General features: G+C 42.1%; 53 protein-coding genes, 1 tRNA gene and 1 pseudogene (1 of these 55 running past the window's edge). 25 read left to right on the top strand and 30 right to left on the bottom strand.

The window, feature by feature from the left end; all coding sequences use genetic code 11:
• From H6G18_RS07575 to H6G18_RS07530, 10 genes and pseudogenes are all read left to right on the top strand, one after another.
• Positions 1–35: the 3' end of a helix-turn-helix domain-containing protein gene (locus H6G18_RS07575; RefSeq protein WP_190406480.1), read on the top strand. Its footprint begins 256 nt before the window's first position; the window shows 35 of its 291 coding nt (coding positions 257–291); its start codon lies beyond the left edge, outside the window; it ends in the stop codon at positions 33–35.
• A gap of 82 nt (positions 36–117) precedes the next feature.
• A complete protein-coding gene (gene petC / locus H6G18_RS07570) occupies positions 118–654 on the top strand; it encodes a cytochrome b6-f complex iron-sulfur subunit (protein WP_190406479.1) in 537 nt (178 codons plus the stop codon).
• Positions 655–668: 14 nt separating this feature from the next.
• Positions 669–1,217: a rhodanese-like domain-containing protein gene (locus H6G18_RS07565; protein ID WP_242040229.1), complete on the top strand. Its 549-nt coding sequence runs from the start codon at positions 669–671 to the stop codon at positions 1,215–1,217.
• 158 nt (positions 1,218–1,375) lie between these two features.
• Positions 1,376–1,555 (top strand): annotated as a pseudogene (locus H6G18_RS07560) (Uma2 family endonuclease); the annotation flags it as partial.
• Positions 1,556–1,666: 111 nt separating this feature from the next.
• Positions 1,667–2,650, top strand: coding sequence for an alpha-ketoacid dehydrogenase subunit beta (locus tag H6G18_RS07555; protein WP_011318312.1), 984 nt, complete (start codon positions 1,667–1,669; stop codon positions 2,648–2,650).
• A gap of 78 nt (positions 2,651–2,728) precedes the next feature.
• On the top strand, positions 2,729–3,307 hold the full coding sequence (locus H6G18_RS07550; protein ID WP_190406477.1) for a Uma2 family endonuclease: 579 nt from the start codon (positions 2,729–2,731) through the stop codon (positions 3,305–3,307).
• 114 nt (positions 3,308–3,421) lie between these two features.
• A complete protein-coding gene (secD, locus tag H6G18_RS07545; RefSeq protein ID WP_190406559.1) occupies positions 3,422–4,843 on the top strand; it encodes a protein translocase subunit SecD in 1,422 nt (473 codons plus the stop codon).
• On the top strand, positions 4,840–5,829 hold the full coding sequence (gene secF, locus H6G18_RS07540; protein ID WP_190406476.1) for a protein translocase subunit SecF: 990 nt from the start codon (positions 4,840–4,842) through the stop codon (positions 5,827–5,829). Before secD ends, secF begins: the two co-directional genes overlap by 4 nt.
• Before the next feature lie 105 nt (positions 5,830–5,934).
• Positions 5,935–6,345 carry a hypothetical protein gene (locus H6G18_RS07535; protein WP_190406475.1) on the top strand — a complete coding sequence of 137 codons (411 nt, stop codon included), beginning with the start codon at positions 5,935–5,937 and terminating at the stop codon, positions 6,343–6,345.
• A gap of 86 nt (positions 6,346–6,431) precedes the next feature.
• On the top strand, positions 6,432–6,902 hold the full coding sequence (locus H6G18_RS07530) for a GNAT family N-acetyltransferase (RefSeq protein WP_190406474.1): 471 nt from the start codon (positions 6,432–6,434) through the stop codon (positions 6,900–6,902).
• Here the strand turns inward: H6G18_RS07530 and H6G18_RS07525 are convergent.
• The 6 genes from H6G18_RS07525 to H6G18_RS07500 form a co-directional block, all read right to left on the bottom strand.
• Entirely contained in the window at positions 6,865–7,782 is a 918-nt protein-coding gene (locus tag H6G18_RS07525; RefSeq protein ID WP_190406473.1) for a sensor histidine kinase, read from the bottom strand. The two genes, H6G18_RS07530 and H6G18_RS07525, sit on opposite strands and share 38 nt — an antisense overlap.
• 209 nt (positions 7,783–7,991) lie before the next feature.
• A complete protein-coding gene (locus H6G18_RS07520) occupies positions 7,992–8,576 on the bottom strand; it encodes an L-threonylcarbamoyladenylate synthase (RefSeq protein WP_190406472.1) in 585 nt (194 codons plus the stop codon).
• Between the two features lie 256 nt (positions 8,577–8,832).
• Positions 8,833–9,750, bottom strand: a complete 918-nt coding sequence (prmC, locus tag H6G18_RS07515; protein ID WP_190406471.1) for a peptide chain release factor N(5)-glutamine methyltransferase — start codon at positions 9,748–9,750, stop codon at positions 8,833–8,835.
• A 2-nt stretch (positions 9,751–9,752) separates the two neighbouring features.
• Positions 9,753–10,592, bottom strand: coding sequence for a Tic22 family protein (locus tag H6G18_RS07510; RefSeq protein WP_190406470.1), 840 nt, complete (start codon positions 10,590–10,592; stop codon positions 9,753–9,755).
• A 657-nt stretch (positions 10,593–11,249) separates the two neighbouring features.
• Positions 11,250–11,323, bottom strand: a tRNA-Pro gene (locus H6G18_RS07505).
• Between the two features lie 78 nt (positions 11,324–11,401).
• Positions 11,402–11,953: a GNAT family N-acetyltransferase gene (locus tag H6G18_RS07500; RefSeq protein ID WP_190406469.1), complete on the bottom strand. Its 552-nt coding sequence runs from the start codon at positions 11,951–11,953 to the stop codon at positions 11,402–11,404.
• A 384-nt stretch (positions 11,954–12,337) separates the two neighbouring features.
• Between H6G18_RS07500 and H6G18_RS07495 the strand changes: the two genes are divergently transcribed.
• Both H6G18_RS07495 and H6G18_RS07490 read left to right on the top strand, forming a co-directional pair.
• On the top strand, positions 12,338–13,057 hold the full coding sequence (locus H6G18_RS07495) for a hypothetical protein (protein ID WP_010994289.1): 720 nt from the start codon (positions 12,338–12,340) through the stop codon (positions 13,055–13,057).
• Between the two features lie 128 nt (positions 13,058–13,185).
• On the top strand, positions 13,186–14,097 hold the full coding sequence (locus H6G18_RS07490) for an alpha/beta fold hydrolase (protein ID WP_190406468.1): 912 nt from the start codon (positions 13,186–13,188) through the stop codon (positions 14,095–14,097).
• 50 nt (positions 14,098–14,147) lie between these two features.
• Here H6G18_RS07490 and tsaD read toward each other — a convergent pair whose 3' ends face one another.
• Positions 14,148–15,188 carry a tRNA (adenosine(37)-N6)-threonylcarbamoyltransferase complex transferase subunit TsaD gene (gene tsaD, locus H6G18_RS07485; RefSeq protein WP_190406467.1) on the bottom strand — a complete coding sequence of 347 codons (1,041 nt, stop codon included), beginning with the start codon at positions 15,186–15,188 and terminating at the stop codon, positions 14,148–14,150.
• 284 nt (positions 15,189–15,472) lie between these two features.
• Between tsaD and H6G18_RS07480 the strand changes: the two genes are divergently transcribed.
• The 3 genes from H6G18_RS07480 to H6G18_RS07470 all read left to right on the top strand — a co-directional run bounded on the left by H6G18_RS07480 (position 15,473) and on the right by H6G18_RS07470 (position 16,946).
• Positions 15,473–15,967 (top strand): Photosystem I reaction center subunit III, encoded by a 495-nt coding sequence (locus tag H6G18_RS07480; RefSeq protein ID WP_190406466.1) that lies wholly within the window; start codon positions 15,473–15,475, stop codon positions 15,965–15,967.
• Positions 15,968–16,004: 37 nt separating this feature from the next.
• Positions 16,005–16,154, top strand: coding sequence for a photosystem I reaction center subunit IX (gene psaJ / locus H6G18_RS07475; protein WP_190406465.1), 150 nt, complete (start codon positions 16,005–16,007; stop codon positions 16,152–16,154).
• A gap of 273 nt (positions 16,155–16,427) precedes the next feature.
• The gene (locus tag H6G18_RS07470) at positions 16,428–16,946 is read left to right on the top strand and encodes a photosystem I reaction center protein subunit XI (RefSeq protein WP_190406464.1); all 519 of its coding nucleotides are present in this window, start codon (positions 16,428–16,430) and stop codon (positions 16,944–16,946) included.
• A 203-nt stretch (positions 16,947–17,149) separates the two neighbouring features.
• Here H6G18_RS07470 and gmk read toward each other — a convergent pair whose 3' ends face one another.
• The 5 genes from gmk to hetZ all read right to left on the bottom strand — a co-directional run bounded on the left by gmk (position 17,150) and on the right by hetZ (position 23,591).
• Positions 17,150–17,749, bottom strand: a complete 600-nt coding sequence (gene gmk / locus H6G18_RS07465) for a guanylate kinase (RefSeq protein WP_190406463.1) — start codon at positions 17,747–17,749, stop codon at positions 17,150–17,152.
• A gap of 186 nt (positions 17,750–17,935) precedes the next feature.
• On the bottom strand, positions 17,936–18,202 hold the full coding sequence (remA, locus tag H6G18_RS07460) for an extracellular matrix/biofilm regulator RemA (RefSeq protein ID WP_010994282.1): 267 nt from the start codon (positions 18,200–18,202) through the stop codon (positions 17,936–17,938).
• Positions 18,203–18,768: 566 nt separating this feature from the next.
• Complete coding sequence (locus H6G18_RS07455; RefSeq protein ID WP_242040228.1) at positions 18,769–21,096, bottom strand: transglutaminase TgpA family protein; 2,328 nt, start codon at positions 21,094–21,096, stop codon at positions 18,769–18,771.
• Positions 21,097–21,418: 322 nt separating this feature from the next.
• The gene (gene patU3, locus H6G18_RS07450; protein WP_190406461.1) at positions 21,419–22,195 is read right to left on the bottom strand and encodes a heterocyst pattern formation protein PatU3; all 777 of its coding nucleotides are present in this window, start codon (positions 22,193–22,195) and stop codon (positions 21,419–21,421) included.
• Between the two features lie 190 nt (positions 22,196–22,385).
• Positions 22,386–23,591, bottom strand: a complete 1,206-nt coding sequence (gene hetZ / locus H6G18_RS07445) for a heterocyst differentiation protein HetZ (protein ID WP_190406460.1) — start codon at positions 23,589–23,591, stop codon at positions 22,386–22,388.
• A gap of 207 nt (positions 23,592–23,798) precedes the next feature.
• Here hetZ and H6G18_RS07440 point away from each other — a divergent pair, with 207 nt between their 5' ends.
• Complete coding sequence (locus tag H6G18_RS07440; RefSeq protein WP_190406459.1) at positions 23,799–24,272, top strand: hypothetical protein; 474 nt, start codon at positions 23,799–23,801, stop codon at positions 24,270–24,272.
• 95 nt (positions 24,273–24,367) lie between these two features.
• Here the strand turns inward: H6G18_RS07440 and sds are convergent, their stop codons facing one another.
• A complete protein-coding gene (gene sds / locus H6G18_RS07435) occupies positions 24,368–25,339 on the bottom strand; it encodes a solanesyl diphosphate synthase (protein ID WP_190406458.1) in 972 nt (323 codons plus the stop codon).
• 1,030 nt (positions 25,340–26,369) lie between these two features.
• Here sds and H6G18_RS07430 point away from each other — a divergent pair.
• Positions 26,370–26,567 (top strand): hypothetical protein, encoded by a 198-nt coding sequence (locus H6G18_RS07430; RefSeq protein ID WP_190406457.1) that lies wholly within the window; start codon positions 26,370–26,372, stop codon positions 26,565–26,567.
• Between the two features lie 222 nt (positions 26,568–26,789).
• Here the strand turns inward: H6G18_RS07430 and murI are convergent, their stop codons facing one another.
• From murI to H6G18_RS07410, 4 genes are all read right to left on the bottom strand, one after another.
• Positions 26,790–27,668 carry a glutamate racemase gene (murI, locus tag H6G18_RS07425; protein WP_190406456.1) on the bottom strand — a complete coding sequence of 293 codons (879 nt, stop codon included), beginning with the start codon at positions 27,666–27,668 and terminating at the stop codon, positions 26,790–26,792.
• 153 nt (positions 27,669–27,821) lie between these two features.
• Positions 27,822–29,699, bottom strand: coding sequence for an N-acetylmuramoyl-L-alanine amidase (locus tag H6G18_RS07420; protein ID WP_190406455.1), 1,878 nt, complete (start codon positions 29,697–29,699; stop codon positions 27,822–27,824).
• 289 nt (positions 29,700–29,988) lie between these two features.
• Positions 29,989–31,884 carry an N-acetylmuramoyl-L-alanine amidase gene (locus H6G18_RS07415; RefSeq protein ID WP_190406454.1) on the bottom strand — a complete coding sequence of 632 codons (1,896 nt, stop codon included), beginning with the start codon at positions 31,882–31,884 and terminating at the stop codon, positions 29,989–29,991.
• 683 nt (positions 31,885–32,567) lie between these two features.
• Positions 32,568–34,022: a cation:proton antiporter gene (locus H6G18_RS07410; protein WP_190406453.1), complete on the bottom strand. Its 1,455-nt coding sequence runs from the start codon at positions 34,020–34,022 to the stop codon at positions 32,568–32,570.
• 304 nt (positions 34,023–34,326) lie between these two features.
• Between H6G18_RS07410 and H6G18_RS07405 the strand changes: the two genes are divergently transcribed.
• Positions 34,327–35,073 carry an SIMPL domain-containing protein gene (locus H6G18_RS07405; RefSeq protein WP_190406452.1) on the top strand — a complete coding sequence of 249 codons (747 nt, stop codon included), beginning with the start codon at positions 34,327–34,329 and terminating at the stop codon, positions 35,071–35,073.
• A gap of 63 nt (positions 35,074–35,136) precedes the next feature.
• Here the strand turns inward: H6G18_RS07405 and H6G18_RS07400 are convergent, their stop codons facing one another.
• Positions 35,137–35,496 (bottom strand): single-stranded DNA-binding protein, encoded by a 360-nt coding sequence (locus H6G18_RS07400; protein ID WP_190406451.1) that lies wholly within the window; start codon positions 35,494–35,496, stop codon positions 35,137–35,139.
• A gap of 369 nt (positions 35,497–35,865) precedes the next feature.
• Between H6G18_RS07400 and H6G18_RS07395 the strand changes: the two genes are divergently transcribed.
• The 4 genes from H6G18_RS07395 (at position 35,866) to ribD (ending at position 39,924) form a co-directional block, all read left to right on the top strand.
• Positions 35,866–36,873 carry a rod shape-determining protein gene (locus H6G18_RS07395; protein WP_044520478.1) on the top strand — a complete coding sequence of 336 codons (1,008 nt, stop codon included), beginning with the start codon at positions 35,866–35,868 and terminating at the stop codon, positions 36,871–36,873.
• A gap of 95 nt (positions 36,874–36,968) precedes the next feature.
• Positions 36,969–37,790 carry a rod shape-determining protein MreC gene (gene mreC / locus H6G18_RS07390; protein WP_190406450.1) on the top strand — a complete coding sequence of 274 codons (822 nt, stop codon included), beginning with the start codon at positions 36,969–36,971 and terminating at the stop codon, positions 37,788–37,790.
• A 24-nt stretch (positions 37,791–37,814) separates the two neighbouring features.
• Positions 37,815–38,420: a rod shape-determining protein MreD gene (mreD, locus tag H6G18_RS07385; RefSeq protein WP_190406449.1), complete on the top strand. Its 606-nt coding sequence runs from the start codon at positions 37,815–37,817 to the stop codon at positions 38,418–38,420.
• A 313-nt stretch (positions 38,421–38,733) separates the two neighbouring features.
• Positions 38,734–39,924, top strand: coding sequence for a bifunctional diaminohydroxyphosphoribosylaminopyrimidine deaminase/5-amino-6-(5-phosphoribosylamino)uracil reductase RibD (gene ribD, locus H6G18_RS07380; protein WP_190406448.1), 1,191 nt, complete (start codon positions 38,734–38,736; stop codon positions 39,922–39,924).
• A gap of 293 nt (positions 39,925–40,217) precedes the next feature.
• Here the strand turns inward: ribD and H6G18_RS07375 are convergent, their stop codons facing one another.
• The 3 genes from H6G18_RS07375 to H6G18_RS07365 form a co-directional block, all read right to left on the bottom strand.
• The gene (locus H6G18_RS07375) at positions 40,218–40,436 is read right to left on the bottom strand and encodes a hypothetical protein (protein WP_190406447.1); all 219 of its coding nucleotides are present in this window, start codon (positions 40,434–40,436) and stop codon (positions 40,218–40,220) included.
• Positions 40,437–40,896: 460 nt separating this feature from the next.
• A complete protein-coding gene (locus H6G18_RS07370) occupies positions 40,897–41,283 on the bottom strand; it encodes a 6-pyruvoyl trahydropterin synthase family protein (RefSeq protein ID WP_190406446.1) in 387 nt (128 codons plus the stop codon).
• 280 nt (positions 41,284–41,563) lie between these two features.
• A complete protein-coding gene (locus H6G18_RS07365) occupies positions 41,564–42,757 on the bottom strand; it encodes an alpha/beta hydrolase (protein ID WP_190406445.1) in 1,194 nt (397 codons plus the stop codon).
• Positions 42,758–43,033: 276 nt separating this feature from the next.
• On the opposite strand from H6G18_RS07365, the gene H6G18_RS07360 reads away from it, so the two are divergent.
• Positions 43,034–43,234: a hypothetical protein gene (locus H6G18_RS07360; protein ID WP_190406444.1), complete on the top strand. Its 201-nt coding sequence runs from the start codon at positions 43,034–43,036 to the stop codon at positions 43,232–43,234.
• Positions 43,231–43,641 (top strand): type II toxin-antitoxin system VapC family toxin, encoded by a 411-nt coding sequence (locus H6G18_RS07355; protein WP_242040226.1) that lies wholly within the window; start codon positions 43,231–43,233, stop codon positions 43,639–43,641. Before H6G18_RS07360 ends, H6G18_RS07355 begins: the two co-directional genes overlap by 4 nt.
• A 146-nt stretch (positions 43,642–43,787) precedes the next feature.
• Here the strand turns inward: H6G18_RS07355 and H6G18_RS07350 are convergent, their stop codons facing one another.
• From H6G18_RS07350 to treZ, 3 genes are all read right to left on the bottom strand, one after another.
• Positions 43,788–45,281 carry a trehalase family glycosidase gene (locus tag H6G18_RS07350; protein WP_190406442.1) on the bottom strand — a complete coding sequence of 498 codons (1,494 nt, stop codon included), beginning with the start codon at positions 45,279–45,281 and terminating at the stop codon, positions 43,788–43,790.
• A gap of 80 nt (positions 45,282–45,361) precedes the next feature.
• Entirely contained in the window at positions 45,362–48,130 is a 2,769-nt protein-coding gene (treY, locus tag H6G18_RS07345) for a malto-oligosyltrehalose synthase (protein WP_190406441.1), read from the bottom strand.
• 222 nt (positions 48,131–48,352) lie between these two features.
• The gene (treZ, locus tag H6G18_RS07340) at positions 48,353–50,173 is read right to left on the bottom strand and encodes a malto-oligosyltrehalose trehalohydrolase (protein ID WP_190406440.1); all 1,821 of its coding nucleotides are present in this window, start codon (positions 50,171–50,173) and stop codon (positions 48,353–48,355) included.
• A 375-nt stretch (positions 50,174–50,548) separates the two neighbouring features.
• Between treZ and H6G18_RS07335 the strand changes: the two genes are divergently transcribed.
• Positions 50,549–52,477 (top strand): alpha-amylase family glycosyl hydrolase, encoded by a 1,929-nt coding sequence (locus tag H6G18_RS07335; RefSeq protein ID WP_190406439.1) that lies wholly within the window; start codon positions 50,549–50,551, stop codon positions 52,475–52,477.
• A gap of 129 nt (positions 52,478–52,606) precedes the next feature.
• Here H6G18_RS07335 and vap15 read toward each other — a convergent pair whose 3' ends face one another.
• The 6 genes from vap15 to H6G18_RS07305 form a co-directional block, all read right to left on the bottom strand.
• Positions 52,607–52,855 carry a type II toxin-antitoxin system VapB15 family antitoxin gene (gene vap15, locus H6G18_RS07330; protein WP_190406438.1) on the bottom strand — a complete coding sequence of 83 codons (249 nt, stop codon included), beginning with the start codon at positions 52,853–52,855 and terminating at the stop codon, positions 52,607–52,609.
• Between the two features lie 118 nt (positions 52,856–52,973).
• Positions 52,974–53,345: a hypothetical protein gene (locus tag H6G18_RS07325; protein ID WP_190406437.1), complete on the bottom strand. Its 372-nt coding sequence runs from the start codon at positions 53,343–53,345 to the stop codon at positions 52,974–52,976.
• Between the two features lie 47 nt (positions 53,346–53,392).
• The gene (locus H6G18_RS07320; protein ID WP_190406436.1) at positions 53,393–53,755 is read right to left on the bottom strand and encodes a DUF4288 domain-containing protein; all 363 of its coding nucleotides are present in this window, start codon (positions 53,753–53,755) and stop codon (positions 53,393–53,395) included.
• A 274-nt stretch (positions 53,756–54,029) separates the two neighbouring features.
• Positions 54,030–54,218: a hypothetical protein gene (locus tag H6G18_RS07315; RefSeq protein WP_190406435.1), complete on the bottom strand. Its 189-nt coding sequence runs from the start codon at positions 54,216–54,218 to the stop codon at positions 54,030–54,032.
• A gap of 32 nt (positions 54,219–54,250) precedes the next feature.
• The gene (locus H6G18_RS07310; RefSeq protein WP_199311592.1) at positions 54,251–56,914 is read right to left on the bottom strand and encodes a tetratricopeptide repeat protein; all 2,664 of its coding nucleotides are present in this window, start codon (positions 56,912–56,914) and stop codon (positions 54,251–54,253) included.
• Positions 56,915–56,961: 47 nt separating this feature from the next.
• Entirely contained in the window at positions 56,962–57,399 is a 438-nt protein-coding gene (locus tag H6G18_RS07305) for a hypothetical protein (protein WP_242040225.1), read from the bottom strand.
• Positions 57,400–57,671: the final 272 nt, after the last annotated feature.

The following is a 57,671-nucleotide window of genomic DNA, read 5'->3' as shown; positions in this document are numbered from 1 at the left end:
TAGTTCAGGTAACTGATTCGCCAGTTTGTAGTTAGATTCTATCAAGTTCAGATATAACAATCAGACTAACGAACAAGTTTAACGAGATTCACTCATCGCCTCTTAAGGAGTTTCATTATGGACACCAGTCTTCCACTCGAAAGTCCATCCTTGTCACGGCGGCAATTTCTCAACTTTCTAACAGGAGCAACCGTTGCGGTTACTGCTGGTGCTACGCTTTATCCTGCTGGCAAATTCTTCATTGCTCCAGGAGAAAAAACGGGAGAGGGAGGTGCTATTCTCGCTAAAGATATTCTGGGGAATCAAATCCCTGCCTCGCAAATCTTGGCTGAAGCACCGGGAACCCGTGCCTTGGTTGCAGGTCTGGCAGGAGAACCCACCTACCTAATTGTTAAAGAAGATAACACCCTAGATCATATTGGGCTTGTCGATAACTGCACTCATCTCGGTTGTACCTTCCCCTGGAACCCTCTGGATCAGCAGTTTCAATGTCCTTGTCATGGTTCTCGCTATGCTCCAGATGGATCTGTGGTAAGAGGCCCTGCTCCTCTACCACTCAAAATTGTTCAAGTTGCAGTGTTTAATAACAGTATTTTGATCTCGCCTTGGACGGAAACCGATCCCCGTACTGGAAAAAATCCCTGGTGGGTCTGAGCATTAACTGATTGATGTTGAAAAATCCATTTCCGGAAAAATCCATGATATTTAAGAAACCAATTCAGATGATATTGTTGGGATTCGCTATCTGGTTTTGCTTATTGGTTGGTGTTGGGCAAAACCCGACCATAGCAGCAACTCTCACTAAGGCTGAATCGATATCTCAACAAAGAATACAAACTCTGCCTGAACCATCCAATCTAGAATCGGGAGTCGATCGCTTTCTCACATCGATTCCAGCAGGCTACTACACGATCGCCAATGTTGAAAAGTTGAAAAGCGTGTTAAAAAACCCTCAAACCTTGTTGGTGGATGTGCGAGAACCTTCTGAGTATCAATCGGGACACATACCTAACGCAATTAACATTCCACTCCGAACCCTGACTCATAATCTGGAACAAATTCCCCATGATCGCCCTATGGTATTGTACTGCTCCTCAGGTTATCGCTCGGCGATGGGGGTAATGACCTTGCACCTCTTGGACTATGAGAATGTGCAGGGTTTTCCACCTAGTTTTGCTGGTTGGCAAGCCGCAGGAGAGGCGATCGCATTCAGGTAAGATGCGATTAAAAAGCGAAAAATGCAGATGCCTGACTTATGGAAAAAGTCGGGCATCTTCTCATGAATAATTTAGGATTGCTATAGCCCCTCATTTCCAGACGATCGCACCATGACTCAAACTTTACGTAAAGTAATCACATTTGATGAGTTTGTTGTTTGGGTGGGAGAGAGTTTATTGGCAAGCCGAAACAACCTACTATATTGGTCTGCTGTTTAGATGATGGTGAATATCAGATTAATAAATTTCGGGGAAATGACCGCATCCAGTCCGCAACATTCCCAGAGTTGAATTTGACTGTAGAGCAGATTTTTCAAGCCGGAAATCCATCTACCTAAGTATAAACTCACAGAACTTATAAATGAACTTTCAACTAGTGCGATCGCTCACCATATTAGCTACGATGGCACGATAAGATTCTAAAATAATAGTCGTAATAAAAAGTCTAAATGGCAGAAACACTATTCTTCAACGCTCTGCGGGAAGCCATTGATGAAGAAATGGCTCGTGATTCCAGTGTCTTCGTTCTGGGTGAAGACGTAGGACACTATGGCGGCTCTTACAAAGTCACCAAGGATTTATATAAAAAATACGGTGAACTCAGAATTTTAGATACTCCCATCGCCGAAAACAGTTTTACTGGGATGGCTGTAGGTGCTGCAATGACAGGCTTACGTCCGATAATTGAAGGCATGAATATGGGTTTTCTCCTCCTAGCCTTTAACCAAATCTCCAACAACGCGGGGATGCTCCGCTATACCTCCGGCGGTAACTTTAAAATTCCCTTGGTGATTCGTGGCCCTGGTGGTGTGGGTAGACAGCTAGGTGCAGAACACTCCCAACGTTTGGAAACTTACTTCCAAGCGGTTCCAGGCTTGAAAATTGTTACCTGTTCCACGCCTTACAATGCCAAAGGATTGCTGAAATCAGCCATCCGCGACGATAACCCCGTCTTGTTTTTTGAACACGTCCTGCTTTATAACTTGAAAGAGGACTTACCGGAAAAAGAATACTACCTACCTTTAGATAAGGCAGAAATCGTCCGTTCTGGTAAAGATGTAACCATCTTGACTTATTCACGGATGCGTCATCACGTCACCCAAGCCGTGAAAGCTTTAGAAAAACAAGGTTACGACCCAGAAGTCATCGATTTAATATCCCTCAAACCATTAGATTTAGAAACAATTGGTGCATCAATCCGCAAAACCCACAAAGTGATTATTGTGGAAGAAGCCATGCGAACCGGCGGTATTGCAGCAGAATTAATCGCTTCAATTAATGATCGCTTCTTTGATGAATTAGATGCGCCAGTCCTCAGGCTATCATCTCAAGATATCCCCACACCATACAACGGTACTCTGGAGCGCCTAACCATTGTCCAACCAGAGCAAATCGTGGAAGCTGTGCAGAAAATGATTGCCCTGCGAGTTTAGGATGTAGGAGTATGTGCGCGTAAGGGTGTGGCTCTACACCCTTATACACTTACATCTACCATCGATATCATGTAAGTTATGATAGCCACTCCCCAAGAACAACCAAAAATGACCGTCGAGGAATATCTTGCATGGGAAGCCCAGCAAGACTGTCGTTACGAATATGTCAACGGCGAAGTTTTTGCTATGACTGGCGGTACAATTCCTCATAATGATATTGCGCTTAACTTTTACAGAAACTTATACCCTCATCTGCGTGCTAGAGGCTGTCGAGTCAATGTGTCAGATGTGAAAGTGCAACTCACACCTCAAAGTGTCTACTATTATCCTGATGTGATTGTCAGTTGTGACCCCCAAGACCTGAATGCACAGAAATTTATTGAAAAACCTAAATTAATTGCAGAAGTTATTTCCCCTAGCACAAGTGGTAAGGATAGGGGAGAGAAGTTCAATTACTATCTGAAAATTCCTAGTTTACAAGAGTATATTTTGATTGATTCAGAAAAGATTTCTGTCGAGCGTTACTCTCGCGGCGAAGGCAGAATGTGGCTTTATTATCCCTATATTGCGGGAGATATTATCAGTTTATCTAGCATTGGGCTGGAGTTTCCCATCGAATTGCTGTATGAGGGTGTGATATTGGTAGACCCAGCGTGAAAGTTATATTCCACTTCCCCAAGACAACAGCCTTTGATACTTAAAACCTTAACGAATAGCTCATAACTCTTACAAAGAGCGTTATTATAGCGTTTGTCAGTTGCGAGATATGATATGCAAAGACAGCGATCGCTATTAGCGTTGATTGTAGTTTTATTAATTGCCGCCATTGCGGTGATTTTCACAATTCCCGTACCCTTAGGACTAGACTTGCGGGGAGGATCACAGCTTACAATTCTAGTGAAGCCATCAGCACAAATTCCCCAAATTACCGAACGGGAATTGGATGGGGTCAAAAGAGTCGTTGAAGGACGGATTAACGGACTTGGCGTTTCTGAACCCGTGATTCAAACTGTGGGAACCGATAAAATCCTTGTCCAGTTACCAGGGGTAAACGACCCAGAACAAGCAGAACGAGTACTTGGTGGTACAGCACAGCTAGAGTTTCGTAAACAAAAACCGGGGACTGAAACCCAAGTGTTAGCCTTTCAAGCATCACGATTGGAACTGAAAGCTAAACAAGAAGAGTTAAGAAAAAGCGACGATAAAGCCGCAATTAATAAAAATTTAGAAGATTTAGAAAAAAATAATCAAGCGATCGCTGAATTATTTGAAAGCACCGATCCACCCCTTGACGGGAAACACCTACAAGATGCTTATGGTGAACCTAATCAAGGTGCAAACTGGAATGTTGCTATCCGCTTCGACCAAAAGGGAGGTGAACTGTTTGCCGAACTTACCAAGAATCTAGCAGGCACTGGGCGCAGCATCGGCATTTTCTTAGATAATGAACTAATTAGCGCTCCCAATGTGGGGATAGAGTTTGCTGCTACCGGGATTACTGGTGGTTCTGCGGTAATTACAGGTAGATTCACAGCCCAACAAGCCAATGATTTAGGTGTACAGTTACGCGGTGGTGCTTTACCCGTACCCGTAGAAATTGCCGAAATCCGCACCGTTGGCGCAACCTTGGGTAAAGACAGCATCAACAGCAGTATTTATGCTGGGCTTGGCGGTTTGATTTTAGTCCTCATTTTTATGGTGGTGTACTATAGACTACCAGGATTGATTGCCGACATTTCCTTGATTGTCTACTCTACCCTGACCTGGGCTAGTTTTGCTTTATTGGGTGTAACTTTGACCTTACCAGGAATCGCTGGTTTCATTCTCAGTATTGGTATGGCAGTAGATGCCAACGTGCTAATCTTTGAGCGCACGCGAGAAGAACTCAGAGCAGGTAAATCCTTGTATCGTTCTGTAGAATCTGGTTTCTATCGTGCTTTCTCTAGTATTTTAGATGGTAACGTCACCACAGTTATTGCCTGTGCTGCTCTATTCTGGTTGGGAGCTGGTTTAGTCAAAGGTTTTGCCTTAACCTTGGCTTTGGGTGTAGCAGTGAGTATGTTTACCGCCATTACCTGTAGTCGCACCTTAATGTTTTTGGCAATTAGTATTCCTGGTTTGCGGAAACCAGAATTATTTTGTCCCAACTTACCAGGAACAAGTGCATCGAAGAAGGCGGAGGTAGCTCAATGAAACTCAGTATTAACAAATCGCGATCGCTTTGGTGGGCTATTTCCAGCGCCTTTGTCCTGGTTGGTCTGATCTCAATGGTAATTTCTTGGCAAAACCCCAACATTCGCGCACCCCTACGCCCCAGTTTGGATTTTGTCGGTGGTACAAGATTACAGTTTGAGAGGGACTGTACTAAACCAGGGAACTGTGACCAACCTGTTGATATTAACGTTGTGCGGGAAGTAGCTAAAGCCCAAGGTTTGGGTGACAGCAGCATTCAAATTGTTACTGATAAAGAAACTGGTGCAGAAAATGGTATTACAATCCGCACCAAAAACTTAGGTCGTGAACAACGGACTAGTTTACAAAATGCTTTAAGTGAAAAAATAGGAACTTTTGACGAGCAGAAAAATCAGTTTGATACAGTCGGGCCTACTTTAGGACGAGAATTATTTACCTCTGGGATGATCGCCCTGATTGTATCCTTCGCAGGCATTATCATCTACTTGAACTTCCGATTCCAGTTAGACTATGCCATATTTGCCATTGTTGCTCTTTTACATGACGTATTCATCACAGCCGGAATATTTTCCATTTTTGGCTTAGTTTTGGGTACGGAAGTAGATAGTCTATTTATCGTAGCTCTACTGACAATTACAGGTTTCTCTGTGAATGATACAGTAGTAATCTACGATCGCATCCGTGAAACCCTAAAAACAGACCCCAATCGCCCCATCACCGATATTGTTGATGACGCAGTCAACCAAACCTTAGGAAGATCAATCAACACGACTTTAACCACGATGTTGCCATTATTCGCTATCTATCTATTCGGTGGCGAAACCCTCAAAAACTTTGCCCTAGCCCTCATTGTTGGTTTCATCGCGGGGTCTTATTCCAGTATCTTCATCGCTAGCACTCTTCTAACATGGTGGCGTGAACGTACTAGTTCATCTACAGTAGTACCAAACACCGGGGTAGCTGATACATCGGTTGATAGTCAATAGTCATTGGTCATTAGTCATTTGTTTTCTCCCCCTGCTACGCCACTTGCTCCACTTGGGAAGACCCCAAGACCGCAGTGGCTCCACTGTTCCCCACTCCCTTCGCCTATGGATGAACCAGAACAACCATCAACTGAAAGTAGTGAGCCATCTTTAGTTCAACAAGTACAAAGGTTACACCAGTTGACTGTGTATGGTAGGTGGTGTTTCGTCGGCTGTTTATGGCTAACAGTAGCACCTCTGTCTGTGTGGAATTTACGGGCAGAAATTGCTTTGTGGCAACAATACTTTACCTGGGTAGCAGTGCGTTATGGACTTTTTTACCATCCACTCTCTACCTTGGGTTTGGGTTTTTGCATAGGAATGACTGCTGCCGTTTTAGTTTGGCAGAGTCGGAATATTTTGCTGGGTTTGCCACCACAAGAAAAGCAGCGTCTAGAAAAACAAGTATTTCAGATCCGGCAACAAGGCCCAACACATCCTCTATGGAAATGGATTTTTCACTACACTGGAAAATAGTTGCATATACATACACATTTCCCATAATTTCTTGCAAAATAGGACTAAAAGACAGTAAAAATACTGCCATATCGGAGTGACTATACATGGCCTATCCTCAGATTCAATTTCGTAATCGCCAGTCCGAAGTAGACCTTTATCAACTCCAAGAGCTATTTAATATTTCTGCTTTTTGGGCGAAAGCACGCAGTATTGAGGATTTAAGTATAGCCATTACCAATAGCGAGCCAGTGATTTCTGTTTGGGACGGAGAACGTCTCATTGGTTTTGCTAGAGCAACTTCCGATGGTATCTATCGCGCCACAATTTGGGATGTAGTCATTCACCCAGATTACCAGGGTAACGGCTTAGGAAGCAAATTAGTCGAAACGGTATTGACCCATCCCCGCATGAGGTGGGTCGAACGCATATATTTAATGACTACTCATCAACAAGAGTTTTACGAAAAAATAGGCTTTCAAACCAACAACAGCACCACTATGGTGTTACATAACCAATCGAGAATTAGCTCTCTGGCCGCTACAGAAGTTCAGCTTCAGGAATCGCTAGGGGGATAGACAACTGGAGTCTAGTCAGTTGTTCTGCGGTGAGGGATTCAGGAGAGGGAATAATTTCTAACCTTCCTCCCATCACTGCCAAGAGTTTTTGATTAAGCAATAGCTTCATGCTCGGAGAAAGACCTTTTGTGCGCTGATCTATTAGGGAAGACTCATCTGCAATTTTGAGCAAATCAATCGATTCACTTTTGACTAAAGCATGATTAGGTAAATCTAGCCAAATATATACATCATTACTATTAGGTGCAAGCTTTGCAGAAATATAAATACTGCCTTCTTGCATCTGAGCAATGGTAGTGTCTACTAAATTCAACAATATTTGTCGTAGCCACCTGGGATCTGCCAAAACATGAATCGCTGGATCTGGGGGTAAAATTTGCAACTTGAAATTGCGGTCTACCGCCAGCATATAAGTTAATTTATAAACTTCCTGTAAAATATCGCCTAAAGATTGTGGCTGAATATCTAATTTGTTATTACCGTGTTCTGTCTTAGCTACATTGAGAATTTCATCCATCAGATGAAGCAGTTTCAGCGCTCTTTCATGAGCTTGACCAATAAATTCGCGCTCTTCTGCCGGATCTTCACATAGATCAGACAAAATTAACTGATGTAACCCGATCAAACCATTGAGAGGCGATCGCAATTCATGGGTAGTCCGCGCCAAAAAACCCGCTTTAAACTGGCTCATTTCCCGCGCCATTTCATAGGCTAGTTGTGTTTGTTGGAGCTGTTGCAGGAGTTGTGATGTATGCTCTTGCTCCCCCGGTACGACTACGGACTGGCTAGAAGTGGTATTTGCAGACCGCGCAAATAATCCACGAACACCTATCCCCAGTAATAATCCTGCTCCTAGATATATCCAGTTGCTCCAATTCATATTAGACAGTTATTAACTTGGTAAGTTGACCACAAAGTATAAAAATCAGTTTCCTTATTTTTTGGTTCATCAGTTCCACTTGATATGGCAAGTCGTGACTAATTCACTGTCTCAAAATCAGGAGACCAACATTATAACTGTCTGAAAAATTGGTACTGGGGACTGTGGACGAATTTACACCTATATTACTTCCCCATCTCTCTCATCCCCTAAAAATCTAAATTTACCGCCCCTGGCCGCAATATTTGCCAATTTTCTCCTGTCCATTTGGCTACGGTAGAAGGCAAGCCAATTCCTGTAACTTCCGTCTCCGATGTTTCCAGTGTCAATACTGTGGGAAACTGAGCCTCAATTTCTGCCATTGTTAGTAAAGCTGGCTGTCCTGAAAAATTAGCGCTCGTGGTGGCAAGAGGCCCAGTCTGTGACAAGATTGTTTGGGCGATCGCACTCTGCGGCACGCGAATACCAATAGTTGTAGGGTCAGTGGGGTTCATCACTGTTGGCACGCGATTACTCGCTGGTAATACTAATGTCAGCGCTCCCGGCCAATACTGGCTGACTACTTGTTGCCAAATTTGATAATCTTGTTCACTACCTTTTACATAAGGCCACAAATCTGACGCACTCGCAGCCATCAGAATTAATGGTTTGTCCTGACTGCGCTGTTTAGCGGCAAAAATCAATTCTGCTTGTTCCGGTAAAGTTGCCAGAGCCGGCACCGTATCGGTAGGGAAACTAACTAAACAGCCAGCACGCACACTAGCTATTAATGCGTCTAATGAAACCTTAGTCATAAATAATTTGTCATGGGTAATTCATAATTACGAATTATGAATTACCCATGACAAGTTAAGCAATTATTACTCAGCACTCATCGCTCAGAGAGGAATCCTATTTGATTATTGAAAAAATCTAAGTATTTTTAGGGTGGGCATTGCCCAACGCCACTTGCTACCCTGCGGGAACGCTAAGAGCGAATAAGCCGGGAAACCCTTCCAACGCCGTGGCTCCCCTAGGTTTATTTCCGAAATCAATTATGAGTCCTATAGCTCAGTACTGAATCTGTGCTATTGCAAAGCGTTCGATACCCGCTAAATCCGAGTGAATTTGAATATTTTCATAGCTCCCTTGCTTATGCAGAAGAGTTGTTACTGCATCTGCTTGACCAGCCATCATTTCAATTAACCATATACCCCCAGGTTTTAAATAACTGGGGGCAACCTCTATGAGATGGCGGATGGCATCTAAGCCATCAGCACCACCATCTAAAGCCAAATGTGGTTCATGGTTTACTACTTCTGGTTGTAGTGTAGGCACGATGTCGCTGGGAATATAGGGCGGATTAGATACCATGCCACTAAATTGACCTTTAAGCAAGTTTAACGGCTCCCACCAGCGACCTTGATAAAATCGCATCCTGTCAACGAAACCCAAATTATGGGCATTTTCTTTGGCGATCGCCAAAGCCTCAAAACTGCAATCCACAGCATGAATTGTCGCCTCAGAGAAGGCATCAGCTAACCCCAAGGCGATCGCACCACTGCCGGTTCCCAAGTCTACCCAGTGTCCTTGTTGTAACTGCAAAGCTTTTTCACTGTTAGTAGCAGCAGCCACAGCTAAATCAATCAAGTACTCTGTTTCCGGCCTGGGAATCAAAACACCACTCGACACCGCCAGTTTGAATTTTCGCCAGGGTGTAACTCCGGCGATGTACTGTACTGGGAGGCGATCGCATAATCGCCTCTGCCACAATTGTTCTAACTCTTCTAGAGATAAACCAATTGCCATCTCAGACCAGCCTTTAAACGACTCTAAACGCAGTGCCAAACGGTCTAAACCAGCTATTTCCTGCAATAGCCAATCTACTTCTACCACAGGAACATTATGAGCGATCGCGGCTTGAGTTGCTTTGGTGCGCCATTGCCAAAGTTGTAAACCAGAAACTACATTTAGCTGTTGATTTGTCATGCTTAACGTGAATTCGGACTTGCTCCTGGTCTAGAATTATTGGTGCGATTGGGAGCAGCAGGGGTGTTAGGCGCTTTGTCTTGAGGCAGAGTCCTAATATATTCTCTAGACTCTGGAGATGGTACTAAGACAACTTGGTTCAACCAAGGATCATTTTTAGCTTGTAATGTCTCAATTACTCCATCTACATCTAGAACTTGAATATCCGCTTTCGGGTGTTTTGGCTTAACTTGACCTAACAAACCTTGTGCATCCTGTTTACTAAAAAATAGAGGTACAACTTGTTGATCCCCAGATCCTACTTTGATTGGTACATAACCTTGATCTGGTGAAAATCTGACAGCAAACATTGGTACGCTCTTAAACTGATTTACCTGTTGACCGCTTTGGCGTAGTAAATCCATTGCTCCTTTAATTTCCTGATCCACTGGTTTAAAAGCAAATAACAGACGATTTGGATCTTTTTTAGTTTGTTGCAATTGCTGATAAATTACCCCTAGTGGTACTGCTGTCACCTGTAGGCTTTTGACGATTTCTTGCATCTTGGGGTCTTTAGCTTTGGCGTTTCGCAGCTCGGTAATAAAAGCCTGAGCTTCTTGCCGACTCATATAAGCGCCAGTTATTGAACCACCAGGCTTTTGCCCATTTTGCGCGTCTGGTAAAGGACGGCTTAATGGTAAACCTTTTTCATTTGTAACTAAATAAACAGGTACGCCATCCAATTTTTCTTTAATTTGTTGTTCTGATAATGCCAGTGCTGGAAAGCTGCCCAAATATACTGTTCCTAGTAAAGTACTTCCAATTACGCCTAATGTTGCGCCCCAGCGAACCAATGCTTTCATGAGTCTTCCTCGCATCAACGTGTTCAATTTCAGTTAGACAAATTGTTGGATTTACAAGTCACCAACTCGTCTTAGTTATATATCAATCTTTGGGAAATGAGAAAAAGTTGTGGTAGTGGTTAAATGCTCCTAATCTACTCTTAAAGCTTGAAATTTTCAAACTCTCAAGGATAGTTTTCGTGTCGTTGCGACTTATTGACTGTACTCTTCGTTATGCTTTTCTCACTTTTTCTTGACTATTCACTACACATTCATGTAGATGCCTATTAAATATAGCGGTCACTGGGCAAAAAACTTTCGCGTGTTTGTAAATACGGTCAATGCCATTTTATTGCCCTTATCCAAATATGGTGACGTTGTTCAACAGCTAATCGTTCCTCCTACTGCTGGATTATTAACTGCTTGATTTTATACATATGTATTTATTTTTGAGAATTTCCTTTTATAAGAAATTTGTTTGTAATTATTCTTTATTCAGCTATACATATAGAATATTCAAATTCAAATCTTCAGTACAAACACAGATGAAAATAGCATTTTTCCATATTAATGCAGTGTTTTTATAGAAAATTATAATTTTTCTGATTAATTTCATAAGAAAAACCCATATCCTAATTTTCAAGGATGTGGGTTTTTCTTACAACTAATCAATTTGAATCGGGATGACAGGATTTGAACCTGCGGCATCCTGCTCCCAAAGCAGGCGCGCTACCAAGCTGCGCTACATCCCGATTTAGCTTTACTCACACAAGCTTTACCCATTATAGCTGATTTTTTTGCCATTGGCTATGTTTATTTCCTTATAAAATTTAATGAGGATACCAAAACATACCTTTAATGCCTTCCGGATCAGCCATGAAACCCATAGTTCGGTAGAAGTCTACAACATGAGGATCGGCAAAGAGAGTCACATTACTAATTTCTTCACTCCTGAGTTTTTTGAGTACATATTTCATCAAAGCTTTACCCAGTCCTTTACTTTGAAAATCTGGGTGAACTACCACATCCCAAATAGTGGCATTAAAAGCGTGGTCTGAGGTAGCACGGGCAAAGCCAATTAGCCGCCTTTGGTTTCCTCGCACTTGCCACATAGAGGCTACGAGAAAACTATGCTCGATGGCTTTCTTCACTTTCCTTAAAGGACGACGTGACCAACCTACAGCATCACAGAGTTCTTCGAGTTCATACAAGTCAATATCTCGCTCGGTGCTGAAAACGATACGTTCCGCATTTCTTGTAGCTGCGGAAGTGTCGCTTTTCGGGTTAGAGTTGCCCGTAGCGTCTACCGTATGTTCTTCAAAAGATTGTGTTCTACTTGTCGCAGATTCAGGAGTACTAAACCAAGTTTTCCAAAAACCCATGCCAACGCGGTTCGGGGAGTATAACTGAATTGGTGTTCACTATCGAGAGTGTTGATTCACACCTGACAAAGCAAATAGCATTGTTTAGCCCGTACACTCAATTTTGTTAGAAGTTTTTGGGACTGTTCAATGGTCACAGCGTGTTACGGCGTGTTTCTCACCAATTATTTTCAACTTTAGCACTTTGTTGTAAAGGCTAGGACAAATTCCTCAAAACGAGAGGATCGAAGAGTGAATTGTATATAAAAGAGATTAGGTAATGGGTCATGGATATTGAGAAATGGGTAATAGGTATTAAATGTTGAGAAAACTACTTAGTTCCCAGCCCCCAATCCCTAATCCCTAGATCCCAGGTGACAAAAGCAAGCGAGTCTTACCCCTACGATGGCTTCTGGTTTAAAATCTTCGACACTGGAACTTCTAAAGCGCTTTAACCGAGCGTTTCCCCAGTTTTATGAACAATTTGTCAGCAGTGAGATTCAACTGCAAAATTTACGGCTAGCTTATCGTCTCTATAAAACCAGACGTGCAGTAATTGAGTTGAAGCCGGAAGGTAGTAAAAGTGCGCTGCATTTTGCCTACCGCAATCAGTCATTTCTTCTCAGTGACATTTTCGGCGTGCTAGCAGCTTACGGATTAACCATTCATGGTTTGAGCCTCTATGGGCAGATTAGACCACCGATGTTAGTTTTTATCAAACTTTTGGTATCGCGTGGTAGCAAAGCCTTGACGGAGAAAACCGCAGAAAACGTCTGCCGTGCCATTCGTGAGGCTTTGGGAGGGCGGTTTGAGGTAGAAGAGATGTTGGCTGTAGAATTCAACTTAGACGTTGGTCTAGAACAAGTACAGACTGAATTCTATGTTGATCCGGTTTTCCATCTTCCCGCTTTGGTGATTGAGGCTGATAATCAACCAGGATTGTTTTACAAAGTGATGTACGCTATTTGGCAAGAAGACCTACTAGTGGTGAATGCCAATTTACTAGTTTGGCGTGGACGTACTAGACTGATTCTCTATTTATTGGGGCCAAATGAAAGCCTCATACCTGAGTATCTGGGACACAAAATTGCTGAAGGGGTACGCCAAAGATTGTTAGGAAAGTAGGGCTGGGGATTGGGGACTAAGTGAAATAAATATACTTTCTAACCTCCAGCCTCCAACCTCTAATATTTTTATTTTGAATTTTTAATTGCTTATTTAGTCGTATCCACTCTTAGGGTTACGATATAAATATGGCAACTATTGAAATCTTGGGCTTTCCACACGCATACGAGCTGACAGCCCCCACATCCTGCCCCGACGCTTTAGTATTTATTCACGGTTGGCTCAATAGCCGTGGATACTGGCAACCTGTGATTTCCCGGTTGTCAGTCGATTTGCAGTGTTTGTCTTATGATTTACGAGGTTTTGGAGAGTCTCAGTCACAAATAGAAACTGATTTTTATCGAGAATCAAGTTGTGTCAATCTATCTGCTCAGTCTCTTCAAGATATTAGTTCATCTTTTGATTCTCTCCATACACCATCTGCTTATGCTCAAGATTTGGCAGCCCTATTGGAACAGCTAAATATTACCAGTGCTTGGCTTGTTGGTCATTCATTGGGAGGTACGATCGCTTTATGGGCATCTGCTCAAATTCCTGAACGGATTAAGGGTGTCATTTGTATCAATGCAGGTGGCGGTATTTATCTCAAAGAAGCTTTTGAACAGTTCCGTGTAGCCGGGCAACGATTTTTACAAGTCCGTCCACGTTGGTTATCTCAGTTGCCTCTCATTGATTTACTTTTTACTAGAGCGAGTGTATCTCGTCCTTTGGATCGCCAATGGGCGCGTCAACGTGTAATAGATTTTGTTGTAGCTGACCCGGAAGCAGCCTTGGGAGCTTTGCTAGACTCCACCACAGAGGAAGAAGTGAACAGATTACCAAAGTTAGTATCTCAGTTAAAGCAGCCAGTTTATTTTTTGGCTGGTACTGACGATAAGGTGATGGAACCCAAGTATGTTCGTCATTTAGCCAGTTTCCATCGGCTTTTTCAATACTGTGGTGAGAACGTGATTGAAATTCCTGATTGTGGACACTTGGCAATGTTAGAACAGCCAGATGCGGTTGCGAATCATATTCGGGAAATTGTCAGTGGTCAGTAGTCAATAGCCAACGGTTAAACATAGAGGTTTTGTCTATGGGCAACTGACAATTAACTATATAACTTCATAACTTGGCTCAGATTTAGGCGGGACTCTACGCCTAGAGTTAGAGATGAGGTGTGTCCGCGTGATAAATGGTCGGCGGCGGCGCAGGCTATCATGGCGGCGTTGTCGGTACAAAATTTCAAGGGTGGGAAGAGGACGCGGAGGTTATTGGCGCTTACTGCTGTTTGTAAGTGTTGTCTCAAGCCACTGTTAGCGGCTACTCCTCCACCTACGGCAATGGTATCTAATCCATAGTCTAAGGCACAGGCGATCGCTCTTTTGGTTAATGCTTTGGCTACGGTTGCCTGGAAGCTGGCCGCAATGTCCTCTATTGGTAGTGAGTCTCCATCTTTCTCTAATTGCTGCACTAAACGCAGTACAGCCGTCTTTAAGCCGCTAAAACTGCCGTCATAGCGATGGTATCCCCCACCGGCTAGGGAAACTTTTCCTTCTGGTAAGGCAAAGGCTTGGGGATCGCCTGTTTGGGCTAGTTTGTCGATGACTGGGCCACCGGGATAACCCAACTTCAATAGCCTAGCTACTTTATCAAAGGCTTCCCCCGCAGCATCATCACGAGTTTCACCTAGAGTTTCATAATTGCCACATTCCTTAACGTAAATTAAGCTTGTATGTCCCCCAGAAACCAGTAAGCTAAGAAAAGGGGGATCTAAAGTTGGCTCACTCAAATAAGTCGCGTAGATGTGACCTTCGAGGTGATGAACTCCCAAAAATGGTTTATTGTGCAGAATTGCTAAAGTTTTGGCAGCAGTTAGCCCCACTAACAGCGCTCCTACAAGTCCAGGCGCACAAGTGGCTGCGATCGCATCAATTTTATCCCAATCTAGTTGAGCTTGATCCATTGCTTGGGCGATCGCGTCATTTATCGTTTCCAAGTGCGCTCGTGAGGCTACCTCTGGTACTACCCCACCATACTGCTGATGGACGGGAATTTGCGAGGCTATGATACTACTCAAAACTTGACGATTGTTTACAATTGCCACGGCAGTTTCATCACAGCTGGTTTCGATTGCTAAAACAGTTGTCATTGCTACGAAGAAGTAATGAGTGCGGAGTCCTGAGTCCTGAGTTTTCGGGTATGAGGTCTAAAATAATTTTCTTTAATAATTAGAAAATTTTACTCAGCACTTGCCACTCAGTACTCAGCCCTCTCTAAAGATTTGTTTGAGAAGCTTTAACTTTTATTTACTTAAACTTTACTCGATTCCCGCGCAAGAGTATGATGACTTGCTAGTTAAGCAAATCAAAAATGTACAAGCCGCTTCGTTTTGTACAAAAAACTTTTTCTTGTGTAATAAAAGGAAACAAATCCATGCGTCGATTGTTTGCTTTGATTTTAGTGATTTGTCTGTCATTCAGTTTCGCTCCCCCAGCTAAAGCCTTGGGAGCTAATCTGACACCTTGTGCAGAAAATCCTGCATTTCAAGCATTGGCAAAAAATGCCCGTAACACTACGGCTGATCCCCAATCAGGTCAAAAACGTTTTGAGCGTTATGCTCAGGAACTTTGTGGGCCAGAAGGTTATCCCCACTTGATTGTCGATGGTCGTCTTGATAAAGCTGGTGATTTCCTGATTCCCAGCATTCTGTTCCTCTATATTGCCGGTTGGATTGGTTGGGTAGGTCGTGCTTACCTACAAGCAATCAAAAAGGACTCAGATACTGAACAAAAAGAGATCCAAATCGATTTGGGTATTGCACTACCCATTATCGCCAGTGGTTTTGCTTGGCCAGCAGCCGCAGTCAAAGAACTCCTTTCTGGTGAATTAACCGCTAAGGACTCTGAAATTACTGTTTCTCCCCGCTAATTCCACCTAATCAATTAAATTGTTTGGAGAATAAATCATGGCAGACAAAGCTGACCAATCTAGCTACTTACTTAAGTTTATTACCACAGCACCTGTAGCTGCTACTATCTGGTTGACCATCACAGCCGGGATTTTGATTGAATTCAATCGCTTTTTCCCAGACCTACTTTTCCATCCCCTACCATAAGTTGAAATCGGAATTTTAAGACCGATTAAACTATTATTTTTTGCCTAATGTAGTGTGGTTAATTTCCTTAATTTAATTAGGTGTAATTATCACTCCAAATAGGCATTGAAAATCATTTTTCGTAACTCGTAAAGCTAATTTTAGCTTGCGAGTTTTATACTTTTAAGTAATCTAAATTAATTTTTCTAAACTTCTCGAATAAAAAACACCTTTGGCTACAATTATTATTAATATAAAAATGCCACCATTGTATTTTTGAGGCAAACATAAAATATGGCGCAAGCAGTAGACGCATCAAAAAACCTCGCTAGTGACCCCAGAAATCGGGAAGTAGTTTTTCCAGCAGGACGTGATCCTCAATGGGGCAACTTAGAAACCCCGGTTAATTCTTCTCCCTTAATTAAGTGGTTCATTAATAACTTACCTGCTTATCGCCCAGGTCTAACTCCTTTTAGACGTGGATTAGAAGTCGGTATGGCTCATGGTTACTTTCTATTTGGACCTTTCGCTAAATTAGGTCCACTGCGGGATGCAGCTAATGCCAACCTCGCTGGATTACTAAGTGCTATTGGCTTAGTTGTACTTTTCACTCTTGCTCTTTCTCTTTACGCTAACAGCAATCCACCCAAGGCTCTTGCTAGTGTTACTGTACCTAATCCCCCAGATGCTTTCCAATCTAAAGAAGGCTGGAACAATTTCGCCAGTGCTTTCTTAATTGGTGGTATTGGTGGCGCAGTAGTCGCTTACTTTTTGACTAGTAATCTTGCTTTAATTCAAGGTCTAGTGGGCTAGTTTGCTTTCTGATAATTGGGTAACCACTGCATTGCTGAGGTTTTCCCTTGTATTAGGGATTGGTAATTGTTGATTGTAAGATAGAATCCTCATTAACTGCAAAACTAAAGGACACATAAAGAAGATCATGGTTTTCTTTATGTGTCCTTAGTTATATTTATTTGGTATATAAAATGCTTGGTTGGTATTTTACAGGATATTTATTATCCAAATAAAGCAGCTTCGATCGCATTGAGTGCCGTTTCAAAATCGTCATTGACGATTTGAAGGTCAAATTCATCCGCAGCTTGAATCTCTTCTTTGGCACGCTGTAAGCGACGAGCGATCGCTTCCTCTGAATCCTGTCCACGTCCCCGAATCCGGTTTTCCAACTCTTCAAAGGAAGGCGGCAGAATAAAAATACTCAGGGCTTCAGGGAAGGAAGTACGAACTTGTCTCGCTCCTTCTAGCTCAATTTCCAGCACAACTAACTGACCAGATTGAACTTGGTTAAGCACAGCTTCACGAGGAGTGCCATAATAGTTACCCGCAAATTCTGCCGATTCTAGAAATTCCCCTTGGGCAAGCAATTGTTCAAACTTACTGCGGCTAATAAAGTAATAGTTTTTGCCATCGATTTCCCCAGGACGAGGGGCGCGAGTTGTGGCAGATACAGAGTAATAGAGTTCCGGATGACGCTGGAGGAGCGATCGCATTAAAGTACCTTTACCGACCCCACTAGGCCCGGTTAAAACAATCAGCTTGCCTGACAACGGACTTTCTTTGGTAGTAGCACGACTCTGGATGGATAAAACTTGCATCATCCGTTAAACCTGTGAATTAATCAAGAAACATTATTCATTAGATAAGTTAGTAATTTAATCTAGTCTACGTTACCAGCGCAAACCTTAACTAACGAATTTGTAGCACGAGTGACAGAAAACTTGTCTAATTCACATAGTACTGCTGATGTGGTACAAATCAGGATGGAGTTTTACTCCATTCCCCAATTAATTTTCGACACTCTGATGTTCGCGGGAAATGACGAAACGATTCGCTACCGTTTCCGGTTGAATCGCCGACAAAATTACGTGGCTGGAATCGGTGATAATTACAGCCCTAGTTCTGCGACCATAAGTTGCATCAATTAATTGATTTTTGTCTCTGGCATCGGTGATAATCCGCTTGATAGGAGCAGATTCTGGACTGACAATGGCAACTACTCGGTTAGCCGACACGATGTTGCCGAAACCGATATTAATTAACTGTATTTCCATAAAAAAACTGACACCTTATGTGGTGTACTAAGCTAAAGAGGATTGTATTCTCATGTTATCCCGAAAAAATAGGAGTTACAACGCATTACATTTAGCCACATTGAGTTTTTATATAAACCATGCTTTTTTTAGCTATTTATTAGTCAAATTTACTGAAAATATTCCTAAAGACACAGGCACTAACTAGTTAATAAAAGCTAGTGCCAAGTTGGTATTATAAATACTATCTAAGAGTAATTAATCATTATTTTCCTCTTCCCCAAGATATTAAAAGCTTGGGGAAAATATCTGCGGTAAGTAATATAGATAACAATTTGCCAGTTTTTTTGATTATGGGAAACTTAAGCTATTTGAAAAGCTAAAAGTATACTGCTAGGAGGGTTGATTTTGGCAGCAAAAATAACACTGCTTATGTATGCCAGGATCTTACTCAAGGCATCGGCTTAATGGCATTCATCACTTTCGAGAATGTACCAACCCCTATAAATAGGCTTGCTTTAGTTGAAGTTATAGCCCAATTCTAAAGTCAAGGAATCTCCAAGATTCGGTTTCGTGATATTCCAGTATCAAATTGAGGTGCGATCGCTTCCTACCTTTTTCATGTCTTCCCATCTTCGTCGCAGTTGATTTAAGTTAGGATTTTCACCACCATACCGCCAGCTAACATAGGCTTGGCAAATCTCATCTATAACTTGGGCAGTTGTATTTCCATGATGTTGATAAGATACTTGGGCATACTCTAAAGGTGTTTGGGCTGGATGTTTACCCAAACCTTTTTTAGCCGTCCATTGCAGCATTTGTTGATAAAGGCTTTCCATTGCTGGTAGTTTACGCAATCGGCTATGATTGCGCCATTCTTTCCACTGTGTCCAACCTAGCCAGCTTAAAAATGCTGTAGTTGTTCCCACAATTAAACCAGTCAATATACCAAACCAACCTTGAGTAAACAGAGCAAAAAACCAAGCGATCGCTTTACCAATCCAACTAAATAATGTCCCAAATATATTATTAAGTAAACCTGTCACCGGAGTCGGCAACCATCCAGCTACCCACTGCCAAAATTGTCTCAGTACACTAAAAGTTTGTACATCTTCAACTGAAGGCGGAATCAGGGGATGATTGGGAATGGGGTCAAAGGCAAACCAACCATATTTAGGGAAATACACTTCTGTCATGGCGTAAGCGTCGGTGTTACGCACAACATACATCCCTGTAAATGGGTTAAATTCTCCCGCACTAAACCCAGCCATTAACCGCGCTGGGATACCAATAGACCGCAGCATCACCGTGAGAACTGTGGAAAAGTGGTCTGGGTAGCCACCTTGATGCTTGAATAAAAAAGCTTCTACTAAATCTTCCTTTTCATCCAAATGGGGTAAGCCTAAAGGATTTTCGGGTATGGAATAGTTTTGTTTGAGGTATTGCGCTAAATAAAGAGCCTTTTCGTAACTGGAACTTAAAGTTTTCTGAGATTGTGCGACTTGTTTTTGGTTGTAGTTGGCTAAAATTTCTTCGGTGCGTTCCTTAACTTTGGGGGCAATTCCTGGTGGAACTTGCAGATAATAATTTTTGATATTCAGGGGATAATCGTTAGTAGCTTTCCCAAGTAAACTGCGATCGCGGTAAGGAACTTCAGAAATAACCGTATAAGTCAGGTCTTTTGATAAACCGACAGGTGCGCGCAACCCACCTTCTTTGTCAACAGCGATCATCGGTGTGGGAAAGTAAACTTCCCTGGGATAAGACATGGCGGGAATCAGGTTAGGCAAATCCGATACTACAGAGTAAGTCTGCACTACTTCCCTGGTTTTACCAGATATAGGTGGTGGTGATAGATAAATTTGATAAGACCAAGGCGATCGCCTAATAGTTGTCACATCCTCGTTGCGGGAAATCTCCCAACCCTTACCTGTATAACGGTCAAAAGCCAGCACCCGCCAAAATCCCTCCGCTTGTGATCGCACCCGCATCACCACCTTGGGTTTCATCTCTCCCCGCAGATTTTGGTTTATCTGGTTATTGAACCCGTAATAAAAGCTATCATCTACCTTTCCGGGTTCACCATTTTGATTCTGCTCGCCATTACCACTACCTTGGTTATCCGCATTACCTTGACGGACATAACCAGGATTAATAATACTGCGACCAGTAAAACTCTGGTTTACCTCAATAGGAGAACTTACAGGAAAAGTCCGCAATTGATAACCAGGGAATCTGGGTAATAGGGCAAAAACCACCAACCCTAACCCAACAACCACACCAAACAATAAAAAATAAGTAGAGAAACTAGAAGATAGTTTAATTTCTTTTGACTTTTGACTTTTGACTTTTGACTTTTCTAGCCCCAATTGGGAACGGTAATTGACCACTAAAGTGGGGAGAGCGATCGCTAAAAATAATAATAATACAGGTGCAAATGCCAGGGTTTGACTTAAAGTTGCTGCTACACCTAATAAAATTAACCCAATTACAATTGAATAACCCAAGTCTTTCCGACGCGGGACATCAAAACTGTGGAGTACTTGCAGTTGAATCAATAACTCTGCTAAAGCTAATCGCGTATCATTCAACTCACCAAATAATCGCCCAAAAAAAGCCCCCAGTGCGACTAACATTCCGATTGCAATGCAAAACTTCACAGGAATGTTGGCTTTGCGGCGATGATAATAACCCCAAACTGTACCAACTACACTCATTGGTATTGCCCAGAAACTAAATGTAGTCCCAGCCGCAATATCCATAGCCACCATTCCCGTAATCACCAACGCCAGCACTAATACCCGCAAAGGAATGGAATTTTCTACTTCCATTAAAGGCGAACCCTGATTATTTTGTCCCCAATCAAGACTTAAAGGTAAACGCCAAAATTGATTCATCCTGGTTAATTTAAACATTTCTATTGTTAGCAAAGAAATAAAGTAGATGCTTATAGATACAAACTTTCGGGAAGTTCCTCTAAGAAAACAGGAACTCCCCGAAAGTAATTTTTGGGAGTATTGGTAAGTCGTAAATTTTCATTCTCTTTGCGGGTTATTGTAGAAGCCCTAATGACCCTTGATTGAGAAAAAATTAGCAGCAAAATCACTTATCAATTGAAATTAATCAACTAGTGCGGCTTGGCATAGTTGAAAAAAATTAAAAAGCCGATGCTAGAGGTTTTATTCTCTTCTGCATTCTGCCTTCATATAATAAGTGTGCTAGCAGTGGTAATTTCAGCTATATGGTGGGGGTAATGACAAATAGCAATGGTTGCTGATCAAGTTCGGGGCAATCAACCTCTAATGTATAACTTGGTTGAAGTTGTTTGCAGGTCAACTCTACACTCAAGCATCCTGGGCTTGATGACTGCGCCATTGCAATACTGCCATTACCTTGCAGTGTTAAAATTCCTTCAGTGGGTAAATCACTGTGGACAACTAATTGGGTAACATCATCTTTGGTGTAGTATTCTACCCGCAAAGTTAAAGCACCGAGACTAGTCAACCAAAGTCTTTCTACAACCGGCTGGGTTGCTGACACTGGTAGAGTCAGGTTGGCTAGCAACTGTTTAGCAGCTAACAAAGACAACGCCATTTGTTGACGAGTGTCTAAATCTGCATAATCGCTCTGAATATTAGGCATTGTATCCAGAGTATCAGGCGATCTAAAGTTGGTTCGCAATACTAACCCAGCTAAGTCATTGATTGTTTGTGACTCATTAGGGAAAAAACCCTCTACTACCTGGACTAATTTTGCGCCCAAGGGTAGTGAAGATTCGACCATTTGCTGGCATCTTTCCAATATTTCTTGGAAAACTCTCTCCGGTAGGGTAACAGGTAGATTCAGTTTTGCTTGCTGGGCTAACCATCCCCAATTAGGAGTTAATGCCAATGATGGCTCTTCTATATAATCTGGGTAATCCACCATTTGGCTTTCCCAGGGAAATAGTGGTGGGTGGTTTTCGATGTGAATTTGTAACCGACGCTTGAGGACGGCTTGGAAACGTTCTTGCACAGTAGGAATTTCTCCTAATCAAAAGGTTTGGGGTTGCCTTTTCCAGTTTGCTTACTACTTTTTGAGGTAGCAAAGTCGTTGAGCAGGGTTGACCCCGTTGATTTCCTGACAACTTTCTCTACTATTCTCGTGTTTGTTGACATTATGTGCCAACAAACCGAGTAAGTATGGTTGGAAGGATTCTGAGTTACTATTCATGGGTGGATGCAGTTGATCCGGACACTAGGGAATTACGAATTTCCCAAGCTTGTTCCAAAATCTTAAACCACCGCTTCTGTAGTTGTGCCATTGATAACCCTAAAGTTTTGGCAATTTTTTCATCTGGTTGACCTTGTTGTTTCAAGTCTAATAAAGACCGTTGTTTCTCGTCTAGTTGGGCAGTGTAGGCTTCCCATTGCTGGGGAGTCAAGCCCAAATTAGTATGTAAAGAAGCTTCTAGCCACTCGTGAACTAATTCCCAACGATGTAATAAAGCGAACCGAATCAAATGATACTTAAAGCGTTGTTGTAAGTAATCTCGCTGACGTGGTGTTAATCCCAAAACGTTCTCAATTTCTTGAGCTGACATATCCTGAAGACGTAAAGAAAAGTAATCAGCACAGTCAGATTGTTGTTTCTGCTCCAAATAATCCATTAATTCTGTAATGACTACGGAGCGTAAGGTGTCTTCTTCTGGTTCTGGTTCTGGTTGGGTAGCCATTGCAGAGCGCAATCGCTGTACTGCTGGTTCTTCCCAGGTGCCATCACCGTCATTAGAACTACCTTCGGCTGCTTGCTCGATATCGACGTTGGTTTCTGGGGGTTGCTGTTGGGAGAAGGTTTGCGCCCGGAGAATAATTAACTGTTGCTGCCTTCCTGGTAAGGGAATCCGGCGCTTACCATAGCGCTCAGTGAATGCCATGTACTCTGCCAACTCCAGAAGCGTTTGGGGACGGTAGGTGGCCCCGAGTTGATTTTCGCGGCGGAAAGCGTTTAAGGCTTCTAAATAAAAACTTTGTAAAAAATCTTCTATGATAGTCAGTCGCCCTTGATAACTTAATTGGCGCTGAGGAGGATTAATGTAACGATAAATAATGGCGCTTAGTGTACTGTGTAGTTCAACCCTGCCTCGGTTGGAACCTAGCTGATAATATCTCAGACATTGTTGTAGCCGATGCTTGGCTAGGGTCATGGCTGAACTTTCTACAGCACCAGAGGCCTGAATCCGTTTACTTTCGGTGCAAATTCGGTATACTTCTGTAGTGATACGATTTGCTACATCGTGACAATTCTGGTCGGAAGCTTTGGTAAACTGTTTTAACTCTTTATAAACCAGTTTAAATATTACTTCCCCACCAATAGAGTTTTCGTCCAGAAGATTTGCGGTTGGAATAGTTGCTGTTGCGGCTGAATTCATAGTCTCGATTTTCGCTAGACCCTAACATAAACTTACTTACAACCTGTGACGACCGTGGGTATTGGCTTTGTGGTTTTGCGTATAAACTAAACGCATACCAATCCTGCAATGAGGATGTGGTTGATTTTATTATTCCCAACTCTGATGGGATAGATCACATTCTGATAAATGTTATTGCCATTACCCAGGAGCCGTTGACAAGTAATTATGGATTTAGAAGCACAAATACAATTGCTGATTAACAATGCACCCAATGATGGCGTTACACCACATCTTGTTTCAACAATTGCTCCTTTGCTTGTAGCGATCGCTCAAAAATTACGTCACACCCAGTACTACATTCTTCAAGATTCAGAAGGTAGCTGGGTCTTAACTACTTTGAGCAATCGAGCAAACCCAGGAATTGAAAAGCGTGTTATCTACGCTTTACCTACCATACAGGATGTCTCCCTGATCTCACCTGCTGGGCTAGACCCTCAAATTAGTGCAAAGATTACCCCAGTTACCCACATTTTGTTCCAACTGGTGGCATTAGAACCCGTAGATAGTATCGTTTTTTTGGAAACGCCGGGTAAGACCACTCACACCTTTGAATTACGACGTGCTGATTTCCAAAAACGTATACAAAGACAGTTAAAAAAGCTGCGATCGCCTAAACCTATACCCCCAGATATTGCCTAAAAAAATTTTGGATGTGGGACTTTTTAAATACACCCCACATCCAAAATTGCAAATGTCAGAAAACGCTCATTTAAAATCGAAATTTTTAAACCCAGCTAATACAATCGGCTTATTGCATATTCAGCTATATTGATCAGTGCTTGGTGAGATTCTGAGGGTGGCAGAGTCGCTAGATGCTCAATTGCTAATTTGGTGTGATGAGCAGCTAACTCTCTGGACTGCTGTATGCCTTGACTATCTTGTATGAGTTCTAGTGCTTGCTCTAAATCTCCTTCTTGGGCAAACTCTCTTTCTATCAACACCTCTAAATATGGTTTTTCCGCTAGAGCAAATAAAACCGGCGCTGTGAGATTACCACTTTTTAGATCCGACCCGACTGGTTTACCAAGGGTATCCGTAGTGCTGGTGAAATCTAAAATGTCATCAACAATCTGAAATGCTATTCCCAAATGACGACCATAGCTATAGAGATGTTCGGCAGTTTCTGGAGACACTTCGCTCAATAAACCAGCAGCTTTAGAGCTGTTAGCAACTAAGGATGCTGTTTTGTAATAGCTCTTATCGAGATAAGTCTCAATTGAAATACTAGCGTCAAAGCGGTTTAGTCCCTGCTGAATCTCCCCAGTAGCCAAATCCATAATGACTTCTGAGAGAAGTTTCACCACCTGCAAATTATCCAAGTTTGCTAAATACCAGGAAGATTGAGCAAATAAAAAATCTCCTGCTAGGATGGCAATTCGATTGCCAAACAAACTGTGAACGGTGGGTACACCTCGCCGCACTTCTGATTCATCTACCACGTCGTCATGTACTAAGCTTGCCGTGTGAATCATTTCTGTAATCTCGGCTAGGCGGCGGTGACGTGGCGTAATATCTTGGTCTAACATTGTTGCTCGTGATATCAGCAGCACGATCGCTGGTCTTATACGCTTTCCCCCAGCTCCGAATAGATGCTCGGCTGCTGCAAACAAAATGGGGTGGCGATTTCCAACTAGCTGTTTCAGGTTATCTGCTAGTATTCGCAGGTCTGCTTCCACAGGGGTAAACAGGGAGGTGGCTGGGGTCATGGATTGGCGGACTCTGACTTTGGTTACGAAAGTTTACATATCCTATACTCATTTTAAGATAAGCCTGTGCCAGTGCAAGGTTTTGCTTTGGATATTCTCATTTTCTCTATGGAAACTGGGGAATTGAGTCCTGGGGATGGTAATTCGGGTTAGGGAAAAAAATAATAGTTATTGTCTCTTGGTTCTCTTCTGTGTATTTGTGACCGTTTATCTAACTCATCTTATTTGCGTATTTACCGTAGACAATTTACATTAGTTATCAATTATACTTTCAAGTCGTTAGCAAAAAGTCTTTGTTGTTTTCAGATAAGTCGTATATCTCGAAAATTTGAGTCGAACAACAGACATCTTGAGTGGCCTTGAATACAAGCTCAAATGTATGTCTCTGGTGTTCACTATTACTTCTTACACATTAGTTATTTTTAGGTTAAGACTAAGTTCTTCTAACCTCTGTGTAACCATCTAGAAATTTTGAAATTTAGCCTTAAAGTTAGCTTCAAAGTTTGAGTTGTTGTGTTACGCTAAAATGTAAGGATTTTAAATTTTTCAAGTATTCACACTACTAAAAAGTAGATCACTTTTCCAGTGATGTCCCTTTATTGGAGTTGTGAGTCGAAAATAGTACATTGTCAAGATTAGAATCTCGAAAGTATTTTCTTGATTTTTTCTTGATGATAAGAACTCTTTATTTGGAGCTAGGCAAATCTCTTGGGAGAAGTTGCTGCAAGTTTTTAGCTTGCGTTGAGCGTGAGCATGGCTCTTACTATAAAGATGTCAGTAAAAATCAAGCGGACTAGGTAGGCTGCTGAGATATGTAGTTTGTATTGCTATTTTTAGTGATCTGACTGCTGTCAGATGTATGGTCTGCAAAAATTAATTAAATAGTAAACTCCGTTGAGCAAAGAGAGTAAAAACTCAACGGAAGTGTTTGCAGCAGCAAGATGTAGCAATCAAGAATTTACTTGGTTGGTAATATATTCTGCTAATTTTATGCAATTTGATATTTATTTGAAAAGGTGTTGGTGGAACAATGATTTACGGGAATATGCCTATGATGATTTTTATCTTAGCTTCTGGATACTTATTCACAGTTTACCTATTATTAGGATTAGCTAAACGAACAGGTAAAAAACCTAGCATTAATAATCGAACTGTGGTAGCTACAAATAATAGTCAACAGGAATTATCGATTTCACCTACAGTAAGTGAGATAGTCAATAGTCAATAGTTATTAGTCATTAGTCATGATTTTCAACAGAGACTAGTGATGGAATAATTACTAATGCTAAATTCGTAATACCCTACAGACTAGCTACACCTAAGTAAATTAGTTGTATGTCCATAAATAGATTTATGGACAAGATGCTACATACTCTATGTTGAGGCAAAATTTGATAGTTAACCAGTGAGACGAGCTTTTATTTGTAGGGTAGGAATTACGAATTACGAATTACACCAAGTCTTGTTGACGTTGGGACACAGGTATGCAAGCAAAATCTACGGCTTCAACCAATGGGGTACAGCCTAACCACTGTACTCCTGATTGAGCAAACTGTTGGGGACAACCGCTAACAGCAAAGCGCGTTGGTAATGGTGGGTGAGTGTTGCTTAAGCCGAGGAGGTCTAATTCTTGGGTGCAAGCTGTGACGACGTGAACAGCAGGGTCAATGATTTTCACCTGTGGGGGGAGGAGCGATCGCAACACTGGCGCAAGCAAAGGATAATGAGTACAGCCGTAAACTAGGGTATCAATATCTTGCTGGAGTAGAGGTTCTAAATAAGCCCTGGCTACTTCGGTGGTGTAGGGGTCTTGAATGCGATTTTGTTCAATGAGGGGAACAAATTCAGGACAACCGACTTGCCAGACTTCTACATTAGCATCTATTTCCCAAATTGCTTGACGATAAGCATTACTCCTGGCTGTAGCCGGAGTAGAAATCACACCAATCCGCTTACCTTGCTGCACGGCTGCTTTAGCTCCAGGGAGAATGACACCAAGAATAGGGATGTCATATTCTTCACGAACTATATCTAAGGCGAGGGCAGAACTGGTATTGCAAGCCATGATCACCATTTTGACGTGCTGTTGTTGCATCCAGTCAAGGATTTCCCGCACAAATTGTAAAATCTCTGCTTGTGAGCGGATACCGTAAGGCAGTCTAGCTGTATCACCAAAATAAATTACAGATTCATTGGGTAGTTGGCGATAGATTTGACGCAGTACCGTTAGCCCACCCACACCACTATCAAATACGCCGATGGGGGCGCGTTGAGGTTCTTGTTCTGAGAAACCGTAAAGATTACCTTCAATGCTGGAAGATGAATACACAGGCAGATATTGTTGGAGATATTGGAATATTAAAATACAGAATCTAACAGACAATTTTCTAATTGACTACTAAATTCTGTATCTACAAGCAGTTTACTTACCACCTCTAGGGTGAGTAATTGAGACTGAATTTTTAACTTGATGAAAATTTTACTATCTCTTTAAATATTGGAGGATACCGCGAGCGATCGCATCTGCCATGCGATTTTGATATTCTGGTGAGCCTAGCCTGGGATTATCTTCCCTACCACTCATATAACCTGCTTCTACTAGAATCGAGGGCATAGAACTCTTCCTGAGGACGTAGAATCGAGCTTTGCGTGTGCCTCGGTCTTTGAGGGTGCCAATATTCTGGAGGATACTCTTACGAACTGATTCAGCTAGGGAATAACCACTTTCGTAGTAGTATACTTCCAAGCCATTAACATCAGGGCGGTTTTCCACCGAGTTGGCGTGAATACTCACAAACAAAGTGGCGTTAGCTCGTTCAGCGATGTCTACTCGTCCTTGTAACTCTACAAAAAAATCTGAATCTCGCGTCAAGACTGCCTGGACACCATTCTGCTCTAGAATCGCCGCTATTCTCCGACCAATGGGCAGTACAACATCTTTTTCTAGTAACCCACCCAAACCAGGAGCGCCGGGATCTTTACCACCATGTCCGGGGTCAATGACGACTACTAGTCTTCCTCTGGGAACTGACCTTGGTATTGGTTGAGGGGTGATTATGGGATTATCTATGTTGATGTCTGGCGATTGACTACGATTTGTTGATGGTAGAGGCGGTAAACCTACTGGGGGTGTAAATTGCCGAGAGCCTTGCAATTCTAAAGCTAAAAGCTGGTTGCTAACTTGATTGAGTTCTCCTATCTGGATTCCAGCTGCTGGTTGTACCAAAACAACTACTGTATCGGGTGCTTGGGGTTGTAAGCGCACGCGGAGAACGGGACTATTAGCATTAAAAGCTGGGCCTGTAACTCTAGGAGATAATTTAGCGTTATTAATAATGATGCGGTACAGTCCAGATGATCTATCCCAACCGCCTTTAGCTGTTACTGGTTGGTCAGAGCGAATTAAAAGTTGTGTACCGTTATCACCTAATTCTACGGATTGAATAGTAGCTGATGAGTTGATATTTGATGAGATGGTGTTGGGAGTATTATTTTGGGGTAAGTTGGTAACGCTTCTACTGGGTAAAACCACAAACCCACCCACACTGCTGGTACTTACCCGCCAATCGGGACTGTCTTTGTCCACCTGCATGGAGATACGTACAGTTTGTGTTGGTAGTTGGGTTAATTGGATACTGCTGACACCGTAACGATTAATGGATAAATCTTGCTCGATATTGGGTGATAAAGACGCGCCAGCAACATTGATATTAATTACCCGTTTATCCTCTGTACGATTAACTTGAATTTGAGGAGTAACACCACGGGTGCGGATAAAAAATCCATCACCTGTAACTCGTAAGCTTTCAATTTGAGTTACCGATGCAATATTGTTAACAGGTGGTTCTTGGGTAGCGGGTGTAACAGAGTAAACATTTCTGGGTAATAAAGCGGAAGCTCTATCAACTGTTGGCGGTGGCGTGGTTGGTACTGGCTGCTGGGCAATTTCCGTTGGCGACGCTTCTGCTTCCAGTGTTGGGGTAGGTAACTGCACAGTCCAACGATTAGCACTAATGCCAACAAATTTTACTTGTTGGGGGTCGAGAGTGTAACCGGGGTTGAGTTCAACAACGATACGCGTAGTTTGTGGATCAAATTGTCCTACACGTACAGCCCGAACTGCACCACCAACTTGCTGTATTAACTGCGATCGCCCAAATGTGGTATCTGGTAAATCAATGACTAAACGTGTGGGGTTGAAAATCAGTTGCGCCTTGGGTTGGACAGCACCCGCAGTGTTAATCTCTAAACGATTTTGATTAGCATCAAACCGCCAAGAGTCCAGCCTTGCTGCTAAAGCTGGCGACGATAGTAAGAAGATGGTTCCAACCGTACCGGATAGTAACCAGTGTAATTTCACAATCTTTTCTCCTGATGTGCGTTCGTGAGAGCATTTAATGCTCCAAAATGTTGGTCAATCCTCACACCATCACCGTTCAAACTTCAGCTCTGTTGCAATAAATTTTGCGCTGGTATAAAAATACAACTAATGGCGACACATCTTAACACGCCCTTTTGATTTTGCCATGCCATGAAGGCGTAAAATTCGGGTTCTGATATAAGGATGTGGTTAGTATTCACACAAACTTTGTGAGAATAACAGAGATAATACGGCACTCAGGATGATTAAGTTTGTGAATTATTACTAGCTATCGTTTGAGAAACTGGAGAATACCACGAGCGATCGCATCAGCCATTTGTCTTTGGTAAGCTGGATTTCGCAGTTTAGCAACATCTTCTCGACCAGTTACAAATCCTGTTTCTACAAGTATCGACGGCATGGAACTTTTTCTGAGGACATAAAATCTAGCTCGGCGAACTCCTCTATCTCGCACACTTACGCTTTGGAGAATGCTGCTATGAACTGCGCGAGCTAAACCCAGTCCACTATCGTAATAGTAGGTTTCCAAACCATTGACATCTGAACGATTTCCACCTATGGCATTAGCGTGGATGCTGACGAATACATCAGCCTTAGCTCGTTCTGCCATTTGTACTCGTCCTGGTAGGCTGACGAAAAAGTCAGAGTTTCTCGCCATCACCACTTGCACGCCATTTTGTTGCAAAACTTCGGCTATTCTTTGGCTGATAGGCAAGATGATATCTTTTTCCCGCACTCCGCCAATACCAATTGCGCCTGGGTCTTTACCACCATGTCCGGGGTCGATGAATACTGATAATCTACCTTTGGGAACTGGCCGTGTTCCTGGTTGGGGTATAGGTACAGGACGGGGATTTGTCGGGTCTGGTAATTGTCCTTGGATAGGGGGTAAGGGGGGTGTTGTCACCAGCCGACGTGAGCCTTGTAATTGTAGCGCTAAAAGCTGGTTGCCAACTTGGTTGACTTGTCCAATTTGGACTCCAGAGGCTGGTTGGACTAGAACAACTACGGTGTTGGGTTCTTCTCTTTGCAGGCGTACTCGGAGGATGGGACTGTTGGCGTTTAAATCCGGCCCAGTCACTTGGGGAGCTAACCTAGCATTAGGAATACTAATGCGGAAAAGACCTGTATTTCTGTCCCAACCACTTGTAGCAGATACTGCTTGATTGGCTCTAATCAGTAGTTGTGTACCATTGTTAGCCAAATCAACCGACTGAATTGTGGCTACTGAATTAGTTGTAGGTAGTCTGTTAGGTAGATTAGGAGTGTTACCCGATTGTTCAGAGTTATTGTTATCAGGTAATCTAACTACACGAGTGGGTAGAACGACTAAGCCACCAGCGCTACTGTTAGTTGCTCGCCAGTCTGGGCTATTGGGATCTACCCGCAAAGTCATACGGACGCTTGGTGTTCTGGTTTGCAGTGGGGTGAGTTCAACTCGGCTGACACCGTGTCTGTTGACAGTGATATTTCGTTGGGCCCGTGGCGATAAAGTTGCACCGGGAATATCCATGAAAATAGTAGCGCGATCGCGGCTGCGAATTACCTGAACTGGAGGATTGGCACCAGTTGTGCGGACAAAAAGACCATCCCCAGTTACTTGTAAGCTTTCAACTTGAGTCTTTCCGGGTGCGGCGCTAACTGTATTATTCGAGAACTCTGGTCTAGGATTACTGGGTAACTCTGGTCTAGGATTATTGGGTAAATTTGGTCTAGTATCCGAGTCAATCGTCACCACATTGTAAACATTATCTGGTGAAGACTCCGCTTGTTCTGCTGTGGGAGTAGGTAACTGTACTGTCCAACGGCTGGCGGTGATACCGACAAATTTGATTTGTTGGGGGTCGAGAGTGTAACCAGGGGCGAGTTCGACAACTACGCGGGTAGTTTGTGGGTCAAATTGCCCTATACGTACAGAACGGACTCTACCACCTATATTTTGTGTTAACTGCGGTTTCCCAAATGTGACGTTTGGCAAATCAATAACTAGACGTGTGGGATTAAAAATCAGTTGCGCCTTGGGTTGGACAGCACCTGTAGTATTAATCTCCAGACGGTTTTGATTAGCATCAAAGCGCCAAGAGTTCAACCTCGTCGCTAACGCTGGCGACGATAGTAATAAGACAGTGCCAACAGTACCAGATACTAACCAGTGTAATTTCACAATCCTTTCTCCTGATTTGTGTTCACGAGAGCCGTCAATATCTCAACATATTGGCAAGTTGTCACATCTTTACCACCTATCTTGAGCCTTGATACCCTCTTTTTTTCTGGGAATTCGGTATAAAAACACAATATAATGGCTGAGATTTTAAGTATGCCCTTAATTATTGCCTAGCTATCAGAACAAACTACTTTGGCTGTGAAGCATTAAATACAACACCAATATACTCAGATTTTTCTACATTCATTCAAAACTTTTGGTTAGCGATCTTCGAGCTTACCAAAGAATGGGAATTGAGTTATTTCATCAGCAGTCAATCAAATTTTTAAATAAACACTCCAACTATTTTGTAAATGGATGTGGGGATAAAAGGATTTCAGGGTGTAAGAGAAAAATATTATCATTCTTTGGTGGCTGACCTAATCACAACAGTGTCTGGTTTCTAGTTCTGTGACAGATAACATTCCAAATACTAATAGTGATGAGATAAAAATAAAATTGTTAATTCCTGAGGACGGAGATTGGAAGATAGAAGTTTCCTGGGAGTGGGGGGTGGGGAAGGGGCAATGGAGAGTACTAAGTGCTGTTATTGGGGCATTTAGCCTGTATTGAGTCAAAAATTGATTGTTATTTTCCTTCTCTCCCATGCTCCTCTGCCCTATGCTTCCCCTGCTTCCCCTGCCTTAAGAGCTTATATTTCCACTATCTTTAGCAGTAGATACAACAGATGATGGTGTTTCTATGGCTAATTGTTTGCCTGCGGAGCCATCTAAAATCAATTGTTCTGACTCGTTTCCATCGTCTGAGTCTGGAAAAACGAATCTTAACAAGGGGGGGGCTAAAAAGGTTGTCAGAATAACCATCATGATAATTGCTGCCCCTAGTGATTTAGACAGTGCGCCACTGGCAGCACCCACACCAGCAAATACTAAGCCAACTTCACCTCTGGGAATCATACCCACGCCAATCGCTAAACGGTTGATTTGGGGTTGACCAAAGACGCTAAAGCCTGTGATCACTTTACCTAAAATGGCGACGATAATCAGGAAACTTGCCATAATTAAACCTTCCTGATTGCTGGGAATGGCTGGATTCAGTACGCCCAAGTCGGTTTTGGCTCCCACAGTAACAAAGAAAATCGGCACTAGCATATCGGCAATGGGAGAAACTTGCCTTTGTAGTTCTTTGCGCTTGTCTGTTTCTTCGAGGACTAAACCCGCCGCAAAAGCTCCGAGAATGGCTTCCAAGTGGATGATAGAAGCGATGTATGCCATGACAAAGGCGAAGATGAAAGCTGGTATTATCAGTTCGCCTCGTGTTTTGAGCATATCAGCGATCGCTACAAAGCTTTTATTGAAGACATTACCCAGGACGATCGCACCCAAAAGAAAGCCACTAGCACTAATAATTAGATAGATGACTTGACCTACATCTACCGTACCCTCTTTAGCAAGGCTGGCAACCACTGCTAAAACGATAATTCCTAGTATGTCGTCAATCACGGCAGCACCAAGAATAATTTGCCCTTCTTTGGAGTTGAGCCGTCCCAATTCTGAGAGTACTTTAGAAGTAATCCCAATACTAGTAGCAGTTAAAGCAGCTCCAGCAAAGATTGCGGGTACAGCATCAATACCAAACAAGACCATCAAGCCTATAGTACCTGCGGCAAATGGTACTGTTACTCCCACCACCGCGACTATTATGGCTTGGACACCAACCGCCATTAAGTCTTTTAAGTTTGACTCTAAGCCGATTTCAAACAGCAGGATGATCACACCCAGTTCTGCTAAAACGGAAATCACTTCTGACTGCGCTGTAAATACTGCTGGTGTGGCTTCTGGACTCAAGCCAGCCGTAGTTTGGAGGAAAGTCATAATCATAGAACTGGAAGCGTCTGCACCACCTTCAGGGAACACCAACAGGTGGAATACAGAAACACCTACTACTACACCACCTACAAGTTCGCCTAAGACAGCTGGTAAACCCACTCGGTTGGATAACTCGCCACCCACTTTGCTAGCTAGGTAAACTACTACTAAACTTAACAAGACTGCGGCGATAACCATTGAACTGTCTGCGGCTTCGGTTGTACTGGCCAGCAGAGGAAATGTGAGGTCTATTGCATTGAGAAACTGCATTTGTTACGCGTTGTTACGTGAACATCCTTCTATTCCATTTTTACTCTTTTATGGAAACTAACTCTTGTGCAGACTCTGCAAAAAATTACAATTGGGAGTAACAAAAGCTTGATATCTGGGGTTTATTTTCAGTATCCAATTGTTTTAGTTTCAAAAAATGTAACCGTTTTAGCTTTTGACCTTGGTGATGTCAAAGTAGGAACATACAAATCCTATCGGTAATTGCGTGAGGTATTAGGCAAATGTCATCCCTATACCTCTATGTTTAAAAGTATTTGTATATATTTTCAGAGGAGTGTAAATCATGGTTAAAATCGCTTTAGCTGGTTCTCAATTGCGTGTTGGGAATTTTTGGCAAAGTTTACCGTTAGCTTTGTTGGTTTTTGTGACTTTTGTGCAGCCTGGACTAGCTCAAGAAAAGGAAAGATTGTGGCGTACCTTGACTGTTAGTGGTCGTGGTATGGAATCAATTCCTACTACGTTGTCGGAAGTCAGTTTAGGGGTAGAAATTCAAGGTAAAACTGCTCAGGACGTACAGCAAGAGGCGGCGCGCAGGTCATCGGCTGTGGTTGCTTTACTTAAAAGCCGGAACGTGGAGAAGTTGCAAACTACTGGCATTCGTCTCAATCCTGTTTATAGTTACAACAATAATATCCAACGGATTACTGGGTATGCGGCTAGTAATACGGTTAGTTTCCGTATTAATACTGATAGGGCTGGGATATTGTTAGATGAGGCGGTGAAAGCAGGGGCGACACAAATTAATGGTATCAGTTTTGTTGCTACTGATGAAGCGATCGCCTCTGCTAGGCAACAAGCCTTAAGAGAGGCGACCCAAGATGCACAACAACAAGCTAATGCGGTGTTTAGCAGCTTGGGTTTACAGGCTAAAGAAGTAGTGAGTATTCAAGTTAGTGGTGCAAGTGCGCCTCCACGACCTATATTGTACCGAGCAGAGGCTGCCAAGCTTAACAGTGCAGATGCTTCTACTCCTGTAGTCGGTGGTGAACAAGAAGTTGAAGCCTCAGTCACGTTACAAATTAGTTATTAGTTAGTTGTCAGTGGTCGTTGGTCAGTTGTTTTTCTTTGCAACTGACAACTGACAATCAACCAATTAAAAATTTTCCGGGGCGAAGTCGCCACCACTGTCTCGATCTTGCTTGGAACCTAGAAGTTCTAGTTGATCTACTCTAATTATTGGTGTAGATCGGTTGGCTCCAGTTTGGCGATCGCTCCACGAGTCAAACTTTAAGGAACCTTTGACTCCTATTAAACTACCTTTGCGGACATAATTACCCGCTACCTCTGCTGTCTTATCCCATAGTTCCAACGTGAACCAGTCTGGTTCATCACTGTTACGGCTTCTGCGCTTCACTGCTAGAGTCAATCTACATTTGACACTACCAGACTCAAAATATTTAATGTCTGGGTCAGTGCCTACACGACCTACTAGAGTGACAATATTAATGCTCATCTGCTTTACCTTTTAGTACATCAGTACTTATTTATTCTGAATTCAATCATAACTAATTGTGACTTGATTGAAAATGTGTTACAAACTTAGCAATAAATTTACAGTATAAAAATATGCAAAACTACTTGACAAAATGGAAAAAATATACGGATATACTGAATTAGTCCAAGAATAACAAGGATGTGGATGTTTGAAACTGAGTAAGAATTACGGAAATTTATCGAACCATAACCTAGTTAGCTGGACTCAGGATCAAAATCATCATAAAATCCAGCACGATTTGCATTAACAGTTGTAGTCTATAAGTGTCAGAAATAGGGGGAGTAGAGACGAGTGGGGCTTTTTAGGAACTTTCGCTCATCGTGGGATATGGGTATCGACCTCGGTACAGCAAATACCCTCGTTTATGTGTCTGGTAAAGGTATTGTACTGCAAGAACCTTCTGTAGTAGCTATCGATCAAAATGAAAAGGTAGCTTTGGCAGTTGGGGAAGAAGCTAAAAAAATGCTCGGTCGTACACCAGGAAATGTGATTGCCCTTCGTCCTTTACGTGATGGGGTAATTGCCGATTTTGATACGGCTGAACTGATGCTGAAAAGCTTTATTCAAAGGGTTAATGAAGGTAGGTCTTTGATCTTACCCCGGATTGTGATTGGGATTCCCAGTGGTGTAACTGGGGTAGAAAGACGTGCTGTGATGGATGCGGCTGCTCAAGCGGGAGCGAGAGAAGTATATTTAATTGATGAACCAGTCGCAGCTGCGATCGGTGCGGGATTACCAGTTGCGGAACCTACTGGTAACATGATTATTGATATTGGTGGTGGAACTACGGAAGTTGCTGTGCTGAGTCTCCAAGGCACTGTAATCAGCGAATCAGTACGCATTGCTGGTGATGAATTAACCGAGTCCATCATCATGTACATGAAGAAAGTCCATAACTTGGTGATTGGGGAACGCACTGCTGAGGACATTAAGATTCGTATGGGTTCAGCCTACCCTACCCATGATGATGATGATGCGATGATGGAAGTCCGAGGTTTACACCTGCTTTCAGGTTTACCCAGAACTGTCACGATTAAAGGGCCAGAAATTCGTGAAAGTATGCTCGAACCCTTATCTGTGATCATTGAAGCAGTGAAGCGGACATTAGAACGTACACCTCCTGAACTGGCCGCAGACATTATTGACAGAGGTATCATGTTAGCTGGTGGTGGTGCTTTGCTCAAAGGTATAGATACCCTAATTAGCCACGAAACCGGAATAGTTACCCACATCGCCGCCGATCCTCTCAGCTGTGTTGTGCTGGGAACAGGTCGTGTGTTAGAAAACTTCAAACAGCTAGAAAGAGTGTTTAGCGGACGTTCTCGCAATATGTAGCGAAAAAATATTAGATATTGGGTTCTATTTGGCTGTGATTTGGGTTTTATAGAAATAGAATCCAGTATCTTCTAAATTTATAGAAATAGGTATAAATGGTTACTGTACGTCGTTGGTGGAATCGCAAAGCCTTACAAGTTGGTCTATTGGGGTTAGCAATTGGCAGTGCCTGGATGTTGCGTCAGACTCAAGGGGGGTTGTTATTGGAAGCATACCAAGTAATTACCCGTCCTTGGCAAATGTTGCAGACAGGGCCAAGTCTAGAAGAACGTCAGGAAGAACGTCTGAAGAAAGCACAATTTTTGGAGATGCAAACGCGCATCACCGAATTAGAAAGTCAAAATAAAAAACTTCAAGATTTATTGGGCTATGTTCAACAAGCACCACTAGAGTCGCGTCCAATACCTGCGCGAGTTATAGGACGTAGTGCTGACCATTGGTGGCAACAAGTAACCATAAATCGCGGTGCAAATGCCGGAATTAAATCGGGTTATGTTGTCAAAGCCGAGGGCGGATTAGTTGGTTTGGTAGACAGTGTGACTGCCAACACTAGCCGCATTTTGTTAATCAGTGACCTCAAAAGTCAAGTGGGTGTTACTATTAGTCGCACTTCAGCTAAAGGTGTTCTCCGAGGAGATTCTTCCTCGGAAGCCGTGTTGGAATTTTATGAAAAAGTGCCAAATGCGAAGGTAGGAGATTTAGTTTCTACATCCACATATAGCCAAAGATTTCCTTCTGGTTTGGCAGTTGGGCGAATTAAGTCTTTGGATTTGAAGAAACTGCCAGCATCAATAGCCAAAATTGAACTTTTTCCGGCAATCAGTTCACTCGATTGGGTAGCTGTATATCCCAAGGTGACAAACCCAGAGATGGAAAACCAACAGTCGGTTAGCCCAAAACAACAAAAGTCTAATTAGATTCTCAGAAAATTTTTCAAAACAATGAAGATACCTTCATTTAATGGTAGGTCAAAACCACCGGAACGTAGATCGAAAGTCCGGCGTTTACCTTTAGCACGTTGGCATCCGGGTTTGCGTCAGCTACTGGATTTGGGAGTAACTATTGGTTCTGTATTGTTATGTTTGTTCTTGTTACCTACTCGCTTACCAGGGATGGAATTATTGGGGATTGGGCCAAATTGGTTGTTAATTTGGGTTGTGGCGTGGAGTGTCAAACGCTCAGTATGGGTAGGAACTTTGGCAGGGATTGTTTTAGGCCTACTTCAGGATGCTATGACATCACCTAACCCTTCTCATGCTATCACTTTGGGGTTAGTAGGGTTGTTGACTGGATTGTTGCAAAAGCAGCGTTTCATCCAAGAAGATTTTATTTCTATTGCCTTAATTGTCTTTGGTATGGCAATTTTGGCAGAAACTGTTTTTGGATTGCAATTAACTTTAGCAGGCGATCGCCAAACAGAATACATCTGGGCATACTATCAACGTGTCACCCTGGCTTCTGCCATTCTCAGCAGTCTTTGGGCCCCTGTGCTGTACTATCCTCTCAACACTTGGTGGCAAAAGATGAAAATGTTGGAAAGTCAATAGTCATTAGTCAATAGTCATTAGTCATTAGTTAAAAAGCTTGTGACTGTTGACTGATTTAAACAGACCAGCCATTTACTGAATAGTTAGCCCTTACTCCGCCTCAGGCTTTATCTTTGGGGGTTAATGCAAATTCAGTGAATGCTCTTTTACTGGGGTGATGAAAGCCTAAAATATGTAAGGGTCAACAATTATTAGCCACCCATCTTTAATCAGGTATAAGACAGGGGGCAGACAACTAACAAAGGATATTACTGTTTAAATATCGCTATAAGAGCAGTTAGCGTGCAGAATATTTACAGTAATTCCCAAAATTATGGATAAATTTCCAGTGGTCGCTCAAGCAGGTGCATCCCAACCCAACAACATCCAGCAACATGAACCCTCCACACAGCCATCGGTGGCGCAGAGGGTAGGAAATGATTTTGATGTCCGCATGATGCAACGATGTTTAGAATTGGCACGTCGTGCATTGGGTCGTACTTCGCCTAACCCGTTAGTGGGAGCAGTTGTTGTTCAAAATGGGGAAATAGTGGGGGAAGGGTTTCATCCCCGTGCAGGTGAGCCTCATGCAGAAGTTTTTGCGCTCAGGGCAGCAGGAGAACTGGCTCGTGGTGCTACTGTCTATGTCAATTTGGAACCTTGTAATCATTACGGACGCACTCCCCCTTGTTCGGAGGGATTGATTGCGGCTGGTGTGGCTAAGGTAGTGGTGGGTATGGTTGACCCGAACCCTCTGGTAGGTGGTGGTGGAATTGCCCGGTTACGTGAGGCTGGGGTGGAGGTGTTGGTAGGCGTAGAAGTGGAAGCCTGTCAGCAGCTGAATGAAGGTTTTGTTCATCGCATCCTTCATAAGCGACCTTTGGGTATTTTGAAATATGCCATGACGTTAGATGGCAAAATAGCAACTACGTCTGGTCACAGTGCTTGGGTGACAAATCCATCTGCTCGTGGCGAAGTTCATCAACTGCGGGCTGCTTGTGATGCAGTAATTGTCGGCGGTAATACGGTAAGGCGAGATAATCCTTACTTAACAAGTCACCAGGAGGGGGTACATAATCCCTTGCGGGTGGTGATGAGTCGTCAGCTAGATTTGCCAACGAATGCTCATCTGTGGCAAACAAGCGAGGCTCCCACTTTGGTGTTGACAGAAGTAGGTGCTAACCCAGATTGTCAAAAACTGTTGCAGCAAAAGGGTGTGGAAGTAGTAGAGTTAGCATCGCTGACACCAGAAGCTGTAATGTCTCATTTATACGATCGCGGTTTTTGTAGTGTACTGTGGGAGTGTGGCGGGACTCTGGCTGCTAGTGCGATCGCTCAAGGTGCAGTGCAGAAAATTCTGGCCTTTATTGCCCCAAAAATCATTGGTGGTAGCCATGCACCAACACCTGTAGGTGATTTGGGTTTTAATACCATGACAGAGGCTCTACTTTTAGAACGTGTACTTTGGCGTGTCGTGGGTTCTGATTGCTTAGTAGAAGGTTATCTACCTCAAAAACATCAATAAACAATAGTTCATAGCCAATAGCTAATACAGTATGGCTTAAATAAGCGCAAAGCTGGCGGTAAGTCCAGCCCTGAAGGCGGGTTTCCCGCCATAGGGGACTGGCGCACCCGGAGGGTATCGGTTTCTGTCCCGCCAAACTTTGTCAGAGAACATACTATTTCAAATGGCGCAAAAGCCCAGAATACAATTCTTTTGACTTACCCTGCGGAAAGCTGCTTTCGCATCTATGACTTTTAACTTCACGGCGGTACTAGTGCCATTGACTATGGACTAAATTTATTATTGAATTGCTTTTATAAATACTGACGCTCATAAGCAAGATCACGTATTAATGCTAGCCGAGATTGAATGTAGCCAGTCAAAAAATCGGTTTCCTTGGGATCTAACAACGCTTGCGTTGTCATCTGGTGTACCAACCATTGCACCAAGCTAGCATCGTCCATCTGCAAGAGGGTCTTAGTTTGGGAGTTTTCAACCACAGACCAAAGCTGACGCAGAATTTTAGGAGTCATCAGACCTCAATTTAATCATGAGCTTAGTTACTTTCACATTACACAATTACAACAGCAGATCACGACATTGACCTACAAGCTGAGACAAGTATTATTAAAAACTTCACATAGTGATTTATAACTTGATTAAGTTTAATAATTGACTCACTATATTGAAGGCTTCACATAATTTAATTTTTTCTAAATATTTTATTCTAGTAATTAATACTCAAAGTCTATTTCCGACTAATAACAAAATAATAAATATAAATTTTTGTTAAAATCTTTAGTAGTTAAAAAACACTATTAGGTAATTCAATATTTATTCACATCGTCTTTTTTATTTGAATAAATATTATCATAATCAGCACTGTTATCTATTATTGAAAATATTTAGCAAATAAATAATAGAGTGCATAATTACTCATAATGCACTCTCAATAAAAATAATTGCTGCTAAGTCTTCGTTAAAATTATAATTTTAATCTTCGTATTCTACCCAGCTATTAGGAGTTTCCGAAACATGAACTTTTAACTGTACATCCGTTGGTACTCGTTTCTTGGTTTCATCGTAGATATACTTAGCAATCATCTCAGCAGTTGTTTCATAGTCAGGAGGCATTACTTCATTTAAAATTCCGTGATCAAGCCCTCCTTTGGTAACATCTTGTTTAGCCCACCGCAAGGTTCTAAAATCAGCCACCATGACAGAATGCGGACAATATTGAGAAGAATGCAGTTTTGTTGATGTTGCTTCAATGCGGATTTGATAATTATGTCCGTGCATCCGACCACAGGGGCCATTGTAATCTTTGATGTAGTGAGCGCTATTAAATGAAAATTCTGTTACTACCTTCCATTTTGGCATTTTAATATCACCTCGTAGCCAATTTTGACATAAATACTCATGTCACCTGATCTCATTGATTACTATGACCAGATATTTACAAGTATTGCTCATATATTGATTAAACAGCCAACTTAGCAATGAGGCTGGTTATGATTACAAAGTTTTCAGGACATGATTTTAGGGTGTAATGGTTTAAGAGTTGAAGAAATGATGATTATTTCTTTGGTTTTATAGTCATCACTCATAGGTTTATGAAAAATCTATACTTGTCCCATTCCCACTCCCTTATAAATTGATTTCAGGCTTTTATTTTCAATGCCCAAGCTAAAAAACGTTCGGTGTGGTAAAGTGCTAACTGATTACTCGGCCCGTTAAAGATGTAGTCAAAAGCGTGTTCTGCCCAAGGAATTTCTAACATAATCGCTTTATTGCCAGCTTTTTGCAAAGCTTGGAACATCAGCCTGGGAAAAACGATTCGAGTGATGTTATCACGACCACCGTGAATTAACAAAGTTGTTGGGAGTGGACGATTAGCGTAGTTAATCGGTGAGGCTTTGGTGTACTGCTGTGGAACTTGGTCTGGTGTACCGCCTAAAAAACCTTCGAGTACAGATCGTACATTCAAAACGTCTGGTGTGGGTGGTTCTCGATATCCTTTAGCCAGGTTTGAGGGGCCATAATAACTGATGACAGCGCGGACGGGTAGAGCATTTTGCTCATAAGCTGCTAACATTGCCAAGTGTCCACCGGCGGAACGTCCGAGTAAGGCGATACGATTGATGTCTGTTTCGTATTCGACTGCGTGTTGTTGGATAAAATTTAAGGCGCTACGAACATCATCAAGTTGTGCTGGAAATTTGTAAGCTGGTGCGTAGCGGTAGGTGATGGCAAAAACAGTGTAGCCTCTAGCCGCTATATACCGACTGAAATCAGAGTTTGTTTCAGGACTCCCACTTTGCCAACCTCCACCGTGGATAACAACAATTGCGGGGTATTGTCCAACTTGGGGAGGACGGTAGACATTGAGACGCAACGGTACACCATCGGGTGAAGCAAATTCAATGTTAGGTGTGTAGCGGATTTTATCAAGATGAATACCTGTAAACGCATCTATGAAACTAAAAGGATGCGATCGCCCAAAAGATTCTTGTCTTAAAATTGGTTTCAGGTAGTCTTTACCTAATTCTTTCTCCATTGCTAACTGCATCTGCTGTTGCACAGGATATATTTGCACAAGTGGCAATAAACTGAGAATAATTGCGAGTATGCTGACACTTAAAGCCACATATTGTAGCCAATTACCGGACAGTCCAAAAAACACGACTGCAAAAGCTATGGTATTTAACAATAGTAACCAATGGCAGACTTCCGGCGCTCCCACGCTTAAAGGTAATAAGAAGTAAAGAGGTGCGGGAATCACAATCCAGATGCTTAAGCACAAACCAATAATACTCAAGAGTATTCCCAGACTAGAGAAGACTATATTTGACATTCAGGTATCATGTGTTATGCGAAAAATTTAGTCTTTGGCTGATTGCAATCAGTGTGCTATTTAATTAGAGTGATCGCAAACTAACAAAGTGTGATTTACAACCAGCAGAGAAAATATAGTTTGCGATAATGCGATCGCCTATTTTAGCTCGATTAATACTTTGGGTATTAATGAGTATCTATCATTAAACAATAGTATGGTATTTATTATATTATTTAGGTGTAAAATAAAGGAGTTTATAGTACCACTAAGCTTAAAAATTAAAATACTTGATTTATGCTAATTCAAAAGATTGTTCAAGAATTGCAAGATATACCTGAAGATAAACTAGCAGAACTTTATAACCTAATTCATTATTTTCGACTAGGCTTAAGCCAGGAACGCACACAACCCCGCACCCCTGGTTTATTGAAAGGGCAACTTGGTGATGCTTTCTTTGAACCACTGCCAGAAGAAGAACTCCAGCAATGGGAATGAGCTACCTTCTTGACACCCATATCTTTCTATGGTGGCTATTTGACGATCCAAAACTCCACACTGACTACCGAGAAATCATTCGCAATCCAGTAAATCGCATCATTGTTAGCAGTGCTTCCGCTTGGGAAATTGCCACCAAATACCGCATCGGCAAACTACCCGAAGCCAAACAACTATTTGAACAGTATTCGCAAATACTGCATCAGGCTAAATTTATCGAACTTGCCATCACTACAGACCATGCTCTTAGAGCAGGAAGCTTACCAATTGCCCACCGAGATCCTTTTGACCGCATGATAATGGCTCAAGCTGAACTTGAAAGCTTGCCTGTTATCACCTATGACACAGCCTTCCAGACTGGACTGATTGAGGTGATTGGTGACTTTAACTCAGGTAAAAGTGAATAATTACGATGTGAATGGATTTAAGTTTCGTAGTGGGACATTTACGAGAAAAGTTACATTTGAACCGCAAAAACAAATAGATATAATTATTTTTCCTAGAGCGCTTTCCTCTAAAGTTTAGGCAAAAGTACCGATGAAATAAATTTTCTTTAAGGTACTAGATTAGCATGATCGGCTAATAGTTCTAAAATTACTCCGTTAGTCCAACCAAAGCCTATTTCGTTAGAACTATAACCAAAACAAATTTCGTCGGAAACTTGAGCAGAACAGCGTTCTACGTCGTATTTTTCTACGAAAAAGCCATACTGTGTAAACTCTTTAATGGCCATTGTTAGAAATTTATGAGCAATATCATCGCCCTCTGTGTGATATCCATATCGGTGAAGTCCTTTGACAGCGATTAATGTTAGTGGGGCCCAACCAAAAGGAGCGTCCCACTGATTTCCTGTAACATGAGTACTTGTAAAGATTCCCCCTGGTGCTGAAAATAAAGAAAGATTTTCGACGATGCGTTGGGCTTGTGCTGGGGATGCTAGTCCTGTCCAGAGGGGATAGAATGTGGTGGCAAATTCATAATGGCGACGTTTACCAGTGTGGAAGTTATAGTCTAGGTAAAGTCCTTTTGCTTCATCCCAAAGGTGTTGGTTTATACGTTCTTGGCGTAAAGTAGCGCGATCGCTCCATTGTTGTTTGAGTTCTTTGTTACCTAAAATATTGTAAATTTGGGCTAAGTCTTGTTCCACTTGATAAAGCAAGCTGTTAAGACAGACTGGTGCGTAGTGGATGATATCAACGCTGAAGGGGCCAAAGCGGTTGGTGATATCAAAACCAGACTCGCGCATGGAGCGATCGCCTTTGTAAAATAGGTCTGTTAGTTCGTCTTTTTCTTGGTCATAATACAAGCTCACATCATAGTCATCAATCTCAAATGTTCTGTAATATTGCTTGACACGTTCGTAGTGGCTGAGTCCTTCTTCATCTAGTTCGGAAAACAAGACTTCTGGTGCGGGGCCTTCACCTAAGGCATAGTATCGGGATAAACCTGTCGCCGGGTTAAGATGAGGTGGTACGACCCAGTAGTAGTAAAAATTTTCTAACAATGGCAAGGTTGACTTTAGCCATGCTTGGTCTTTGGTGTGGGAGAATAATGCCAACACCATCATACTCAAGACTGGGGGTTGCGATCGCGTCAGCATATATGTACGGTTGGCATTGAGGATTGTACCGTAATGCTGGACTTGGTAAAGTAGCTGGTCAACTTGACTTTGGGCTAGTTCCCATTCTTCATCCTGTAATAGTCCGAGTAAGATAAAGTAGCTGTCCCACCCATACATTTCATTAAAACGACCACCAGGGACGACATAAGGCCCTGGGAGATATAATAGCCCATGTGCTTGGATGTCTTCGACTTCGTTGGGTAAGGTGCGGATTTCTATCTGCTGCATTTCTTTTGCAGATAGCGATCGCTCTAATACAGTTTTGATGGTGTTACAGTCTTCCTGGGGGGAAATGTAGATGAGCCAGGGGGTGTTGGGTGGGTGTTCTAGTTTGGTGTCTTGGGCTGACTCTAGTAGATGTTCGTGGGAACGGGTGAGGGTTTTCCAGGTTTGTTTGATGTAAGTTCGGACGGTTTGTGTAATCAAGTCGCTTCTCTCCAATTCAAAATTCAAAATTAAAGACTATTAGTCGCGCTTTCTGACTCCCACTAATTGTTCGCGTAGGGTTATTCAGCAATTAGTAAGGCTACGGGGAAATGGGTAAGGATTTGGGCTATGGGTATGTTGTTTTGGGTTTGTATGGTTTGGTTGGTGAGGGGGTTGTACCAAGTTTTGGCGGGGAGTTTTAAGTGTGTATCTTGCCAGATTTCGCCTAGTGCAGGTTGTCCTGGGGGGATGAGGGTGGTGAGGAAGCGGGGGGCGATGGCGATTACTGTTTGATTGTTGTGTTGCCTGGCAAAGGCGATGATATGCTTGGCGTGGGTTCCGTGAACTTGTAGTGGTGAATATTCGCCGTCTTGGAATAATGATAGGTATTGTGTCCTGGCTTTAAGGGCTTGGTGTGTTAAAAACAGTTTGATTCTACCGTCGGTTTTGTGGGTCAGTAGTTGTGGAATTAAACCGAGAATATCTGTTTTGATTTGTGCTTGGATGTCGTTTAAGTAAGTGCGTCGCTGTTCAAAATCTACGGGACGACGGTTATCGGGGTCAACTAAGCTTAAATCCCAGAGTTCTGTTCCTTGGTAGAAGTCGGGTACACCAGGTGCGGCTATTTTGAGTAAAGTTTGGGAAAGGGAATTGTATATCCCGTAATCGGCGATTTTTTCTTGGAAAGGACGGAAGCTTTCTAAGAACTGCTTAGATAAATTGGGGTCAAGTATTTTCTCAATGAAAGAGGTACAAGCTTCTTCATACTCATTATCTGGACGCAACCATGCAGTGTGAACTTTTGCTTCCCGAATGGCTTTAATCATGTATTCTTGCACCCTCTGCACAAATGGGGCTTGTTCGTGTTCTGCAAAGGGAAATGCACCTACCAAGGTTTGATAGAGGAAATATTCATCGTTGCGATCGGGTTGATGATTGCTACGATGTGTTTGATTAAGTTGACTCCAGTTATTTACCTGTTCTTCCCACTCCTGGGGAATTTCCGACAACACATTTAACCTTGCTCGCATATCTTCGCCGCGCTTGGTGTCGTGGGTAGCTGTGGCGTTCATGGTGTAAGGCCAGTTGGCTTGGTGTTGTTGGTTAAAGTGATGAAATTGATCGACGCTGATACCGAAATGACTGGGATTTCCCCCCACTTCATTTAGAGATAAGAGACGGTTGTAAACATATAAGGTAGTGTCTTCTACACCTTTAGCCATGAGAGGGCCACTGTATTGCTGCATCCGCAAGACAAAATATATCCATTGTTCCCGTTCTGTTTGGGTGAGAGCATCATCAAATTCCAGCAACATGACCTTTTCAATAAAGTTCATTTCATGCTGTAACAGAGGTACTTGTTTTTTCGCCGTGTTAATTACTTTTTGAATGCAAGCTTTATCACTATCTCCAATTCCATCGGGAGTGATGTAGGTGCGGTAAATGGGAAAGAGAGTCAGAACTGCGGCGATCGCTCGTTTCAATCCATTCAATGTAAAATCATTACCATAGCGGTATTTACTGGATATATTCTTAAGCAAGCTTGCCAAATTATCCACATCACCTGCTAAATTCTTTTCTAAAATCAGGTGTTTTTTCTCATTTACTAGAGATGGGTAATCTACAGGTTTACCAATGAATTGATGATAAATCTGATCAAATGACTCATGATTATCAGATTGACAAAATACACCATTGACATAATTTAAAAAATCATATCCAGACGTACCTTGAATTTCCCAATTTTCTGGTAAATCCTCAGTAATTTCTAAAATTTTCTCAACAGTAATATAAACATCTCCCATCTTTTCCCGCAATCTTTCTAAATACTGCGTCGGCTGATAAAGTCCATCAATATGGTCGATTCTTAAGCCTGTAAATATTCCCTGTTCTACCAGCTTGTGAATTAAACTGTGGGTATTGTTAAACACGCGCAATTCTTCAACTTTCACAGAAATCAATTCATTCACAGTAAAGAAACGGCGATAGTTCATTTCTTCCGCCCCGACCTTCCAAAAAGCGAGGCGATAAAACTGGTCATTGAGTAATTCATCTAGTAAATTAAAACTCTCAGAATTACCTACTTCTCCATTGAATACTTGAATATTTTCTTCAATGAATTGATGTATCTCATCATTGGTAGTATAGAGTTCCCAAATCAACCCTTTAATAAAAGCAATTTGGTCTTGACGTTGTTTTCCCGCGACTTCCGAAGGAACACTTTTGAGAATATAGAGAATCCCCAAAAGTTTAATAAAATCAGGATGATTCCGTCCTAAAGTCCGCGTGAGTTTGCCGAGATTGTGAGTCAACAATTTTGTATAAGACTCTAAACGCAATGGTAACTTCAAACCGTAATAATTGACAGTTATCCCATGTTGTTCATATTGGAGTTGAATATCTCCATTTTCTAGAGACACACCATAAAAATCCCCCAACAAAGGAGCGAGAATCCGTTCCTGACTATTACCAAATGGTGAGTTCCAGCAAACATCAAAGTAGTCAGTATAGCTAGAATCTGGCCCATGTTCCAGAACATCCATTAAATAGAGATTCTCGTTGCTATAAGCCATGTGATTTGGGACAATATCCTGCAACCAACCAAGACTTAAAGACTGTAACTCACTCACCAAACCCTCAAACTCTGCTGTAGTTCCCAACTGCGGATTTAATTGAGTTGCATCTACCACATCATAACCATGTGTACTCCCACTTCTAGCCTTAAAAATAGGAGAAGCATACAAATCAGAAACACCTAAATCTGCAAGGTAAGATGCGATCGCTCTAGCATCCTCAAACCCAAACTGCGGGTTAAACTGAATCCTATAAGTTGCCTTTGGTATCCGCATAATTTATAACTCTCATTTAATAAACCTCAAAAACTCTCAGCGCCCCTCCGCGTTAAAAAAAAACTCCTAAACCTCCCTGACTTTTCACGGGATCTGGAAAACCCCTCTCCAAACCTCTCCCCTACAAGGAGAGAGGCTTTAATTTTTCCCCCTTCCCTCGCAGGGAAGGGGGTTAGGGGGTTAGGTTTTACGTTAGCTTTTCCACATAACGTGAAAAGTCAGCTAAACCTCCCCCTCATACAACACCAAACTAGTAGGCTGTAAAACAACCTCCTCCCCCACAGACAAATATTCTGAGGCTTGAGAACCAGAATCCAACAACTTCCGCGCACTCTGCTGAATTGGTAAAATCACCGTTACAGGCGACGAATTAAAATTCATCGCAAATATCACTTCCCTCGACTCGCACCAGCGCCGCACAATAACTACTTGCTGATCTTCATCACTAATTGCTTGAATACTGTTGCGATCGCTATTTTGCAATGCTGGATGGGTTTTGCGTAAATCAATTAACTGACGATACCAATCCCACAAAACCTTGTGCTGTCCTTGATGACGCAATTCCCAGTTGAGTTTACACTGCAAAAATGTCTCCGCAGATTCAGGGTCTGGTGGGTCTTCTGCATAGTGGAAGGCTGTAAACTCTTGCTTGCGTCCAGCACGCACAGCTTCAATTAAATCGGGGTCAGAGTGACTGACAAAATACATAAACGGTGCGGTTTCGCCGTATTCTTCACCCATAAATAACAAAGGTAAATAAGGCGATAGGAGTACAGCACCAGCCGCTAACTTTAAACCTGCAAAGGAAATGCGCTCACTTAAGCGTTCCCCTTTCATTTGATTCCCGATTTGGTCATGATTTTGGATACATACCGAAAACTGAGATAACGGGCGATCGCTACATGACATACCATGAAATCGCTTGCGGTGTGGAGCATAGCGCCAATCATAGACAAAAGTATCTTGGTAAGCCTTAGCTAAATCTGCACACTTACCAAAGTCTTGATAATAACCTTGGCGATCGCCTGTTAACAATGCGTGTAATGCGTGGTGAAAGTCATCACTCCACTGTGCATCAATTCCATAACCACCCAACTCTGGCGGACGAATGACCTGCGGATTATTCAAATCACTTTCCGCGATTAAATGACGCTTCCATGTTCCCCCTTGGGAAAAGTCATGTACAGCTTCCGCCAATTCCCATAAGAAATGCTTCGCACCCAAATCATAAATTGCTTGAATCGCATCCAACCGCAACCCATCGATGTGAAACTCTCCCAACCAATAAAGCGCATTTTGAATAAAATAATTCCGCACACCTTGACTATAGCCATCATCAAAATTCATGGCGTTGCCCCAAGGTGTCTTATATGTTTGGGTAAAATAGGGCGCAAACTGACCCATATAATTACCTTCCGGGCCAAAGTGGTTATAAACCACATCCAACACCACAGCAATACCATTTTCATGGCAAGCATTGACAAAACGCTTTAAATCTGAGGGACTACCATAAGAATTTTGTACAGCAAACGGATAAACACCGTCATAACCCCAATTACGGTATGCCAAAGCAGACTCAATATGAGTATCACCCGGAAATTGAGCGATCGGCATAATTTCAATAGCATTAATTCCTAATTCCCTCAGTTCTGGTAAACGGGGAATGATCGCATTAAAAGTCCCTTCAGGCGTGAATGTCCCCACATGGAGTTCGTAGAAAATTATCGATTCCAAGGGAACACCAGCCCATCCTGTATCTGTCCACTGGAACTGATGATCAACAACCTGAGATGCTCCATGAACCCCTTGGGGTTGAAACTGAGAAGCCGGGTCAGCAAAGGCTTCTTGGTCATTTAATCTATACCGATAAAGCGTTCCCGGATAGACATCGGCTACTTTTACCTGCCAATATCCATCTGCTATAGGTTTAAGCTGGACTTGCTGCTCTGGCTGGAGAATTTGCACCGCAACACTGTTTAATGTTGGAGACCAAACTGTAAACTCACACTCTCCGTTACCCAAGTAGTGAGCGCCAATTTTCACGCAGTATCCCCCCGTTAAATAATTTGTTTTGTGAAAGTTTGCCAACTGCAAATGTCATCAATTACACACTTTTTAGTCATGTACCAAATAGAATCATGGAGTGTCTTTAAGCTAATTTACTAGTGCCAAAAGGTATATTTATTAATAGTTAAAAGTAGTAGATTTAGCGAGTTACATATTTACAACTTCTGGCAAAACTTGCTGATATGGCTGCAAAACAGCTTTTAGCAAGCCTTTAAAACAACTGAACTGAAGATAGATGTTCAAAAAAAAATTTTGGCTAGATAATACCTATTGTTTAGATGAATACAGAAGTACAAAATTAGTATCTCTGTCTATACAAACTTTATATCGCATTAAAAATTGCATTTTATTATGGTACAAACACCGCCATCCCAATTTTCCGAAGAGCAGTACAAAGTTGAAAATGCCAATGCAGAGGTACAAGCTTTAATCGAAGCACCTACACCAGAAACGGAAATAGATTTAGAGTTTCTCTACACCAGAGATATTGAATTTCGTCAAGAAACTATTTACTTTTTGGTAGTAGACCGCTTTTATGATGGTGATCCTGAAAATAGCGAAGGTTATAACCCAGAACTTTATGACCCAAAAGGGGAAGATTGGGGTAAGTATTGGGGTGGTGACTTGCAAGGGGTCATCGATAAATTAGACTATTTAAAAGATATGGGAGTAACAGCAGTTTGGTTAACTCCTTTATTTGAGCAAGTAGAAGAATTATTTGTTGGCAATGCTGCCATGCACGGTTATTGGACAAAAGACTTTAAGCGACTAAATCCCCGCTACATTGCTCAAGGAGATAATCCTTCTCTAAACAATACTCAAGAAACTAGAAATACCACCTTTGACCGCCTCATTGAAGAATTACACAAGCGGAAAATGAAGCTAGTGTTAGATATTGTCTGCAACCATAGCAGTCCTGATACTAGTGGTAGTAAAGGTGAATTATATGACGATGGTATAAAAATTGCCGATTTCAATAATGATGTAAATCACTGGTATCACCATTATGGTGAAGTCCAAGATTGGGAAGACGATTGGCAAGTACAAAACTGTGAACTTGCTGGTTTAGCAACTTTTAATGAAAACAATACTGAATACCGTAACTATATCAAATTGGCTATTAAGCAATGGTTAGACCGTGGTGTAGATGCGTTGCGGGTAGATACAGTCAAACATATGCCAATTTGGTTTTGGCAAGAGTTCACTGGTGATATGTATAATCACAAACCAGATGTCTTCATCTTTGGTGAGTGGATTTACAGTCATCCTAGTGACGATCGCTCTGTGGAATTTGCCAACAATTCGGGCATGACCATGCTGGATTTTGGTCTATGTGTAGCCATTCGTGGCGCTTTAGCCCAAGGTGCAGAAGGGGGATTTCATCTCATTCAAGAGATCTTTGACCAAGATGATCGCTACAACGGGGCTACGGAGTTAATCACCTTCATTGATAACCATGATATGCCTCGTTTTCAATCCCTCAACCCCGACCCAGCGATGTTGAAGGTAGCGATCGCCCTCATTATGACATCACGCGGTATTCCTTGCATCTATTACGGCACAGAACAATATCTGCATAACGATACTGATGGCGGTAACGACCCATACAACCGCCCCATGATGGAAACTTGGGATACTGAAACTGAGATTTATCGATATATCCGATTATTGTCTGGTGTGCGGCGATTAAATCCTGCCATATCTATGGGTAGCCAGTGGCAAAAATACCTAACTCCTGATGTTTACTGTTATGTCCGCCGTTATCGTTCTTCTGTTTGCTTCGTCGCCCTCAACCGTGGCGGAGAAGTCACCTTACCAGAAGTCCAAACAGACCTACCAGAAGGTGAACATACCTGTGCAGTAACTCGGAATAAATTTGAGGTCAAAGACGGTAAAATTTACAACCTGCAACTCGAAGAACGGGGAGTCATCGTTTTCAGTCATGTAGGCGAACGAGTGAAAGCGCCAACAATTGTCCGCGCCCAACTCAATGGCGTACATACTCAACCAGGTGAAACCATCGTCGTTGTCGGTGACTGTCCAGAGTTGGGTAACTGGGATATTAGTAAAGCCTATCCCCTAGAGTACATCAACTCTAATACTTGGTTTGCCGAGATTCCCTTTGACGAAAGTGCAGGCAAACTCATTAGTTACAAGTATGCCTTATGGCGTGAAGGGCGATCGCCTCTGCGGGAAAATATCTTAAGTCGTCGCTGGGTGGTTGCCAAAGAAGGTACAGTTAAATGGCGTGATACCTGGGCATCTGGTAGAGAATCGTAATTTATCAGTTATCAGTTATCAGTCACCAGATGGCTGATAACTATCACTAATTGAATTGTTTCTTCAACCAAAAAATTCTGTAATTCTTTTAATTCCTTCCCAATCAGAAAGCTAATCCAAAGATTAGTATCAATAATTATCTTGATTGCTTTGTTTTCTGGCATAAATTTGAGAACGGAAGTTTTCTACTTCCTCTGTAATTTTCTCTAAAGATAATTCATCAGTTTGAAATATTTCTAGTAACTGGGTTAACTTCTGATTCAATGTTTCTTTTTCTAGCTCTTTGCTGAGTAACAGCTTTTCTGAATCAGACAGTTGTTTGACTAGAGTAATAATTTGTTCAAATGTCAAAGGTAGTTGATAGGTATTTTGTAACATAGCCTCAAATACTCTTTTATTCCTAATTATATGTTTATCATGATTTTTACAGATTATATGAATACAAAAAGATTCTTTTTTCTATATGGTTTCGGGTTGTATTTCATATCATCCATAATTACAGTTTAGCTGAATCAAATTCAATACCACGACGGGCAAAATATTTATCAATGTTAATCTGCACAAATAAATCCTTGAGTTCTTCGGCAATCTCTTGAGGTGGATTTCCTGATAAAGCTATGGCAATTAAACGTTCTGCTGCTGCAATTTCTCCACAATCAATTGCTAAAGTTGCGGCACTACGATGTAAGACTGAGCGTGTTGGTTCTGCTGCCAGATTATTGACAATTAATTCTGCTGCTAACCGTTCTTTTTCAAATGCTTGTTTAAAGAGTTGCAAAGCTAAAACAGAGTCGCCTTTGAGTTTAGCGACTTGTGCCATTTCAGCGAAATCCATTGCTTGTTTATGTAAATCTTGAATCTTATTCATTAAGATCGTGCACCCAGCGCCTCTGATTCTCGGTTAATCATAAAATCCTACAATTCGTCGTTAGATAATAAAGGTTCAAATGATTGGTAAGCCTGATAATTGCGGAAATGGCGGGCATATAAATCAATGCTATCCTCAGAAGAATCAAAGTCATCATATAAAACTGAGTTAACATCTACTACTTGTTGCAACGACCAAGTAATAGTTTCGCCATTTTCATTTGTATAACTGATACTTTCATTTTTACCGTGATTCACAGCCTTTACTTTTGCTTCTTCTAATGAAGTGGCTTTAATTAAAACAAAGCTTTCTTGGTACAAAGGTTGATAATCAGGTTTGTCTGACGATGATTTGTAGAGAATTATTGCTATGTAGAAAGATTCTTTTTTATTTAGGCTTTCAGTTTTCATGAGAAATCCTCCCCATTTATTTTTTGAATCTACCATCATTCAACAACTTCCAGGCTTTTTTACCGATAGCAGACTTATTTTTCTTGATATCTTCTAAATAAGAGTAGAGAAGCTCGCTGGGAAACTCACGCCTAATCGATGCTTTGCGGCACACACTAATAAAAGTATCAGCAAATAAACTTAAGTTGTCGTTGGCTTCACAACTATCTTCTGGTCTAAATTGGCTGATTAGGAAGGATTGCTGAGATGAGCTTGCATAGTTGTCATTATAGGTTCAAGTCTGGGAATGAGCAGCAATAGGTTGTACCAGCCATCCGATAGTTAACAAACAAACCTGTGGTTTTGGTAGATATTTGTGCAGCATATAGTGAGAAAATAGCTGAGTTATTATTTTTTCATAAATAGCGAACTGTTTTACCGCCGAAACCAAGAGCGAAGCCAACGCCACAAGCGACGCAACCATGCCCAAAATCCACGGCGAGAAGATATCAGTTTTCATGTTTTAAACTGGGAACGCATTAAACGCCATAAAAGAAGCAGAATCAGCCATATAAAAGCAAAAGGAAATGCTATCAGCCCAAAAATAACACACAAAATAAATTGCAACCGCCCACGTTGAGCGAAGTTTATTACTGATTTTAGCCATTGAGGATAAAGCATTGCTTCAAAAGGAATCCCAAGTTCTTGAAAAATCTGCTGGGCTTGATACAAGGCAGTAAATCCTTCTTGAATCCTGCCACACCGTTGATAAATATTGCCCAAATTCATTAAAGAAAGACCTTCGCCATAGCGATCGCCTACTTCCCTAAAAATTTCTAAAGATTGTTGGTAGAAATTAATTCCTTGTTGGTGATGTCCAAGTAAATTGTATGTATTTCCCAAACCAATTAAGGACTTACCTTCTCCATTACGATCAGCAATCTCCCTTTTGATTTCCAAAGACTCCTGGTGAAACTCAATCGCCTGTTGGTACTGTTTCAGAGAACCGTAAGCATTACCCAAACTTATTAAGGAATTACCTTCACCATTGCGATCGCCTATCTCTCGTGTGATTTTCAAAGACTGCTGATGGAACTCAATTGCTTGTTGGTACTGTCGTAGAGAACTGTACACATTGCCCAAACCGATTAAGGAATTACCTTCACCACTGCGATTGCCTATTTCTCTACAAATTTCCAAAGACTGGTGGTAGAACTCAATCGCCTGTTGGTACTGCCCCAGAACATGGTAAGCACCACCTAAATTGTGTAAGGAATTACCTTCACCCCTGCGATCGCCTATTTCTCCACAAATTTCCAAAGACTGGTGGTAGAACTCAATCGCCTGTTGGTACTGCCCTAGGCAGTAATAAGCACTACCAAAATTGTGTAAGGAATCACCTTCACCACTGCGATCGCCTGTCTCTCTAAAGATTTCCAAAGACTGCTGATGGAATTCAATTGCCTGTTGGTACTGTCCCAGGGAACAGTAAGCATTACCTAAACAATTTAAAGAACTACCTTCACCATTGCGATTACCTGTCTCTCTAAAGATTTCCAAAGACTGCTGATGGAATTCAATCGCCTGTTGGTACTGTCCCAGGGAACGGTAAGAACTGCCTAAATTTCCCAAGGAAATACCTTCACCATTGCGCTCGCCTATCTCCCTTTTGATTTCCAAAGACTGCTGGTGGAACTTAATTGCCTGTTGGTACTGCCCCAGAGAGTTGTAAGCATTACCCAAATTGCCTAAGGAAACAGCTTCGCCATTGCGCTCGCCTATCTCCCTTGATATTTCCAAAGACTGCTGGTGGAACTCAATCGCCCGTTGGTACTCTCCCAGGGAAAAGTAAGCATTACCTAATGAGGTGAGAGAAGCGTTATATTTCCAATTTTTTCTCTCGCCAATTCCCTCCCATTTACTGACCAACTGCCCATATAATTCCACTTTGTCATTGTAATAACCCCGCAAGCTCAAAAAATCATCGCAAACCCAAATGTTATCAAAGGCAGAGTTATAATCTTTTAACTGATAAAAGTGATCAAAGATTTCCAAGTATTCTTTAACATCGTCTTTTGTTGTCCAAGGTGGTTGTTTAGCAATTGAGCGATAATAATCAATAGCTCGTTGATGCGCCTGTGTCTGATTGCCAGCTTTATACCGCACATACTCCAAAACCACAGACTGAAACTCAAATCGCCGCTTACCATTGAGTTTTTCTACCAACAAAGAACGCTTCACCAGATTCCGCAATTCTCCCTCAATCTCTGGTTCTGCATTTTCCGGCAACATAGCCACGGCTGCTGCACTGTCAACCGCACCACGATACACACTAATATTCAGCAATAACGCCTTTTGTAACTCACTCAATCTATTAAAACTGGCATCCAACACCAAAACCATCCCGACATTTTCCCGGCGATGGATACCTACCACTTGGGAATCTGTTAACAACTGCTGTAAATTACCCAAGCCTAAATCTGCTAATCTGCTTAAATCCGGGTCTTGTGAATATTCTTCCTTTAATAAGTCTGCTACTAATCTCAAAAGTAGGGGATGCCCATCTACTAATTCGACAAACTCCCCTAAATCCCCTTTAATACCCAATTCTGTTAGTAGTGCTACCCCTTCATCTACTTGTAAACCTTTCAAGAGTAGCCACTCAAAGCCTTTTAATTCCGGTCTTTCCCTGGTGGTGACTAACACCTTACTATTACTACCAGATTCCACCCATGTTTGGAAAAAGTCGCCGTAAAATAAACTTCCCCACTGTCTATCAGGTTGTAATAAGCTTTCCAGGTTGTCAATAATCAGTAAAAATTGCCCAGAACGCAAGCACCTAACTAACGCCTCTACTAACTGCACTTCTTTTTCTGGTACAGGAAAGCCGAATTGTGTTAATACTTGTCTGGCTAAATCGCTAAAACTTGCCCCATTACTGACATCAGCCCAAAATCGCTTAGGGAAACCTGCAATTTCATCATAAATCTTCGTCGCCAGCGTTGATTTACCTGTACCACCGATGCCTTCTATACCAATTAAAAAGGTATTGTTATCAGTTAACCATTGCTGTATTTGCTCAATTTCTGTGGTTCTTCCTTGCCAGTAAGCCAAACTTTTACCTGGATTCCCCGCTTTGAGAACCCCCGGCGATTCTGCCTTGGTACTGCTTTCTATCAACTCGACTATTTCTTGCTGTGCAGTACCATAAACAGCAATATAGTTAGTTACTTTGGGCTGTTGATATTTCTGGTCAAGTTATAGGTTGAGTTATCAACGCCACCTGCTTTATTAATCTGTATACTTTCATCATAAGCTTGAGCATTGAGATTAACGGAGCGATCATCAGATTTTGTTGCTTGCAAAATTTTGGCTATTTCCTCAGCCAGTGTTGTATCTACATCCAAAATCTTCTTGAGTTGCACTTGCAGAACAGTTTGTAAATTTTTGTCCTCTGGATTCTCTGCTAAATCTCCAACCGCTTCTTTGGCGGCTTCTTTCGCCTCTACTTTAGGATGTAGCTTACCCCAAATAGTCTTGGCTTTATCCCAACCATCTGCACCGGCTTGTTGATATGCACCTTCTGCAACTTTACTACCCACATTTAGCAGAGATGGCAGATAGGGTGCAAGAAATGTAACGATTGATGCGATATCTATCATCATGAGAACTTATACAATACGCTTGTAACTATTTGGTAGGATTTTACCGTATTTACTTAAGTGTGAAAAGGAATATAACGGTTTGTAGTTGAGTCAAATACAGACCTAACCCCCAGCCCCTTCCCTATAAGGGAAGGGGAGTAATACTCAAAGCCTCTCTCCTTGTAGGCTACGGTGTACACACAAGTCCAAGTAAAGTAATAACAGAAGGAGTTGTGGGGAGTAAAAGGTGGTGGAAAATCCAATCAGAATACACGCGCAAGCAGTAGGGGGAA

This window comes from Anabaena subtropica FACHB-260, from assembly GCF_014697105.1.
Lineage (GTDB): Bacteria > Cyanobacteriota > Cyanobacteriia > Cyanobacteriales > Nostocaceae > Trichormus > Trichormus subtropicus.
This window is presented reverse-complemented; position numbering and strand designations above follow the sequence as displayed.

Excerpts from the sequence above, each read along its gene's own strand:
- H6G18_RS07360 (WP_190406444.1), top strand. The coding sequence starts at position 43,034 with ATGCTAATTCAAAAGATTGTTCAAGAATTGCAAGATATACCTGAAGAT.
- gmk (WP_190406463.1), bottom strand. The coding sequence starts at position 17,749 with ATGATGCAAGTTTTATCCATCCAGAGTCGTGCTACTACCAAAGAAAGT.
- H6G18_RS07430 (WP_190406457.1), top strand. The coding sequence starts at position 26,370 with ATGATTTACGGGAATATGCCTATGATGATTTTTATCTTAGCTTCTGGA.
- H6G18_RS07400 (WP_190406451.1), bottom strand. The coding sequence starts at position 35,496 with ATGAGCATTAATATTGTCACTCTAGTAGGTCGTGTAGGCACTGACCCA.
- H6G18_RS07315 (WP_190406435.1), bottom strand. The coding sequence starts at position 54,218 with ATGGTTGCGTCGCTTGTGGCGTTGGCTTCGCTCTTGGTTTCGGCGGTA.
- H6G18_RS07535 (WP_190406475.1), top strand. The coding sequence starts at position 5,935 with ATGGATGAACCAGAACAACCATCAACTGAAAGTAGTGAGCCATCTTTA.
- H6G18_RS07500 (WP_190406469.1), bottom strand. The coding sequence starts at position 11,953 with ATGGGTTTTTGGAAAACTTGGTTTAGTACTCCTGAATCTGCGACAAGT.
- petC (WP_190406479.1), top strand. The coding sequence starts at position 118 with ATGGACACCAGTCTTCCACTCGAAAGTCCATCCTTGTCACGGCGGCAA.
- mreD (WP_190406449.1), top strand. The coding sequence starts at position 37,815 with ATGAAGATACCTTCATTTAATGGTAGGTCAAAACCACCGGAACGTAGA.
- remA (WP_010994282.1), bottom strand. The coding sequence starts at position 18,202 with ATGGAAATACAGTTAATTAATATCGGTTTCGGCAACATCGTGTCGGCT.
- H6G18_RS07490 (WP_190406468.1), top strand. The coding sequence starts at position 13,186 with ATGGCAACTATTGAAATCTTGGGCTTTCCACACGCATACGAGCTGACA.
- H6G18_RS07395 (WP_044520478.1), top strand. The coding sequence starts at position 35,866 with ATGGGTATCGACCTCGGTACAGCAAATACCCTCGTTTATGTGTCTGGT.
- H6G18_RS07305 (WP_242040225.1), bottom strand. The coding sequence starts at position 57,399 with ATGATGATAGATATCGCATCAATCGTTACATTTCTTGCACCCTATCTG.
- ribD (WP_190406448.1), top strand. The coding sequence starts at position 38,734 with ATGGATAAATTTCCAGTGGTCGCTCAAGCAGGTGCATCCCAACCCAAC.
- H6G18_RS07410 (WP_190406453.1), bottom strand. The coding sequence starts at position 34,022 with ATGCAGTTTCTCAATGCAATAGACCTCACATTTCCTCTGCTGGCCAGT.
- treY (WP_190406441.1), bottom strand. The coding sequence starts at position 48,130 with ATGCGGATACCAAAGGCAACTTATAGGATTCAGTTTAACCCGCAGTTT.
- H6G18_RS07565 (WP_242040229.1), top strand. The coding sequence starts at position 669 with ATGTTGAAAAATCCATTTCCGGAAAAATCCATGATATTTAAGAAACCA.
- H6G18_RS07370 (WP_190406446.1), bottom strand. The coding sequence starts at position 41,283 with ATGCCAAAATGGAAGGTAGTAACAGAATTTTCATTTAATAGCGCTCAC.
- H6G18_RS07325 (WP_190406437.1), bottom strand. The coding sequence starts at position 53,345 with ATGAATAAGATTCAAGATTTACATAAACAAGCAATGGATTTCGCTGAA.
- secF (WP_190406476.1), top strand. The coding sequence starts at position 4,840 with ATGAAACTCAGTATTAACAAATCGCGATCGCTTTGGTGGGCTATTTCC.
- H6G18_RS07510 (WP_190406470.1), bottom strand. The coding sequence starts at position 10,592 with ATGAAAGCATTGGTTCGCTGGGGCGCAACATTAGGCGTAATTGGAAGT.
- H6G18_RS07520 (WP_190406472.1), bottom strand. The coding sequence starts at position 8,576 with ATGACTAAGGTTTCATTAGACGCATTAATAGCTAGTGTGCGTGCTGGC.
- psaJ (WP_190406465.1), top strand. The coding sequence starts at position 16,005 with ATGGCAGACAAAGCTGACCAATCTAGCTACTTACTTAAGTTTATTACC.
- H6G18_RS07555 (WP_011318312.1), top strand. The coding sequence starts at position 1,667 with ATGGCAGAAACACTATTCTTCAACGCTCTGCGGGAAGCCATTGATGAA.
- H6G18_RS07440 (WP_190406459.1), top strand. The coding sequence starts at position 23,799 with ATGGATTTAGAAGCACAAATACAATTGCTGATTAACAATGCACCCAAT.
- H6G18_RS07405 (WP_190406452.1), top strand. The coding sequence starts at position 34,327 with ATGGTTAAAATCGCTTTAGCTGGTTCTCAATTGCGTGTTGGGAATTTT.
- H6G18_RS07525 (WP_190406473.1), bottom strand. The coding sequence starts at position 7,782 with ATGAATTGGAGCAACTGGATATATCTAGGAGCAGGATTATTACTGGGG.
- H6G18_RS07355 (WP_242040226.1), top strand. The coding sequence starts at position 43,231 with ATGAGCTACCTTCTTGACACCCATATCTTTCTATGGTGGCTATTTGAC.
- hetZ (WP_190406460.1), bottom strand. The coding sequence starts at position 23,591 with ATGAATTCAGCCGCAACAGCAACTATTCCAACCGCAAATCTTCTGGAC.
- H6G18_RS07455 (WP_242040228.1), bottom strand. The coding sequence starts at position 21,096 with ATGTTTAAATTAACCAGGATGAATCAATTTTGGCGTTTACCTTTAAGT.
- sds (WP_190406458.1), bottom strand. The coding sequence starts at position 25,339 with ATGACCCCAGCCACCTCCCTGTTTACCCCTGTGGAAGCAGACCTGCGA.
- H6G18_RS07320 (WP_190406436.1), bottom strand. The coding sequence starts at position 53,755 with ATGAAAACTGAAAGCCTAAATAAAAAAGAATCTTTCTACATAGCAATA.
- tsaD (WP_190406467.1), bottom strand. The coding sequence starts at position 15,188 with ATGACAACTGTTTTAGCAATCGAAACCAGCTGTGATGAAACTGCCGTG.
- H6G18_RS07550 (WP_190406477.1), top strand. The coding sequence starts at position 2,729 with ATGATAGCCACTCCCCAAGAACAACCAAAAATGACCGTCGAGGAATAT.
- H6G18_RS07495 (WP_010994289.1), top strand. The coding sequence starts at position 12,338 with ATGGCTTCTGGTTTAAAATCTTCGACACTGGAACTTCTAAAGCGCTTT.
- vap15 (WP_190406438.1), bottom strand. The coding sequence starts at position 52,855 with ATGTTACAAAATACCTATCAACTACCTTTGACATTTGAACAAATTATT.
- mreC (WP_190406450.1), top strand. The coding sequence starts at position 36,969 with ATGGTTACTGTACGTCGTTGGTGGAATCGCAAAGCCTTACAAGTTGGT.
- prmC (WP_190406471.1), bottom strand. The coding sequence starts at position 9,750 with ATGACAAATCAACAGCTAAATGTAGTTTCTGGTTTACAACTTTGGCAA.
- secD (WP_190406559.1), top strand. The coding sequence starts at position 3,422 with ATGCAAAGACAGCGATCGCTATTAGCGTTGATTGTAGTTTTATTAATT.
- H6G18_RS07335 (WP_190406439.1), top strand. The coding sequence starts at position 50,549 with ATGGTACAAACACCGCCATCCCAATTTTCCGAAGAGCAGTACAAAGTT.
- H6G18_RS07365 (WP_190406445.1), bottom strand. The coding sequence starts at position 42,757 with ATGTCAAATATAGTCTTCTCTAGTCTGGGAATACTCTTGAGTATTATT.
- H6G18_RS07530 (WP_190406474.1), top strand. The coding sequence starts at position 6,432 with ATGGCCTATCCTCAGATTCAATTTCGTAATCGCCAGTCCGAAGTAGAC.
- H6G18_RS07480 (WP_190406466.1), top strand. The coding sequence starts at position 15,473 with ATGCGTCGATTGTTTGCTTTGATTTTAGTGATTTGTCTGTCATTCAGT.
- H6G18_RS07470 (WP_190406464.1), top strand. The coding sequence starts at position 16,428 with ATGGCGCAAGCAGTAGACGCATCAAAAAACCTCGCTAGTGACCCCAGA.
- H6G18_RS07375 (WP_190406447.1), bottom strand. The coding sequence starts at position 40,436 with ATGACTCCTAAAATTCTGCGTCAGCTTTGGTCTGTGGTTGAAAACTCC.